44 protein-coding genes and 1 pseudogene (1 of these 45 cut by a window edge) are annotated in these 54133 nt (G+C 42.2%); 25 read left to right on the top strand and 20 right to left on the bottom strand.

All coding sequences use genetic code 11. The features are described from left to right. Positions 1 to 354 precede the first annotated feature (354 nt). The 7 genes from V7K62_RS18305 (at position 355) to V7K62_RS18275 (ending at position 7014) form a co-directional block, all read left to right on the top strand. Positions 355 to 951: a cytochrome C gene (locus tag V7K62_RS18305; protein WP_334866394.1), complete on the top strand. Its 597-nt coding sequence runs from the start codon at positions 355 to 357 to the stop codon at positions 949 to 951. 319 nt (positions 952 to 1270) lie between these two features. Beyond that, entirely contained in the window at positions 1271 to 4063 is a 2793-nt protein-coding gene (gene secA, locus V7K62_RS18300; protein WP_334866392.1) for a preprotein translocase subunit SecA, read from the top strand. A gap of 499 nt (positions 4064 to 4562) precedes the next feature. After that, positions 4563 to 4805 (top strand): UPF0175 family protein, encoded by a 243-nt coding sequence (locus tag V7K62_RS18295; RefSeq protein WP_334866390.1) that lies wholly within the window; start codon positions 4563 to 4565, stop codon positions 4803 to 4805. A gap of 2 nt (positions 4806 to 4807) precedes the next feature. Beyond that, a complete protein-coding gene (locus V7K62_RS18290; RefSeq protein ID WP_334866388.1) occupies positions 4808 to 5227 on the top strand; it encodes a DUF3368 domain-containing protein in 420 nt (139 codons plus the stop codon). 386 nt (positions 5228 to 5613) lie between these two features. Then, positions 5614 to 5943 (top strand): aspartyl protease family protein, encoded by a 330-nt coding sequence (locus V7K62_RS18285; protein ID WP_334866386.1) that lies wholly within the window; start codon positions 5614 to 5616, stop codon positions 5941 to 5943. Between the two features lie 58 nt (positions 5944 to 6001). Then, a complete protein-coding gene (locus V7K62_RS18280; protein WP_334866384.1) occupies positions 6002 to 6334 on the top strand; it encodes a low molecular weight protein tyrosine phosphatase family protein in 333 nt (110 codons plus the stop codon). Then, positions 6331 to 7014, top strand: a complete 684-nt coding sequence (locus tag V7K62_RS18275) for a class I SAM-dependent methyltransferase (protein WP_334866382.1) — start codon at positions 6331 to 6333, stop codon at positions 7012 to 7014. The genes V7K62_RS18280 and V7K62_RS18275 overlap by 4 nt, the downstream gene beginning before the upstream one ends. Positions 7015 to 7525: 511 nt before the next feature. On the opposite strand, the gene V7K62_RS18270 is transcribed toward V7K62_RS18275, so the two are convergent. From V7K62_RS18270 to V7K62_RS18260, 3 genes are all read right to left on the bottom strand, one after another. After that, complete coding sequence (locus V7K62_RS18270) at positions 7526 to 7969, bottom strand: hypothetical protein (protein WP_334866380.1); 444 nt, start codon at positions 7967 to 7969, stop codon at positions 7526 to 7528. A 203-nt stretch (positions 7970 to 8172) separates the two neighbouring features. Further along, positions 8173 to 10758: a penicillin acylase family protein gene (locus V7K62_RS18265; RefSeq protein WP_334866378.1), complete on the bottom strand. Its 2586-nt coding sequence runs from the start codon at positions 10756 to 10758 to the stop codon at positions 8173 to 8175. 56 nt (positions 10759 to 10814) lie between these two features. Continuing rightward, positions 10815 to 12056, bottom strand: coding sequence for an RNA-guided endonuclease InsQ/TnpB family protein (locus V7K62_RS18260; protein WP_334866376.1), 1242 nt, complete (start codon positions 12054 to 12056; stop codon positions 10815 to 10817). A gap of 196 nt (positions 12057 to 12252) precedes the next feature. On the opposite strand from V7K62_RS18260, the gene V7K62_RS18255 reads away from it, so the two are divergent. After that, entirely contained in the window at positions 12253 to 12993 is a 741-nt protein-coding gene (locus V7K62_RS18255; RefSeq protein ID WP_334866374.1) for an RNA methyltransferase, read from the top strand. Positions 12994 to 13168: 175 nt separating this feature from the next. Then, positions 13169 to 14734 carry a serine hydrolase gene (locus V7K62_RS18250; protein ID WP_334866372.1) on the top strand — a complete coding sequence of 522 codons (1566 nt, stop codon included), beginning with the start codon at positions 13169 to 13171 and terminating at the stop codon, positions 14732 to 14734. Positions 14735 to 15343: 609 nt separating this feature from the next. Here the strand turns inward: V7K62_RS18250 and dprA are convergent. After that, the gene (gene dprA, locus V7K62_RS18245; protein ID WP_334866370.1) at positions 15344 to 16486 is read right to left on the bottom strand and encodes a DNA-processing protein DprA; all 1143 of its coding nucleotides are present in this window, start codon (positions 16484 to 16486) and stop codon (positions 15344 to 15346) included. A 252-nt stretch (positions 16487 to 16738) separates the two neighbouring features. Between dprA and V7K62_RS18240 the strand changes: the two genes are divergently transcribed. Next, positions 16739 to 17818 carry an alpha/beta hydrolase gene (locus V7K62_RS18240; RefSeq protein ID WP_334866368.1) on the top strand — a complete coding sequence of 360 codons (1080 nt, stop codon included), beginning with the start codon at positions 16739 to 16741 and terminating at the stop codon, positions 17816 to 17818. 227 nt (positions 17819 to 18045) lie between these two features. Here the strand turns inward: V7K62_RS18240 and V7K62_RS18235 are convergent, their stop codons facing one another. Together V7K62_RS18235 and V7K62_RS18230 are read right to left on the bottom strand one after the other, a co-directional pair. Beyond that, entirely contained in the window at positions 18046 to 18735 is a 690-nt protein-coding gene (locus V7K62_RS18235; RefSeq protein WP_334866366.1) for an ElyC/SanA/YdcF family protein, read from the bottom strand. Then, complete coding sequence (locus tag V7K62_RS18230; protein ID WP_334866364.1) at positions 18735 to 19391, bottom strand: DUF2301 domain-containing membrane protein; 657 nt, start codon at positions 19389 to 19391, stop codon at positions 18735 to 18737. Before V7K62_RS18230 ends, V7K62_RS18235 begins: the two co-directional genes overlap by 1 nt. Before the next feature lie 137 nt (positions 19392 to 19528). Between V7K62_RS18230 and V7K62_RS18225 the strand changes: the two genes are divergently transcribed. Continuing rightward, the gene (locus V7K62_RS18225; protein WP_334866362.1) at positions 19529 to 20194 is read left to right on the top strand and encodes a GUN4 domain-containing protein; all 666 of its coding nucleotides are present in this window, start codon (positions 19529 to 19531) and stop codon (positions 20192 to 20194) included. Here V7K62_RS18225 and V7K62_RS18220 read toward each other — a convergent pair. Continuing rightward, on the bottom strand, positions 20191 to 20994 hold the full coding sequence (locus tag V7K62_RS18220; protein ID WP_334866360.1) for an SAM hydrolase/SAM-dependent halogenase family protein: 804 nt from the start codon (positions 20992 to 20994) through the stop codon (positions 20191 to 20193). The two genes, V7K62_RS18225 and V7K62_RS18220, sit on opposite strands and share 4 nt — an antisense overlap. A 109-nt stretch (positions 20995 to 21103) precedes the next feature. Between V7K62_RS18220 and pirA the strand changes: the two genes are divergently transcribed. Both pirA and V7K62_RS18210 read left to right on the top strand, forming a co-directional pair. Further along, positions 21104 to 21259: an arginine synthesis PII-interacting regulator PirA gene (pirA, locus tag V7K62_RS18215; protein ID WP_334866359.1), complete on the top strand. Its 156-nt coding sequence runs from the start codon at positions 21104 to 21106 to the stop codon at positions 21257 to 21259. Between the two features lie 586 nt (positions 21260 to 21845). Further along, a complete protein-coding gene (locus V7K62_RS18210; RefSeq protein WP_442937305.1) occupies positions 21846 to 24362 on the top strand; it encodes a CPBP family glutamic-type intramembrane protease in 2517 nt (838 codons plus the stop codon). 601 nt (positions 24363 to 24963) lie between these two features. On the opposite strand, the gene V7K62_RS18205 is transcribed toward V7K62_RS18210, so the two are convergent. Next, complete coding sequence (locus tag V7K62_RS18205) at positions 24964 to 25371, bottom strand: universal stress protein (protein WP_334866407.1); 408 nt, start codon at positions 25369 to 25371, stop codon at positions 24964 to 24966. A gap of 89 nt (positions 25372 to 25460) precedes the next feature. Here V7K62_RS18205 and V7K62_RS18200 point away from each other — a divergent pair, with 89 nt between their 5' ends. The 3 genes from V7K62_RS18200 to V7K62_RS18190 all read left to right on the top strand — a co-directional run bounded on the left by V7K62_RS18200 (position 25461) and on the right by V7K62_RS18190 (position 28459). Beyond that, positions 25461 to 26663, top strand: a complete 1203-nt coding sequence (locus V7K62_RS18200) for a phosphoglycerate kinase (protein WP_334866355.1) — start codon at positions 25461 to 25463, stop codon at positions 26661 to 26663. A gap of 136 nt (positions 26664 to 26799) precedes the next feature. After that, positions 26800 to 27969 (top strand): AAA family ATPase, encoded by a 1170-nt coding sequence (locus tag V7K62_RS18195; RefSeq protein WP_334866353.1) that lies wholly within the window; start codon positions 26800 to 26802, stop codon positions 27967 to 27969. 235 nt (positions 27970 to 28204) lie between these two features. Further along, complete coding sequence (locus V7K62_RS18190) at positions 28205 to 28459, top strand: hypothetical protein (RefSeq protein ID WP_334866351.1); 255 nt, start codon at positions 28205 to 28207, stop codon at positions 28457 to 28459. A gap of 449 nt (positions 28460 to 28908) precedes the next feature. Here the strand turns inward: V7K62_RS18190 and V7K62_RS18185 are convergent, their stop codons facing one another. Both V7K62_RS18185 and V7K62_RS18180 read right to left on the bottom strand, forming a co-directional pair. Next, the gene (locus V7K62_RS18185; protein ID WP_334866349.1) at positions 28909 to 31080 is read right to left on the bottom strand and encodes a serine/threonine-protein kinase; all 2172 of its coding nucleotides are present in this window, start codon (positions 31078 to 31080) and stop codon (positions 28909 to 28911) included. Between the two features lie 58 nt (positions 31081 to 31138). Beyond that, positions 31139 to 32821 carry a serine/threonine-protein kinase gene (locus tag V7K62_RS18180; protein WP_334866347.1) on the bottom strand — a complete coding sequence of 561 codons (1683 nt, stop codon included), beginning with the start codon at positions 32819 to 32821 and terminating at the stop codon, positions 31139 to 31141. Positions 32822 to 33034: 213 nt separating this feature from the next. Between V7K62_RS18180 and V7K62_RS18175 the strand changes: the two genes are divergently transcribed. Together V7K62_RS18175 and V7K62_RS18170 are read left to right on the top strand one after the other, a co-directional pair. Next, positions 33035 to 34549 (top strand): phenylacetate--CoA ligase family protein, encoded by a 1515-nt coding sequence (locus V7K62_RS18175; RefSeq protein WP_334866345.1) that lies wholly within the window; start codon positions 33035 to 33037, stop codon positions 34547 to 34549. Between the two features lie 919 nt (positions 34550 to 35468). After that, positions 35469 to 38378: pseudogene (locus tag V7K62_RS18170) on the top strand (beta strand repeat-containing protein); the annotation flags it as partial. Positions 38379 to 38768: 390 nt separating this feature from the next. On the opposite strand, the gene V7K62_RS18165 reads toward V7K62_RS18170, so the two are convergent. Next, on the bottom strand, positions 38769 to 39356 hold the full coding sequence (locus V7K62_RS18165; protein WP_334866341.1) for a Uma2 family endonuclease: 588 nt from the start codon (positions 39354 to 39356) through the stop codon (positions 38769 to 38771). 153 nt (positions 39357 to 39509) lie between these two features. On the opposite strand from V7K62_RS18165, the gene fni reads away from it, so the two are divergent. The 3 genes from fni (at position 39510) to V7K62_RS18150 (ending at position 43379) form a co-directional block, all read left to right on the top strand. Continuing rightward, entirely contained in the window at positions 39510 to 40580 is a 1071-nt protein-coding gene (gene fni, locus V7K62_RS18160) for a type 2 isopentenyl-diphosphate Delta-isomerase (RefSeq protein WP_334866339.1), read from the top strand. A gap of 97 nt (positions 40581 to 40677) precedes the next feature. After that, positions 40678 to 42513 carry a signal peptide peptidase SppA gene (gene sppA / locus V7K62_RS18155; protein ID WP_334866337.1) on the top strand — a complete coding sequence of 612 codons (1836 nt, stop codon included), beginning with the start codon at positions 40678 to 40680 and terminating at the stop codon, positions 42511 to 42513. A 626-nt stretch (positions 42514 to 43139) separates the two neighbouring features. Next, positions 43140 to 43379, top strand: coding sequence for a hypothetical protein (locus V7K62_RS18150; protein WP_104909601.1), 240 nt, complete (start codon positions 43140 to 43142; stop codon positions 43377 to 43379). 117 nt (positions 43380 to 43496) lie between these two features. Here the strand turns inward: V7K62_RS18150 and V7K62_RS18145 are convergent, their stop codons facing one another. Next, positions 43497 to 43634, bottom strand: coding sequence for a hypothetical protein (locus V7K62_RS18145; protein WP_334866335.1), 138 nt, complete (start codon positions 43632 to 43634; stop codon positions 43497 to 43499). A gap of 636 nt (positions 43635 to 44270) precedes the next feature. Here V7K62_RS18145 and V7K62_RS18140 point away from each other — a divergent pair. Together V7K62_RS18140 and V7K62_RS18135 are read left to right on the top strand one after the other, a co-directional pair. Continuing rightward, on the top strand, positions 44271 to 45869 hold the full coding sequence (locus V7K62_RS18140; protein ID WP_334866333.1) for an Hsp70 family protein: 1599 nt from the start codon (positions 44271 to 44273) through the stop codon (positions 45867 to 45869). Between the two features lie 142 nt (positions 45870 to 46011). Continuing rightward, a complete protein-coding gene (locus V7K62_RS18135) occupies positions 46012 to 46614 on the top strand; it encodes a pentapeptide repeat-containing protein (protein WP_334866332.1) in 603 nt (200 codons plus the stop codon). Between the two features lie 145 nt (positions 46615 to 46759). Here V7K62_RS18135 and V7K62_RS18130 read toward each other — a convergent pair whose 3' ends face one another. From V7K62_RS18130 to V7K62_RS18105, 6 genes are all read right to left on the bottom strand, one after another. Then, entirely contained in the window at positions 46760 to 47155 is a 396-nt protein-coding gene (locus tag V7K62_RS18130; RefSeq protein WP_334866330.1) for a type II toxin-antitoxin system VapC family toxin, read from the bottom strand. Beyond that, on the bottom strand, positions 47139 to 47429 hold the full coding sequence (locus tag V7K62_RS18125) for a type II toxin-antitoxin system prevent-host-death family antitoxin (protein WP_334866328.1): 291 nt from the start codon (positions 47427 to 47429) through the stop codon (positions 47139 to 47141). The genes V7K62_RS18130 and V7K62_RS18125 overlap by 17 nt, the downstream gene beginning before the upstream one ends. Before the next feature lie 87 nt (positions 47430 to 47516). Then, on the bottom strand, positions 47517 to 48080 hold the full coding sequence (locus tag V7K62_RS18120; RefSeq protein ID WP_334866326.1) for a Uma2 family endonuclease: 564 nt from the start codon (positions 48078 to 48080) through the stop codon (positions 47517 to 47519). A 243-nt stretch (positions 48081 to 48323) separates the two neighbouring features. Continuing rightward, the gene (locus V7K62_RS18115; protein ID WP_334866324.1) at positions 48324 to 48857 is read right to left on the bottom strand and encodes a L,D-transpeptidase; all 534 of its coding nucleotides are present in this window, start codon (positions 48855 to 48857) and stop codon (positions 48324 to 48326) included. Between the two features lie 705 nt (positions 48858 to 49562). Then, on the bottom strand, positions 49563 to 50078 hold the full coding sequence (locus V7K62_RS18110) for a L,D-transpeptidase (protein ID WP_334866322.1): 516 nt from the start codon (positions 50076 to 50078) through the stop codon (positions 49563 to 49565). A 113-nt stretch (positions 50079 to 50191) separates the two neighbouring features. Next, positions 50192 to 50824, bottom strand: a complete 633-nt coding sequence (locus V7K62_RS18105) for a bifunctional 4-hydroxy-2-oxoglutarate aldolase/2-dehydro-3-deoxy-phosphogluconate aldolase (protein WP_334866320.1) — start codon at positions 50822 to 50824, stop codon at positions 50192 to 50194. A 217-nt stretch (positions 50825 to 51041) separates the two neighbouring features. On the opposite strand from V7K62_RS18105, the gene V7K62_RS18100 reads away from it, so the two are divergent. Next, positions 51042 to 51308, top strand: a complete 267-nt coding sequence (locus V7K62_RS18100) for a hypothetical protein (RefSeq protein WP_334866318.1) — start codon at positions 51042 to 51044, stop codon at positions 51306 to 51308. Positions 51309 to 51861: 553 nt separating this feature from the next. Beyond that, a complete protein-coding gene (locus tag V7K62_RS18095; RefSeq protein WP_334866317.1) occupies positions 51862 to 52134 on the top strand; it encodes a GlsB/YeaQ/YmgE family stress response membrane protein in 273 nt (90 codons plus the stop codon). A 172-nt stretch (positions 52135 to 52306) separates the two neighbouring features. On the opposite strand, the gene V7K62_RS18090 is transcribed toward V7K62_RS18095, so the two are convergent. Together V7K62_RS18090 and V7K62_RS18085 are read right to left on the bottom strand one after the other, a co-directional pair. Further along, on the bottom strand, positions 52307 to 53359 hold the full coding sequence (locus tag V7K62_RS18090; protein WP_334866316.1) for an MAE_28990/MAE_18760 family HEPN-like nuclease: 1053 nt from the start codon (positions 53357 to 53359) through the stop codon (positions 52307 to 52309). Between the two features lie 6 nt (positions 53360 to 53365). After that, on the bottom strand, positions 53366 to 54133 hold the 3' portion of the coding sequence (locus tag V7K62_RS18085) for a DUF262 domain-containing protein (RefSeq protein WP_334866315.1). The gene runs 402 nt beyond the window's last position; 768 of the gene's 1170 nt are visible here — the last part of the coding sequence; the start codon falls outside the window, past its right edge — the gene reads right to left on this strand; the stop codon is at positions 53366 to 53368.

Here is a 54133-nt window from a genome sequence, read left to right as displayed (position 1 = left end):
ACCCTTAAGAATATCGGGAGCCGAATGAGGTGAAAGTCTCACGTTCGGATCTAACTGAGAGGTGCGCTGGATAATACCAGCCATCGACTCAACCAATCTGAGCGAGAAGATATTGGTGTAAATGAAATCCGGGATATTGTGGCTGATTTTTCTAGTCAGTCAGGTTAAAACTGGTAGGACATTTTTCCTTGGATAGTCAGTGGTGCGCTGAATAGACATTTATATTACTGTTGTGGATATGAAAAATGCGTTACTTGCCAAAACTACTTACGCAAAATCACAAAACACTGCCAATACTGCGTAAGTCTTATGATTAGCACAAGCGCCACTTTTAAATATCTGGGAATGTGAGGAATGTCAATTTTTGTTAAGCGCAAAATCCGCGATGCCGAAGGCGGGCTACGCCAACGCCAAACGCTACAGCAAAGCACCGAACGTGAATTCAAACGCCAATTTTTCGGTTTACTTCTGGTAATTGTAACCTGGAGTTTAGCTATGGGCTGGCTTCTAGCCTTGGCTACTAACGCCCAAAGTGCTACTCCCACCGCTGAAATTGGCACTGTTGACGTAGTGCCGGCACAATACCAACTGGGGCAAGAACTGTATTTGGAAAACTGCTCCACGTGCCACATCGCCTTACCACCAGCCGTTTTACCTACCCAAACTTGGAAAAATCTTCTGCAAGACTCGCAGCACTACGGCGCACAACTCAAGCCTTTAGTCGATCCGCCACGTATCTTGGTGTGGAAATATCTTTCGACTTTCTCCCGTGTCCAGCTAGACGACGAAGAAACACCATATCGCCTCAACAACTCGCGTTATTTCAAAGCTTTGCATCCAGGAGTTAAGTTAGCACGTCCCGTCCAGGTTAGCAGTTGTGTCAGCTGTCATCCCAGTGCTAATGATTACAATTTCCGTCGCCTGAGATCAGAGTGGAAGAACTCAAATTAAAGTGGGGGAGATACGAGAGACGAAGGGAAAGAGGGAGAATAGTAATTGTTCGCTATTTCTCCCTACTTCCTCATCTCCCCCTGCTCCCGCATCTCTGGCCCCATCTGGGGGCAAAATGATACTATGAAGAAAGACTAAATATAAGATAAGAGTTCAAACCAATCATTTAGTAAACTGATTGGCTAGTTTTTATCCTGTTTTTGAGGTAATTCTCATTTCACACCCATCCACGACCAAGACGTTTGGGCTGGGTTAAATGTTTATAATCAATGCCGACCCTTTAATCCCCATCCCCCTTGATTCAGTTCTATAACCTGCCATGCTAAAACTTTTGTTGGGCGACCCCAACGCTCGTAAGCTTAAAAAATACCAACCTTCTGTTACTGAAGTTAACCTTTTAGAGGAAGAAATTAAGGTTCTTTCCGATGATGAGTTAAAAGGTAAAACCGTCGAATTTAAACAACGGCTCGCTAAAAGCGAAACCCTGGATGACATATTGCCAGAAGCTTACGCCGTTGTTCGGGAAGCAGGACGGCGAGTCTTAGGCTTGCGGCACTTTGATGTCCAACTCCTTGGCGGTATCATTTTACATGTAGGGCAAATTGCCGAAATGAAAACCGGCGAGGGTAAAACACTAGTCGCCACCTTGCCGAGTTACTTAAATGCTCTTACTGGTAAAGGTGTACACGTCGTCACCGTCAACGATTACCTGGCTCGTCGAGACGCGGAATGGATGGGACAGGTGCATCGGTTCTTGGGGTTGAGTGTGGGGCTAATTCAGTCAAGCATGACTCCCAGCGAACGCCAGAAAAACTACGAGTGCGATATCACTTATGTCACCAACAGTGAGGTCGGCTTCGACTACCTGCGGGATAACATGGCGACATCAATGGCAGATGTAGTGCAACGCCCGTTCAATTATTGTGTGATTGACGAGGTAGACTCGATTTTAATTGATGAGGCGCGGACACCGCTAATTATTTCCGGGCAGGTGGAAAGACCTACAGAAAAGTATCTGCAAGCCTCTGAAATAGCATTCACACTCAAAAAAGACGAGCATTACGATGTGGACGAAAAAGCTCGGAACGTGCTATTGACAGATGAAGGATTTGCTGAATCGGAAAATCTTTTGGGAGTCACAGATTTATTTGACCCAGAAGACCCTTGGGCGCACTTCGTTTTCAATGCAATTAAAGCCAAAGAACTTTTCCTCAAGGATGTAAATTACATTGTCCGCAATGGTGAAGTGGTAATTGTGGATGAGTTTACTGGCCGGGTACTACCTGGACGGCGTTGGAGTGATGGACTGCACCAGGCAATTGAAGCCAAAGAACATGTAGATATTCAGCCAGAGACTCAAACTCTAGCGACAATTACTTATCAAAATCTCTTCTTGCTGTATCCAAAACTCGGTGGAATGACAGGAACGGCAAAAACGGAAGAACCAGAATTTGAAAAAATTTACAAATTGGAAGTTGCGGTAATTCCCACCAATCAAGCCAGAAGACGCGAAGACTTGTCTGATATGGTCTTTAAGACAGAACCAGGTAAGTGGGGAGCGATCGCCAAAGAATGTGCCGAAATGCACGAACTCGGCAGACCTGTATTAGTGGGAACCACTAGTGTGGAAAAATCCGAACTTCTGAGTCGGTTACTGAAGCAACTGGAGATTCCCCACGAATTACTCAACGCCCGACCGGAAAATGTCGAACGGGAAGCGGAAATCGTCGCCCAAGCCGGACGCAAAGGTGCTGTTACTATTGCTACCAATATGGCTGGTAGAGGTACAGACATCATCTTGGGTGGTAACTCCGAATATATGGCGCGTCTGAAGCTGCGGGAATACTTCATGCCCCGAATCGTCATGCCAGAAGATGAAGATAGCTTTGGCGTGCAAAGAGCAGCCGGATTGCCAACAGGACACGGCAGTGGTCAAGGCTTTGCCCCTGGTAAAAAAGTCAAAAGTTGGCGGGCTTCGCCAGAAATTTTCCCCACCCAGTTGACAAAAGAAACAGAAAAACTACTCAAAGATGCAGTAGAAATTGCGGTGCGGGAATATGGCGATCGCAGTTTACCCGAATTGGAAGCAGAAGACAAGGTAGCGATCGCCGCAGAAAAAGCTCCCATCGATGACCCTGTGATTCAGAAATTGCGGGAAGCTTACAACCGCGTTAAGCGAGAGTATGAACAATTTACTACCCGCGAACACGATGAGGTAGTGGGAATCGGTGGTTTGCACGTAATTGGTACAGAACGCCACGAATCACGGCGGATTGATAACCAGTTGCGCGGACGTGCAGGACGACAAGGCGACCCTGGAACCACCAGATTCTTCCTCAGTTTAGAGGATAACCTACTGCGGATTTTTGGTGGCGAGCGCGTTGCCGGGTTAATGAATGCCTTCCAAGTGGAAGAAGATATGCCCATTGAATCGGGGATGCTGACCCGCAGTTTGGAAGGCGCACAGAAAAAAGTTGAAACCTACTACTACGACATTCGGAAGCAGGTATTTGAGTATGACGAGGTGATGAATAATCAACGTCGGGCGATTTATGCTGAACGCCGCCGGGTTTTAGAAGGTCAAGACTTGAAAGAACAGGTAATCAAGTACGCTGAAAAAACGATGGATGACATCGTTGACTTCTACATTAACGTAGACTTGCCCTCGGAAGAGTGGGAGTTAGAAAAGTTGGTTGAGAAAGTCAAAGAATTCGTCTATCTGCTAGCAGATTTGCAGCCAAATCAATTAGAAGATATGACAGTCGGCGAGATTAAAGCTTTCCTCCACGAACAGGTGCGAATTGCTTACGACCTCAAAGAAGCGCAGATTGACCAAGTTCAACCCGGCCTAATGCGCCAAGCTGAACGCTTCTTTATCTTGCAACGCATTGATACGCTGTGGCGGGAACATTTGCAACAAATGGATGCCTTGCGCGAATCAGTGGGATTACGTGGTTATGGGCAAAAAGACCCACTGATTGAGTATAAGAGCGAGGGTTACGAATTGTTCTTGGATATGATGATTAACATTCGCCGAGACGTTGTGTACTCGTTGTTCATGTTCCAGCCTCAGCCTCAGCAGATGGTGCAGGCATCATCAGAGATGGTGTAGGTAGGGAATTATCTCATGCAGAGACGCAGAGGCGCAGACAGTGCTTTTGCGTCTTTGTGTTTTAAGAGGTTGTTTGAAAAGTGGTCGGCTGTGATATCAGGCACTTATCGATCCCCCCTAGCCCACGCCAGTCGCTCTACTTGGGGAGACCCCATCGCGCAGCGTCTCGTAGAGAAGACCGCGCTGGCTCCCCTTAAAAAGGGGGGAAACGGAATCAAAGTCCCCCAATTTATCGGGGGATTTAGGGGGATCTATTTGATACATCACTAAGGACTTTTCAAACATCCTCTAAGGCATCTCTCAAAAATATTTTGTTTTCAGGAGTTTGCTGAAATGGGTAAGCAAATGGGGCAAGTAATAGTTACCCTCACTGTCACGAATCGAATTGATCAAGTTTTCGCTCAAAGAGGCTTCATTTCTTCGGGGAAAATTCGCTCTTATACTCTGGATGATGTTTTATGCTATAAGTAAAGCGCTATTTTTGGGTATGAGTCAATTTGTGAGTTCAATTAACCTGCAATTATCTCCAGATTCCATAAGTCAAGGTAAGCAGGCTATTCGTCAGGAAATTGCCTTGCAGTTATACGACCAAAATATTTTTACTTTTGGTCAAGCACGCCGCTTGACTAATCTATCTGTATGGGAATTTCAGCAACTTTTAGCGCAACAAAAAACTCCACGCCATTATACTGAAATGGATTTAGCAGATGATATTGAGTCAATTAAAACAGGTTCTTGGTAGTTGTGACAGTTATTTGCAACGCTACGCCTTTGATTAACTTCGCTGCTATCAATCGTCTTGATATTTTACAGGCAGTGTTTGGGACAATTATCATACCCCAAGCTGTCTATAATGAAACTACTGGTTCAAGCTTTCCAGGTTCACAATTTATATTGCAAGCAATTGCTTCTGGATGGGTACAAGTTCGTCCTGTGTCAAACATAGCACTCAGCATCCCCCCAGAGCTAGATCATGGAGAGCGAGAAGCCCTTGCTTTAGCTCTCGAAACTGGTGAGTTAAACATTTTGTTAGATGAACGGGAGGCTCGCCAAGTAGCTAAAAATTTGGGATTACAGGTAATTGGTACTCTTGGCATTCTCTTGTTAGCAAAAAATAGAAAAATTATTCCTCAAGTACAACCACTACCAATACTGCTCGGTTAAGCATTTTCAACTCGGAATTCGGTTCGGGGAAAAGGTTAAAGGGTAAGGGTTAAAGGTTTTTTCTTTCGCCCTTTCCCCTTCCCATTTTCCCCTTAACCGACAAGTATTGCAACCACTACTTGATGCCATGATTGATATTGCCCAATATTGGGTTAATGCCACACTCTATAAACAAGTCTTACAACAGACAGGAGAATTAGTTGAGTAGTCTCTTTGATATCATGTCCGCTTAATAACTTACGATAGTCGTTGCGAGTGCAACGAAGTGTTCGCAATGACAACTAATCAGCCGGACATGATATGAGAGGGCGGGGCGAAAATTTTCTTAGCGTTTTTGCATATTTATGCATTGCTCAAAAATATTTTGTTTTCAGGAGTTTGCTGAAATGGGTAAGCAAATGGGGCAAGTAATAGTTACCCTCACTGTGACGAATCGAATTGATCGAGTTCTGGCACAGCGAGGCTTTATTTCTTCGGGGGAAGTTCGCTCTTATACTCTAGATGATGTTTTAGTTGATACGGGCGCAACTTTGCTGTGTTTACCTGCTAGCATTATTAGTCAACTAGGTTTAGTCCAAGGTGGAGAAGCCCAGGTAGAGAATGCTACTGGAGTGCAGCAGGGGCGGATTTTCCGAGATGTTGAACTTAGTATTGCAGATGCGATCGCTTGTACTTGGCGTAGTTTTGGAGTTGTCTGTGGTGCGATCGCAAAGTAAAGTAGTTTATCTAAACTGTTAAACCGTTTTTGGAGTTAGATCGGCAAGAAACTGCTCAATGAAAAAGCTTTTATTTATCTGTAGTAAGAATAAACTGCGAAGTCCCACCGCCGAGGCTGTGTTTTCTGAATATGAAGGATTTGAAACAGACTCCGCAGGTTTAGATCGCTATGCCGAAGTACCGCTATCAACAGAGGCGATCGCATGGGCTGATATTATCTTTGTAATGGAGAAGCCACATAAAAAGAAGCTATCGAAAAATTTTCAGCCCTTACTTAAAGATAAAAGAGTTATATGTTTAGATATACCAGATGAATATGAGTATATGGAACCAGCTTTAATTGAGTTGTTAAAACAGAAAGTGCTACCTTTATTAAAGATTAAAAAATGAATATTCAAGAAGCATTTAATTCTGCCGCAGGAGATTACGATAACTTACGTCGTATTCTAATTCCCTGTTTTGATGACTTTTACAAAACAGCTGTTGAAATCATCCCAGGCGACGGTACTGCACCGCTAAAGGTTCTAGATTTGGGTGCTGGTACTGGACTTTACTCAGGTATGGTTCAGTCTGTCTTCCCTAATGCAGAGTTCACTTTGCTAGACTTAGCCCCTGAGATGTTAGAAAAAGCTAAGTTTAGATTTAGCAAAATGGGTAAATCTCCCAAAATCTTAATTGGTGACTACATTGAGACTGATTTAGGTGGTTCCTATAACCTGATAATCTCTGCTTTATCGATTCATCATCTGTCAGATGTTGATAAACAACTTCTTTATCAACGGATTTATGATGTTCTCAATCCTGGAGGGATATTTGTCAACGCCGATCAAGTTCTCGGCAAAACGCCTGATTTAGAACAACTTTACCGTCAACACTGGCTAGATTCTGTCCACGCTAACGGTGTCTCTGAGGAAGATTTCAAAGCTGCACAAAAACGCATGAAATACGATCGTATGGCAACCCTTGATATTCAACTTAGCTGGCTAGAAGCGGCAGGTTTTCAAAATGTAGATTGCTGGTACAAAAATTTTAGCTTTGCTGTTTTTGGTGGTTATCGACCGACTATTTAACTAATTCGTAATAACGCTCTTTACAAGACGCTGTGCTATAGCGGTTCTCGGCCCTTGTGAGGTTACAAGAACCCCACCCCCAACCCCCTCCCCGCAAGCGAGGAGGGGGCTAAGATGTACCTTGTATGATTAGGAAACGCTATAACGTAGTTTTTGGGTTTAATACCAATTCTGTATGAAGATGCGCTAAACCATATTTACAGCAGTTTGAGATCAAACCCACCACAAAATAAATCGCATGACGAAGTTTATCACTGGTTTTGATTATTTCCATCTGTGGCACGATTGATTGCAATTTGCTGTAAGTACAAGAAAGAAAAACGGATAAGCAAGCTACGGGCAGCGTCTTGTAGAGAAGGGCACAAAGAAAGAAAGAAAGAAAGAAGTTAAAAGGGTTTAGCGCAGCCTCACAAATAAATGGTATAAGCCACCACTAAATTATAAAATTCGTAATTGAATTACGAATTTTTTTAACCACTATATTTGTTACAAGGATTCAGTGCAGAGTTGGTTATTTGCCAGAGCAATAGCTATTAATTTCCTTAACTATTGAACTTTCTTCGTTGCTACTTTTTTGCAGAGATACCAAAAAACCCTTTGCTGCTGGTAGATTCTTTTTATCTATAGCTGTTGCTGCATTATTCAATTCCTTGCTGATATTCTGATAGAGTGTGAGAAAGCGTCCTTGAAAACTTTGCAATTTTTCATCCTTAACTTCTACTGCTTTCATCTCTTTGGCAAGTGGGTCTATCTTACCAGCAAGTTCAGTCAAAGCTTTAGAACCTTTTGCCGGATTGGGATTTTTGCCGAATTCCTGACCTAGAGTAGATGCCTGATTGGCAACATTTATGACTTTGTTACATTGAGCAACTTTACTTTCTCCACAACCTGCAAATAGTAAGGCGATCGCAGTAGTGACTGAAAGTATAAAACTTTGCTTAAATACGCGTTGCATAGGTTCTATGATCTCCAACTATGTTTAGTGAAAGTTGGGCAGTAGAAATGGATGATCGGCGAAAATACTTTTTCTAAAAAGAATATTTATTTCTGTTTTTAACTTTCTTTCTGCCCTGTTACTTTATACTTCATTTTTCCAAAAATGTGTATGTAATTACACTTAAAAAGCGCTCATTTTAAATTGTATACTCGTGTTCTCCTTTACTCTGCCACTTTTGGAATTAACCTCAATGTGGCAGTGGTATTTGCTGTAATATTCTTTGATTCCCATAACATCTGGTGGTATTCAATCTGACGCCAAGGTTCAACCATATCGTTGTAGTGCTTATGGAAAGCATGGCCTGATTGTCCAGGGGTGTGAATTGCTACTGAGTTATCCAAATTTCCCAAATCTACAATCATCCGCAGTGAAGGAATATCAGTAACTTCAAAGGATTTATTTGCTCTCCAGCGGTTAGCATTCACTGTTTCGCCGTTACCAGATGTAGCAAATGCACCACGATTAAATAAAGCCTCAATCGGTGCAACCCCAGATTTACCCAAGGTGGCATTCCGAAAAGTAATCGTATGCAGCTTGCCCCAATTCCAGTTTTTCGGGTCTTTGCTTTGAATTTGTTCTAGTTCATCCACGGCTTCTATAAAGGACTGCCGCAGGATTTGGTCGCGGTTCTCAACTTTCGGGGTGTTGCGGTTGTCCCACCAAGAACTATTGGGCTGTTTGACCAAATTTGCTACCACAGCATACCAGCGATCGCCTCCATTCGGAAAGTACTTTTCAGGCAACTGATCGTGAAACGTATCAGCTAGCAAGTGCTTCCAGAATACTTCAAACAAAGCAGCAGCAGGCGATGTCATTCCTAACTGCAAATTCCAATCTTGCAGCAGTTTTTGGGCTGCTTGCAAGCGGGGTGGATCAACAGTGATAGATTGTAGTAGTGGGACTAATGTTTGTGCATTTAAATTGCGATCGTCACCCTGTATCTGCTGTACATCCTTCAGCAAAATCGGCTGGGTTTGTTGTGAAATCATTTCAACAATCCGCTTGGCTCGGTAGCCATAAACCCAATCTGCGGTAATCAGGTAAGGATATTCACGCATAACTAAATTATTGGCAGTAGCAATATAACCTGGGGATGGATTAAAAATTTTGGGCAATTTCTCAAAGTCAATATAGCCTTGCCACTCATAAGCATCCGTCCAACCAGGAACGGGATAACGCCCATCTCCCTTAGCTCGGATGGGGAATTTACCAGGCATCTGGTAGCCAATATTACCATCAACGTCAGCGTAGACCAAGTTTTGAGCGGGGACATCATAATTGCTAGCAGCAGTGCGGAATTCCTGCCAGTTTTGGGCGCGATTGATTTGCGGAATGGCATACCCTAGTTTGGAAGGTGCTAGGGCTGTCCAGCGCAGGGCTACGGCGTAATTTTGCGGTAATTCTAGCGGCTGACTTGGCTTGAATTGCTGAAGATTTGGCGAAACATCAGAGAGAATCGGCCCATGTCGGGTATAGCGTACCGTTTGCACAATCGGCTGACTTGCGGCTATTTGAATCGTCTCTTGCACGAGTTGCATATCAACCCATTTGCCATTGACCTCATACTGATTGGGGTTATTTGGGTTGATTTTCTCAATGTATAAATCCATCACATCAGATTGTACATTGGTAACACCCCAGGCAATGCGATCGCTATGACCGATAATTACCCCAATCATTCCCGCAAAAGAAAAGCCAGAAACGTTGTAGGGACATTCTGCACTCTTCGGTGTGCAGTGCAAACCAACCTCGTACCATATAGAGGGTATTTGCACACCTAAGTGGGGGTCATTCGCCAAGATTGGCTTACCTGTCGCCGTCCGCTGACCAGATATCACCCAGCTATTCGAGCCAATACCTATTCCTGTGGGGCCGATGAGTTGTTCTAAAGCCATCATCGGCTTAGTAATTGACTCTAAAGCTGGAGTTATAGCTTCGGCAAAGACATTTGGAGACTGGGTAAATAGGCTAGAGTCTGAATATTTTTGATTTGAATTTTGAATTTTCCCTTTCTCTTTTAGCTCGAACTCAGGTAAAATAACTGGCAAGTCTTGAGGGTAAGGCGGAAAAAGTTCCTCTACTTGATTTTGGTTAAGGGTTTTGAGCAAAATAGCACGTTCAATTTCGCTCTCAAAATTTCTGCCCAAGTCATAAGCCATTACCTTACCCCAAGTCAGAGAATGCAGTATTTGCCAAGGTTCTGGCTGATACCTAGGATTGAGGAATTTTAGCACAGCGTATTCTAGACTCAAGGCACTACCTTGATGCTCTGTCAAATAGGCATTGACACCATCAGCGTAAGCTTCCAGGTATGCCTTCATCTCTGCATTAATTTCTGCAATTTCTTGCTGCGCCACCCTTGCCCAACCCATTGTCCGCAGATATTTGTCAGTGTCAACCTGAGAAGAACCAAACATTTCTGAGAGTCGCCCAGAACCAATGTGTCGCCAAAAATCCATTTGCCAAAAGCGGTCTTGGGCGTGAATATAACCTTGCGCCATAAATAAATCGTGAGAGTTGGCAGCATAAATATGGGGAATTCCCCATTTATCACGCTGGATGGTTACTTCGGCTTTCAGTTTTGGTAGTTGAATAGTGCCACTCTCTTGAGCAAAAGATTGGCGCACAGTGTAGGTGACAAATCCCACTAACAATAGCCCTAGCACTAACAGCACAATCAAAGTTCTTTTGAGAATCTTCCCAAACCAACGTTTCCTGAAGCTTTTTATTTGGGCTGGCAGTGGCATTGTTTAGTGAAATCACGCGATGTTACAACGTTGATATTACATTGACACTCCCCCCTTTAGAAAAGGGGGGATTCTTGGGTCAAAAGGGAGCTAGTGCTTAACCCCTCTCCCAAAGGGAGACGCGAAACGCGAACGCCAAGCATCTTGACCGTATGCCCTACGGCTGCAAGACCACGTTGCATCACCACCATAGCGGCGGCAACGTCTCTATCTGTCTGAAATCCACACTCACCACAACGATGTATCCGTTCACTTAAATCTTTCTTCCCAGTGTGGTGGTTGCAATTAGGGCAGGTTTGACTGGTTCCATTGGGGTTGACAGACGCAAAATAGACCCCGCGCTTCCAACACACCCATTCTAGGATTGAGAGGAATTCACCAAAACCTGCGTCCAAAGTATGCTTTGAAAACATTCCTTTAGCCCACGCAAAAAAGTTCAAGTCCTCAGCAAATATCATTCCACCTTGGTCACATAGATGATGTGCTAACTTGAAATGAAAATCCTTGCGAGTGTTGTGAATATATTCGTGTGTTCGTGATACTCTGTGTTGAGCTTTTCGCCAATTATTTGACCCTAATTTCTTATGGCTAACTCTTTGTTGCAGCAATTTCAGCTTGCGTTGGAGATCCACAAAAAATCTCGGTCTAGCGATTTGTTCACCAGTAGATGTAGCCAAAAAACTTTTTAGCCCTAAGTCAATACCGATAGGTTGTCCGTGTGGTGCGAAACTTGGAACATCAACGTCAGCTTGCAGCGTGAGCATTACATACCATCCTGAAGCCTTCTTCACCACTTGAGCTTGTTTTGCGACAAACCCATCTGGGATAGGTCGGGATAATTGCATTTTCACCCAGCCAATGCCAGGAAGTTTAACTTTGCTCCCAAGGATAGGATTAGCCCCTAACTGTGGAAACAATAAAGAGCGCATTCTCCCTTGTTTTTTGAATCGGGGAAAACCTCTTCCTGATTCCCACATCCCAACGAATGCCTTCTCCAATCTCCTTAACACCTGCTGCAACATCTGTGAGTGTGCGGCATTAAGATAAGGATTAGTTTTGCGGGCTTGGGTTAAAGCTTTGCACTGAGATGCAAATGTTGGTCTGGGCGCGTCAGCAGGAATGATATACTCACTCTTTAAACTGCAAGCATCTATTCTGCACGACCTTGATTTATACCAATCTTTGCGTTCTCCCAATGCAAAATTCCAAACTCTACGAGAGGTTAAGAGCCATGCCTCATAGGTCAGGGATTGTTGGTGAGTTAACTTTAGACGATAGGTATAAGTCAGGTTTAGCATATACCCATGATATCTTTAAAAACACTTTAGTCGTTTTTAAAGCCAAATAAATTTGGCTCATTCGCTTATATCCCCCGGTTATAAACCGAGGGGCTTTACGCATCACGACTCGTAAGAGTGAGCAATATTGATTTGATGGCTGTTCTACCACCTTTACAATGAAGAAACTGTAAGTTGCGATCGCAGGAGGCAAAAAATGGGCTTGGCTGGATTAAGAATTGTGTTGGTAGAACCAGCTGGGCCGATAAATATCGGCGCGATCGCTAGGGTAATGAAAAATTTCGGGCTATATAATTTAGTATTAGTGAACCCCCAATGCGATCCGTTATCGACGGAAGCTTTGATGATGGCTGTTCATGGTCAGGAAATTTTAGAATCTGCGGTATTAGTGGCGACCTTACCAGAAGCATTGCATGGATGTGTCAAGGCGATCGCTACCACCGGTCGCGTTCGCAGTTGGGAAACACCTTTAGAAAATCCTCGCACTGCGCTACCCTGGTTACTGGAGGAACCAGAAAAACCCACTGCACTGATTTTTGGCAGGGAAGACCGGGGATTAAGCAATGAAGAATTAAATTATGCACAGCGGTTTGTTGCTATTCCCACAAGTCAGGATTATGTCGCCCTGAATTTGGCTACTGCTGTCGCCATCTGTTGTTATGAATTGTCACAATCTGCCCAGCAACCTAACACTCAAACCTTACCTCAAACTGAACTCGCACCCTTAGATGTTGTGGAAGGATACTACCAGCAATTAGAATCAATATTACTGAAAATTGGTTATGTATATCCCCATACGGCAGCTAGTCGGATGGGAAAATTCCGCCAATTGTATAATCGCGCTCACTTGAAAACTGGGGAGGTAGCCATGCTGCGAGGGATTTTGCAGCAGGTAGAATGGGCGCTTAAAAACCAGAGGGATAGTGAAAACTTGTAATTATTCGTTTAATATATACGCAATCATCCCCCCAAAATAATTAATATGGCTTAAACTAAACACAAAAATGCTACTTAGTGGCAAAGTGGAATTTGAGTATTAATATTGCTTTAAAGATTAAGTTTGGGGTCAGGAGTCTGCAAGAAAACAGTCAAGTGGGTCACAAGGAGTAACGGTGTCAGAATCAAGTGGCGAACTAACAGCTTTCTCGCGGCGTCAACCCTTAAATCGCCGCCAGCAGCCACAAAAAGTTCAAAAAGTGGTAAAAAAGAGAGTTAAAACTAACAGCCAGCAGCAAGCTACGAATGGACGAGAAGGGGCGCTAACACGGCCAAAAAATCAAATCAGTCCTGACCCAATCCCTGGCGCTACACGTAGGGTAAAATCGGGGTTAGTCATGCCAACGGCAGTAAAACCAATACCTAGTGTAAAGGGGAAAATTCCTCCCTTCCGACCGGGTGCTGTGATGGTTAAAGCAGTGCGGATGGAAAAGCCAAAAACAGGCAGACGCTCATCGCGGAAAACGCGGTTAAAGCCAATGGCCAAAACCATATTGTATGTTTTGCGGTTATTGATTGTGGGTGTTGGGATGGGTGCAATTGTCGGCACGGTGTTGTCAGTATTAGACCCAGCTAATCGCATCAGCACAAATTCGGCATCGCAATCTAATAGTAATGTGGCGCGATCGCAGCCACAACCTACCCCAACTCCGCCAACCGCAGCTTCGAGTCTATACCTATCTCAGGAAATTACCTCTTTGAAAAATGCCGTGCAAAATTTGGCGGCCACCAACCCAAATCTTACACCGGGCATTTTCTTGGTAGATTTGGATACTGGTAATTATGTAGATGTCAATGGCTCTACCAGTTTTCCGGCGGCTAGCACGATTAAAGTGCCGATTCTGATTGCCTTTTTCCAGGATGTGGACGCGGGGAAAATTCGCCTGGATGAAATGCTAACCATGCAACAGGATATGGTAGCTGGCGGTTCGGGAAATCTGCAATACAAACCAGCCGGAACTCAGTACGCCGCTTTGGAAGTCGTCACTAAAATGATTACAATCAGCGACAACACGGCGACAAATATGCTGATTGCCCGACTGGGAGGAATGGACGCTTTAAACCAGCGTTTCCGCAGTTGGGGATTGACAGCCACAATAATTCGTAATCAACTCCCCGATTTGCAAGGGACAAACACCACTAGTCCCAAGGAACTAGGGAATTTGATGGCGATTGTGAGTCAGGGAAATTTAGTCAGTATGCCATCACGCGATCTCATGCTCGATATCTTGCGTCGCACCCAGAGGGACACTCTGCTGCCATCAGGTTTGGGAACAGGCGCAAGAGCTTACCACAAAACGGGTGATATCGGCACAATGTTGGCAGATACAGGTTTAATTGTTGTTCCAACTGGCAAGCGCTACATAGCCTCTGTAATGGTGCAACGCCCCGAAAACGATCCTCGCGCCGAAAAATTGATTAGCTCAATTTCTCGTGCAGCCTACCAAGAGTTTAGCCAAAATCCTGTCACACCCAACAATAATACAAACACTGTACCCGCAAATGGTTATCAGCCCCAGGTTGTGAATCCTGCTCTACCCAACGGGACAACAGGCACTGCACCCATGAGCATTTATCAGCCTCCTGTTGTCAGTCCTGTACCCAACGGCATGGGAAGTACTGTACCGGCAAACGGTTATCAATCTCCAGTTATGAATCCTCAGTATTATCCTCCGAGATAATTCGTAATTATTAATTAAAAATGGTTTCATTCCCCTTTTTAATTGCGAGTCCATGATCAACTCTAGGACTTACGCATTGACAATAAATACCAAATATGCATAAGTTTAAAAACGCCATCTTTCGTAAGGGCACAGCATTGCTCATTGGTGTTAACTTAAGCCCAAACCCTTTTAAAATCTCGTTTCCAGCCTCTGGCTGGAAATGCAGATCAAAAGCGGCTCTGCCGCAAGTCTTGAGGCGGAGCCTCAAATAGGCATTCCCAGTCTCTGACTGGGAACGAGGCAATCTTTAAAAGCTGTGTCTAGACTGGTTTTTACGTTAAGTTGACACTAATGAGCAATGCTGTGCCCCTACATTCTGGTCTATTTACGATCGCAGGATAATTAAGAAAAGCCTGAAACAACCGGGAGCATCGTTAATTCACATCACGAGGCATTTGTACAGTGCGTAAGTCCTAAACTCAAAAGTATGTAAATGAACGCTGAACTAGAGTTGATTGCCTGTCAACCTCACCCAATTGAGAGTAAAGGTTTTAACCCTAATGCCACTCTGCCATGATGATTAAATTGCTAAAAACAAAGCTAAATAATGTTGTTATCTTTTAATTCTTAACTTTTTTGATACCGCATACCTGGTAGTTGCGAAATGAAACCCATAAGTTCCAACTGTAACAAAGCACCGGAAACAGAGCCAGCAGGCATACCAGTTTGTTGGACAATAAAATCGAAGGGTAAAGCATCACTTGCGAGTGCTTCCGGTACACCTGCGGCGAACGCATCCATTACCGTTTGCAATTCTGGCGATAAAGTTGGTAAACTTAACTGTTCTGGTGCTGTAGAAGCCTCAATTGCATCAATTTGTGGTATTGCTCCCAGCATTGTTAACAGTTCGTCTAGTTCTTTAAGAATGAAAGTTGCTCCTTGACTCAGTAACTTTAAGCACCCTTGAGATGGATAATCGTCCAGTCTTCCAGGTAAGGCATAGACATCTCTACCAAATTCATTTGCGTAGGTAGCTGTTATTAAAGCACCAGATTTTAAAGGCGCTTCCATTACTAGGATAGCGCGGCTTAAGCCCGCAATAATTCGGTTGCGACGGGGAAAGTGAGTGCGATCGGGTGGGGTTTTTGTGGGGTACTCACTCACAACTAACCCAGCACTCAAAATTTGCTTGTACAAATCCCGATTTTTATGTGGATAGATGACATCGACACCAGTCCCCAAAACTGCGATCGTCCGTCCACCTGCTTTCATGGCGGCGATATGGCTTTCTGCGTCAATTCCCTCTGCCATACCAGAAACCACTGTAAAGCCATTTTTAGCCAAAGCTGTACTAATTTGGCGAGTCCAACGGATACCATATTCTGAAGGTTGGCGTGTTCCGACAATTCCAACCATTGGTTTTTGTCCGAGATTTTCTTGAAGTTCGACTTCACCGCGATAGTATAAAATTGGCGGTGGACTCGGAGTTTCTAGCAGTAAACGGGGATAATCTGCATCTGCTGGTGTCCAGAAATGGGAATTTTCCTGCTGGTGCTTAGTGAATAGTTGTTCTGGGTGCAAACGCGATCGCTGTTGTACTACTTTTTCTAGTGTTTGGAAACCAAAACCTTCCACTTCTCCTAACTCTACCTTGGTAGCGTTCCAAGCTGTTGCCAGCGTGCCAAAATGCTGTTGTAGCCGTCGCAATAATACCGGCCCAATTCCTGAAATTTGCGCCCAAGCTAGCCAATATGCGTTTTCTTCTATCACCGTTCTATCCTCACACCTACTCGATTGAGTATTCCCAAATTGAGGTTAGTTGTTGATGTGGAGGGGGACAAGGGGGAATTATTGAACAAGTCTCTACCTTGTCTCTTGTCCATGCCCAATTCCCAATGGCCCTTGACTTTTGACTCTTGACTCTTGACTATTAACTATTGACTATCTATCTTCTTATCTTCTGTGATGAAATATTTCTATCGTCTTCTAATAAGCCTATCTGGGTGCTTAATATTTTTACTGGTGCATAGTGGACTTGGTTTATTACCTAGTTTGGCAGCCGAAAAAGTTACCGTCAGGTACGGATTATTTGAGCAATCGATTCCGGTAGCAGATATACGCAACTATGACGAAACGCAAAAGGTTTCTAGCGATTTGCAATCTTTCCTAGATTATCTTAGCGCCAAGGAGAAACAGAAGTTCCAAGAAGCCCTTAAGGTGAAAATGTCGCTTGATATTGTGGCTTTAGATAAGCTGATAAACACAGGAATGGGCAAGCAAATTTTATCTTTTGCTTCCCAAGCGATCGCCCGTCGCGATCAAGCCGGTATACAAGCACTACGATCGGCTATTATCTTAGGAGCGAAATCACCAGAAGGTCTAGGAATAACCAGCTTTCTAAAAGCCTATCCCAGTAGTCAAATAGTTGTTGACGTGTCAAAAATTCAGAAGCTAGTCGGCATGGCAAATTTATCTTCTGGTTCTGCGGATGCGCCGCCGAAAGACGACGTAAGTTCTTCACCTTTAGGGAAAATTGCACTGCAATATCAGACACTCGCCGCCCAAGATAAACAATTCTCAGGTTGCTTATTTGGCGATTCTATTTCGGCTGAACTTGGTAATACTCTTGGGAGTGGTACTTTTAATTTCGGGTTAAATGGTCTAAGTACAATTTCATTACTAGAACAACTGAAAAGTTTAATTCCTACCAAGGTTAAATGCGAAAAAGCTATTATTGCCATAGGTGGAAACGATGCTTTGTATGGAATTAGTGATGAGTTATTTAGCAAAAATCTGCAAGAGGCGATCGCACTTGTCCGCACAATGGGAACTAAAGAGATTTTTCTGATTCCGGCTTTTTATTCAACAGTTGCAGCAAGCTCAGATCCAACTGTAGCAGCACCACTTTCTAAAGTTGAACAAATTAATGTTCTGATTAATCAAGTTGCTGAAATAGAAAAAGTGCCAGTTGCAGCAGCAGGACTAGCACCCTTGTATGAAAATAATGTTCTTAAAGAAAATTTGACAAGTGATGGCGACCATCTGAATACAGAGGGTCTGAAAATTTATCGGCAAGCATTATTACAAATCCTGGGTAAATGAAAAAGGGGGGTCACACAATTTTGGATTTTAGATTTTAGATTGACCCCAACAATCAAATCAGGGGCAAGTCATTTAATTTCAGAATTGGGATTAAAGAATTATTCTCGCGTTTAAATTCGCTTGTTCTAGACCTTCTTGGTAAGCAGGTCAACCTAATTAAACATCAAATGCTCATGAGATAGATCCCCGACTTCTTAAATAAGTCGGGGAATTACGAATTATCACTGTTAGGCTTTCCAACTCAAAAATCGTGCATAAAGATAAGCTATGCCTTCATCAAGAATTGTCCGCACACCTTCGCTAGAACCCCACCATTTGCTTGGATTGTAATCTTGGGTTGTGGCAGCAATCACACCAACTTGAATGTGAGGGGTAAGTATTTTTCTAAAAAGAAACCAACTCCTACGGGCATGAACGTCCAAGGAAAAAAGATTAATTGATTCTATCTCTAAATTTGAATTGGATAGCCAGCGATAAAATTCGGCAGCAGATGCATAACTACGATCCTTTACTACAAAAGGTGTCGGAACAGCTACTATTTTTTCTGCTTCTAAACCGAGTTTTATAAAGGTGGCCGCTGACACATCTGCAAAGTTCTTGTATCCAGTAAGATAACTTCCTTTACCTAATGTGCCTCCGGTAGTAATTATTTGATGATAAGAACCATTTTGAAATTCAGTCAAAGCTTTTTCTATAGCGTAATCTGGTAGCCATCCTTCAACAACTAATACTTTTGCTGATTCGATCGGGGAAGTTACGGCGAGAAATGAGTGTACATGAGTAAAAATGAAAAATATTAAATACGCAATCAAAGCGATCGCAATCGCCCACCCCTGAGCCGTAAGTGTCCACATTTCTTGGCGTTTGATTAGTTTTATTTTGGGAAATTTTTGACACCGACGATTTTTTGTCTGCATTAAACCTTAGCTAAACGTTGTTCTTTCAAGTAGGTAAACACAGACTTATCTCCAATATCAGCAGGAATTGCTTGCACTGTCTTTCGCAGGGCAAACACCAAAAATAAGCTTGCCCAAGTTCCTAATAAAATACTTTCTCCCTGAGTTGGTAAAATTCCCACCAAATGTCCTAACAACAGTAGCGGTACTATTGGGGTTAATACTTTGGTTTCCAGACGATTGAAGCAAAAAGCCTCTTTAAAATAAATACCTGTCAAAGCTACGAAGATAAAACCAACTCCAAATAAAGTAATCGGCTGATTGTAAACAGTAAGAACCAAAGGTTCACTACTAGTGATTGCCAGAATCACTGATGTTATAGTACCGATCGCCCAAAAAATTTGCAATGTTCGGTGCAGTGATGCCATGTAAATATGGATGGTAAATAAACTTACACCAAGAGCGAGACTAAAACAAGCATAGAGAGGTGTCAGTGCAGTTACAACACTTGGGTTATTGTTGAGTAAAATCAAAGCGCTGCCGATGGCAAAGCTCAGTGCTGCTACCATTAACCCAGCGCGGTAGATAATTACGCTAGTGCGATCGCTCTGAGTAATTGTAAATTCCCCAAACTGACCTTGATAAACTTCTGGTGCAGAGAGTGTTTGTGTAGTCATAGTTGCTGATGACGATTGTTTTGTATATGTATTAATCTTGACAATTATCAAAAAAAGCTAAAGTATACATCTATCATGTGGTAGCAGTTAGACTAAATTTGACCTGGGGGATTCAAAGTAATCAGAAGTATCCAAAAATGGCAAAGAATAATCAGACTGTTCTGGTACTAACTTTACTAATCACAGCAAGTCTTATAGGTATATTTGCTGTTTTGGGCTGGATTGGATATTCGTTAACACGGTCTAAGTCTGAGATCAAAAGCCCAGGAAACACTGATTTAGCTAACACAAGTACTAATTCTAGCTCATTGAAGCAAATAGAAATTACCACAGCCCGCAATGTCGATTACAGCCAGTTGCAGAAATATTTACAAAGCAAAGATTGGCAAGGATCTGATCGAGAAACTTACCTGAGAATGCTAGATGTTGCAGGGACTAAGGCACAAGCGGAGGGTGCTATTGGAAAAGATGAAATGAATGCACTTTCGTGTGTGGATTTGAAAACCATTGACAGGCTTTGGAGTACAGCCAGTGATGGGAAGTTAGGCTTTAGCGCTCAAGAAAAGATTTTGAGGGAAGAAAAAAACGACTATCGCCAGATGTATGACGCGGTTGGATGGCAAACTTTAACAGGTGAGTGGCTGATTCAGTGGAATTATAATCAGCAAACTAAAAGATACGAGTATAAACCTGGTAAGGAACCAAACTTTAAAACCTTCCCCCCAGGACATCTACCAACCGTGGAAAGAGGATATAACTTTGATGTTTCTCTGGATGTAGCACTCACGAGGTGCGGTATTTAAGTTAGCACGACTTGAAGCGGTTCTTGCCAATCTAACTGCAACTGTGAGTGAGCATTGCCGCTATTAATGGCAATTTCTATCCAGCCGTGACTGCCAACTAAAGCTATTATCTCTCCCAGCTTGACATCACTGTAAGTTTCACAGCCTGGTATACTCAACCCCGCTACTTGTACATACCAAGTTTTGCCTTGTACGTAACTCGCTGGGATGTTACTCACTAGGTTGCCAAAGTGGTCAATATATTGAATGCAACCCAGTACACCGATGGTTGTCTGCTTGCAGTTGCCTATATCCAGCTTTACCAAACTTGCTGGATCAATTTCTTGTCCAAGCTGTTTGAGAGGAACACCACTAGCAAGATTAGCTGCCACTGGTGCAAAAATATCCCTACCGTGAAAAGTCTTGCTTGGTTGAGGAGTTCGCCAATAATTAAGATTTGTCAGTTCAACGGCTGCGATCGCTGGACTTTGACTGAGTACTCCGCTGAATATACCATTATCTGGGCCTACCAAAAACCCTTGAGCAAATTCTACTGCGATCGCTCGTCGCTTACTTCCCACACCCGGATCTACTACTGCCAGATGCACTGTCCCAACTGGGAAATGGGCATAAGCATTCATCAAGCTAAACCTAGCTGCGGCGATATCTTGCGGCGGAATTTGGTGCGTTAAGTCTACCACCGTCAGTCTGGGGTTGATTTGGGCTATGACTCCCTTGATTATGCCTACATAAACATCGCGATCGCCGAAATCGCTCATTAAAGTCACGAGTGGTTGTTGACCTATCTGGTTCTTAGACATATTTTGGCCTAATTATATAAAAAAATATTTTTCTGTAGCAACAGCTACAAAATATGTGCTATGTTAACAATACAAGACATAAAACGAATAATTAAAGCAGGTAATCACTATGAGTCAAAATAGACTACAAAGCGTGAGCAAATCACGAGAAGCTCACAGAGCGAATATTCAAAGAAGCCTAGAGCATCGCTTGGAAATAGCCAGAGCAAAAGGTGACGAACAGCTGATTCGTCAACTGGAAGCTGAGATGAGGTATTCCAGCTAAATCAAGTTTTCATTGTTCATAGTTTTGTTGTGTAACCCGCTACGGCGGGTTTTTTCTTTTTAGAGGGTTTCCTGGCAATTTCTCTCTTACAGCGTTTTAACCATAATTCATGTCTTCGTCCCCGGATGTGCGTATAGTCCGGGACTTGCTGCAATTGTTCGACGAGATTCATACTTGTTATAGCGTTTCCTAATCATACAAGGTACGTCATAGCCCCCTCCTCGCAAGCGGGGAGGGGGTTGGGGGTGGGGTTCTTGTATCTCACTCAACTGAGAACCGCTATAAGCTAAACCACATCTAGTTTGCATATCTAAAATTTATATAACTCTTGTGGGGTGGGCAACATGAGCGCTCTAATTATGCAAGTTAAATGTGGAACAGCTTACTTATCCATTTTTCTCCACCCTTTACAAATCATTATTATTTTTCTCTCGTTGTATGAAACCACCCTGCTTCCTCGCTGTTTCGTGGAGGGGGTTGGGGTGGGGTTCTTGTACATCACAAGGGCCGAGAATCGTTATAGCCCTGGACTGAAAACAGTATATTTAGAGTAAGATTATCAGCAACTAAAACTTGCTGATAATATATGATTTTGCGTGGATTGAGTCGAAAAGTAAGGCTACTATTTACGAGATTTTTACTGCTAGTCTTCATAGTAGTAATTGCGTTGTGGCAACTTTCCCCAATACAAGCCCAGTTAGTACAACAAGAAAGCAATTACGCGATACATATTCGACAAAATTTTAATCAATCTGGTTTTTATCCCATTACCAAAATTCCATCTCCAAACCTTTATAAACCTATTGGCGACTGGGTAGGAAGGTTAATTTTACCAACGAAACAGCAATTACAAGATGGTTTAGATTGGGTATGGATAGAAGTGCAATATGCACCAGCTACAGCGCAAAAGTTGGTAGGGAATATTGTGCGTTTGGAGTGGAAAAAGAATAAAGATTTGCTTGCTTTAGATCAAGCAGTAACGCGAGATATAAATTTCACTTCTGAAGTGATTAAAAGTCAAAAACAAGGAAACATTCATCCTTTTCGACTAAATGGAGTTCGTCAGGTAGGGATTTTACGCTCTTTGGCTGGTGCAAATCCTGATGATGATGCAATTGTTGCTTTAGATTTAAGTACAATTATTGATGCAACTCAAGAAAAATCTATTTTGCAAATTGAACGCGAACCTGTTTTGGCAACTGGTACGTTTTATGGGTTGGTAAAAATAATAAAACCGATTAAATCTAGCTATAAAACTATTTTATTTCCCGAACCAAAGCAGTATAACGATTATTTTTTAGTGCAGCATTATAATCCTAATTCCCAGAAGTTTGATGGTATTCAAGAAACTATTTGTATTCCTCAACAAGTAATAGATAAGCGAGATTTTGCTCCTTCAAGTTCGCAGCAAATCGAACAATCATCTGCGGGTGAGGATGGGTGGTATATTTATGGCGCTACCGATGCAAAGGGCGTATTTACGGTAGTAGCACTTGCACCTCGTTCTCTCTTTCAAATTCAACCCCATCAAATCATTACTGGTGAGAAATTAGGGCTAAATTACATCCAAGATCTAAATTGGCGAAATACCGAGAAAAATAAAGGTAAATTCAATACTGTATTGTTAAAACCTGTAGAAACCCAAAATTCACTTAATCAATCTATATCAAAATGGCAAGAAGGCAATAAAGCTATTGTCCTGCATCTATTTGGTGGAATTGGCGGACGTAAAGCTGAACCAATCGGAGTACCTTATACTATCACCGGACATTTTGCTTTTGGAATTGCAGAAGTTGTCCGCGACGAGTTTACTAACGAATTACGCTTCGAGACTAAATACCACCAAATTTATGCCCATAACCCCGATGGAATTATTGCCGGAACGCATACATGGGCTGATTATATGGGTAATTTACAACGTGGTTGGTTGGCAACACGTCCAGTATCAGATATTCTGATCAAATTCGAGCCAGTAACGCAGGATTATGATTTTGATGGTGTTAAACTTTCGCCTTTAGAGCAATTCCAGCAACAATTACAGGTAACAATGGCACGTTATCGGGTTGGTGATGGAACTGGTGGCGCAATGGTATCACCTGCTACCTCATGCGTCCAAGACGCAAGCCAAGCACTTTATGCTGCAATAGTGGCAATTAAAAACCAAGTTGCAATAACTCCTCAAATTCAAACTTGGGTACGCGCCAACCCCAATCACCCGCAAACATTACGCTTTCAGCAGCTAGTTGAATTAGGCCAATCTTTAGAACAACAATTAGCACCCTTGGGGATAGTTCGCGCTGATTGGCAAAGTCAAGCAGGTTTACTCGCAGGTACGGGCATAGGAAAAACGACGCAACCATTTCAAGATCGTAGTATTTGGGCTGGTTTGACAACATGGCGAACAATAATGCCTAGACTTGCACACGACGATCTCGCCGCAATATTTTTAAAACATGGTGCAACTATGCAAGTATTGCGAACCAATCAAGTCGGTGGTTGGCAACCTAATATTACACCCATTGCACCAACAGTACTTTTGGGACAAATTAAGATTCCCTTTACCAATATTTCACCACTTCCAATTCTTTTAAATCGCACTTTAGCGTCCTTAGCAGTTCCGACACGAAAAGATTGGTTAGTTATTGCTTTCATGCTGATAATTTATAGTTTTATTGCCCTACCTTATGGCTGGAAAATTGGATTTTTACATATCAAAATTTGGTCTGCAAATTGGATTGATAAATGCTTGTTGATATTGCGTTGTTTCTTTCTACCTGCGATTCTTGAAGAACTCTTTTTTCGCGTTTTTTTGCTTTCTAATCCTAGCGAAATCACCGATTGGTTTCAATGGGCTTTGTGGGCAATAGTGAGTTTATTATTATTTATTTTGTATCATCTACTGAATCCTAAAATATTTTTTAAAGCTGGAATACCCACATTTTATAATCCTGCTTTTCTTGTTCTAGCTGCATTTTTGGGAATTATATGTACTGTTGCATATACCCTAACAGGATCGTTGTTTGTGATAGTTTTAATTCACTGGGTTATTGTTGTAGTTTGGTTAATTGTTTTTGGAGGAATCACAAAATTAGATAATAATTAAAAAGTTCAGAATACTAAGTTAAACAAAAAAATGGTAAAACATCTATTTAAAAAATAGTAAACCTTGATGCCCGTATTTAACACTACCGAATCTAGGATAACCTTCAATACGGTTCGGTTAAGAATATTTTTTGTAGGTTGGGTTCAGGCAATGCGTTACCCAACAAACCCCGCAAAATGTTGGGTTTCGTTCCTCAACCCAACTTACACATTTTTATTTTTTGGGCTTAACCGAACCGTATTGAGACAACCTTCCCCAGTCCTGTTGTTGCGACAACCGCAGAAATTTTTTCCTCGTTCCCAGGCGGAGCCTGGGAATGCATTCATTGAGTCTCTGGCTCAATGTCTGACTAGAGGCGGAGGCAGCAGCCCCTAATCAGCCATTCCCATGCAGAGCATGGGAACGAGAGAAAGGCATAATTGTTTCCAAAACGACCATCTAAAACTAAGTAAGCAAGGGGAATAAACTTAGCTATTAACTTGAATAGCTCATGAATCATCGTCTTAAGTAGTGAAAATTACCTCCGTTTTGTGTTTTTACTTCCTTTTTTAACTTAGTTAGCGATCGCACTACAAATTTACTAGTATTGAGCAACACACTGCTAAGGCACAATCAATACTGGGCAAGGGGAAAGGTTAATCACGCGAGTAGTAACACTATCATCCGCTCCCTCTTCAGTCAAGCCTAGACCCCGACAGCCCATGATAATTAAATCAGCCCCAATTTCATCAGCGACATCGCAGATCGTAAAAGCTGGTTTGCCTCGCCTTTCCAGGATTTCAGATTGAATTCCTTGCCCTGAAAATAAAGATTGGGCATTTTCTAGCAGTTTGGCAACTACCTCTGGTGACACCATCGGATCGGCGCTAGGTGCGTCTTTTGGCGGTTCTTCTACCACAGACAGCAGCACCAAGCGACTGCTGTACTTTTTGACTACGTTGGTAACTACCTCAGCAGCTTCCCGCGTTTCCCGGCTTTGATCGATAGGAAATAGTACTGTCTTAAATATCTCTGTCACTTGGGTACCCCTGACTCCGGTAAAATCTGGATGGTTCTACTTTCAAAACAATAACAAAAAGGCAATCAGGAGAGTTTGGTGTGTCCAAAAAAAGTTTAGCAAGTTTATCTTCGGCTGATATCTCTGGGAAACGTGCCTTAGTGCGGGTTGACTTTAACGTGCCTGTGGACGATAAAGGCAACATTACCGACGATACTCGCATTCGCGCCGCTCTACCAACCATCAGAGATTTAACGCAGAAGGGTGCTAAGGTCATTCTCGCAAGTCATTTTGGCCGTCCCAAGGGTGTGGATGACAAATTACGCCTAACTCCCGTTGCCAAGCGTCTCTCTGAGTTACTGGGGCAAGAAGTCATTAAAACTGATGATTCCATTGGGGATGAAGTTGCAACTAAAGTTAGCGCGTTGCAAAATGGCCAAGTGCTGTTGCTGGAAAATGTCCGTTTTTACAAAGAAGAAGAGAAAAACGATCCAGAATTTGCGAAAAAATTAGCAGCTAATGCTGATTTTTATGTAAATGATGCTTTTGGTACTGCACACCGCGCCCATGCTTCTACTGAAGGTGTGACTAAATTCCTCAGCCCTTCTGTGGCTGGCTATTTGGTTGAGAAGGAATTGCAATATCTGCAAAACGCCATTGAAAATCCCCAACGTCCTTTGGCAGCAATTATTGGCGGTTCCAAGGTTTCCAGTAAAATTGGCGTGATTGAAACGTTGCTGGAGAAGTGTGACAAGCTGATCATCGGCGGTGGAATGATTTTCACATTCTACAAAGCCCGTGGTTTGAATGTTGGTAAGTCGTTGGTGGAAGAAGACAAGCTAGAACTAGCGAAGTCTTTGGAAGCTAAGGCTAAAGAACGGGGCGTTGCTTTATTGCTTCCCACAGATGTGATAGTGGCAGATAACTTTGCCCCAGATGCCAATTCTCAAACCGTTAGCATTGAGAATATCCCCGATGGTTGGATGGGTTTGGATATTGGCCCAGACTCAGTAAAACTTTTCCAAGATGCCCTTGCAGATACCAAAACGGTAATTTGGAACGGGCCGATGGGTGTGTTTGAGTTTGATAAGTTTGCAGCAGGTACGGAAGCGATCGCTCATACTCTAGCCGAAATTAGCAAAACTGGCACAACTACCATTATTGGCGGTGGTGACTCAGTAGCGGCTGTGGAAAAGGTTGGTTTAGCAGACCAAATGAGCCACATCTCTACCGGCGGCGGCGCTAGTTTGGAGTTACTTGAAGGTAAGGTATTACCTGGAATTGCAGCTTTAGATGATGCTTAAGAAAGTTAGCTCTTAAGCTATTGTTAACATCAGCTAATTGATTGCAAATTTAGTAAGGGTACGGGATACTGTGCCCTTACTATTTTTGTTAGTATTTTTGCAACCATGCGGCCAAAGTTATGGAAGTTATTTTGTAATGGCAAGAATTGAAGAAATTTCAGTCAAAAACTATAGAGTTCTCCAAAATATTATCCTAAAAGATATCAAACCTTTTTCCGTTTTCCTTGGGCCTAATGGTAGTGGCAAGACTACTTTTTTTGATGTAATAGGTTTTCTTTCAGATTGCCTTACTACTAATGTTCGCAAAGCCTTAGAAAAGCGAGGAAGATTTCAAGAAGTTATTTCCCGTGATTGTCAAGGTCAAGAAATTGAAATTGCAATTAAATATCGTGAAGATAATCAATCTCCGAAAATCACATATACAGTTGCTATTGCTTTGCAAAATGGAGCGCCAATTGTTTCAAGAGAAACTCTCAAATGGAAGCGCGGTTCTCATGGAAAACCATTTGATTTTCTTAAGTTTGAAAATGGTGGAGGTGAAGTAATTAGTGGTGAAAATCCCGAAATTAATGATAAAAGAATTCACTATCAAATGGATGACCCCAGTTCCTTGGCTATTAAAACTATAGGTCAATTATCAGATAACCCACGCATTGCTAGTTTGCGCCGTTTTATTGAGGGATGGTTTCTCTCTTATTTCATACCAGATCAAGCTCGTCAACTAGCGACTGCTGGTGCAATGGAACATCTTTCTCGTGAAGGAGACAATATTGCTAATGTAGTTCAATACCTTGCTGATGAACATCAAGAAACTTTATCCAAAATTTTGAAGTTACTTGCTAGCCGTGTTCCCCAGTTAGAAAAGGTGGAATCAGAGCCAACAATTGATGGCAGACTTGCTCTTTTATTTAAAGATGCACCTTTTAGTAAACCATTTCTAGCAAGATTTTCCTCAGACGGCACACTAAAGTTACTAGCATCTTTGATATTATTAAATGACCCTAATCCTCCTCAGTTACTTTGCATTGAAGAGCCAGAGAATGGACTGCACCATCGACTTCTTGATTCTTTAAGTGAGGAAGCTCAGGCTTACTCACAACGCGCACAAGTATTTGTTTCTACCCACTCCACATTTTTTGTTAACACAATAAAAGATGCTAAACAACTCTGGATTTTTCAACGTGATGTTAATGGTTATGCAACTGTTAGAAGGGCTGATCAAATACCTGATGCTAAATATTTTATAGAATCCCAAGCAGGTTTAGGTGATCTTTGGTCTGAGGGATATTTTAGAGAATTACCTTAGTAGTAGCAATTATGCATATAGAGTTTTTAGTAGAAGAACCTTCAACTGAAGTTGCTTTGAATTTTATTGTCCCTAAAATCATAGGTGATACTCATACGTTGAAAATTCATAACTTTCAAAATAAAGATAGACTTTTAAAAAGACTATAGCGGTTCCCAGTTGAGTGAGGTACAAGAACCCCACCCCCAACCCCCTCCCCGCAAGCGAGGAGGGGACTATGATGTACCGCATCTGAATGGGAAACGCTATACCTGATCGGATGAAAGCTTATGCTAACTTTGTGCCTGATGACTGGCGAATCGTGATTCTAGTAGATGAAGATAGATCTGATTGCCAAGAATTAAAGAAGAAACTTTGTGATGCTAGCAGTGTTGTGACTAAACACAAAGGAAATATTGTTCTCCATAAAATTGCTGTAGAAGAACTAGAGTCATGGTTTATAGGTGATGTGACAGCAATTAGGGCTGAATCTAAAAAAATATGGCTATGAGACAGGTTTACAAAAAATCGACTTTGCTGAGAAAGTTTCTCCCCACATGGATTTAGAAAACAACCTCTCTAGAAGTTTTCAGATTTTTCGAGATGGACTAAGAAGCATCGTCAAATAAAATTTATTAATCAGGTACTTGCTTGCACTAACTTACGTAAAAATGTGGAAACAAAATGGCTGGAATGAACACAGAAGTTACAAGCGATCGCTCAAAATGGTCTAGCCTATTCTGAAGGTCTTTTTGATGAATGTAATTTGTCTAAGCTAGTACAACACGGCGTAAATAACCCAACCCTTCGGGTAATGCTCGCAGACTCGCTAACGCTGCGTTAACGGCAGTTCCTCATGGGGGGAACCCCCAAGACAGGACTGCCGAACCATTCCAAATCAACGAAACCCTTATACTGTATTTATTTTTAATTTTTAATTTTTAATTCCGCCTTGCGTTACTAGGGCGTTGTCTCAGGAGTTGGTATTGGTGTAGGTTCAGGTTCAGGTGTGGAGGTTTCAGTAGGCGTGGGAGTTGGTGTGGGAGTTGGTGTCGGTGTGGGCGTGGGAGTTGGTGTCGGTGTGGGCGTTGGTGTCGGCGTGGGCGTTGGTGATGGCGGAACAATGGGATTTTCCGCTGTAATAGTGAGTTGATAATCTACTGGTTTCGTTGCTGTGGAAACTACGACAAACTCATAAAATCCATTTTCTGATAATTTACTTGACAAACTACGCTTGGTAGAATCTTCTAAAAATCGAATTTTGCCAGAGGGTGAATAGACTGATAACAAAACTTGGGAATTTGCTTCTAGTTTTAATTCCATAGATTGGTCTTTGGCAAGTCCAGCAATGAATACTTTACCGCCAGCAGGTTGGAGAGTACCGATGACTGTTTTACCAGTAGCCCCCGGATCAAAGACAAGCTTCTGGAAAGCGCTACCGGCGAGGATCGCACTGAGTCGATCGCTAACAAATCCGTACCAAACTTGTCCAATGGGCTGAACCTGGAAATTTTTACCCCGCTGCTCAGGAAATACACTTAAAAAAGCGGTATCTCCCAAATCATATAAAGAACGACTACCAACGTTGATTTTATTGACTTCTGCTTTCCAGCGATCGCGTTCAGCAGTTGTGTAAGTTCCCAGTTTTTGGCGTGCATTATTACTTAGTGGTGCAAGCTTTTCTAGTAATTCCGAAGCTGCTTTATCCCATTCTGCTCGCAAACTCTCATCTTCAGGGCCATTGCTGAGAGTGCGTCCCCGTAAACTGGGATTTCTGTCCCAAAAAACTTGATTCACCAAGTTCACGTAGAAGTTAGAGTCAATCCCCAACTGTTGACGGCGATCGCTTAATTTTTCTTTGCGTTCTCGTTCTGCTGGCGAATATTGCGCTAAAGGATCGGTTGGTTGTTCGCTAGTTGGAATGGGGCTGGCTGTAGGATTAGGTTGGACTTCCCCGACATCGCGGCGGCTATTCACTCCCCACCAAATTAATCCCACACTACCAGCGACTAGCGCCGCCACCAGGAAGGTTTTTGTTGGTGTCCACCAGGAGGGAGGCGGGGGAGATGAGGGATACAAGGGAGATGGAGAAGGTGGGGGAGGTGGGGAGATGGCGACAGTGGCGGATGTGGGTTGTGGTGGAGTGGGATATTGAGTTTGGGGAAAGTTAGCTGGGGGTGAATTGATAGCTTGGAGTACTTGACGGGCTGATTGATAGCGATCGCTTGGTCTAGCAGATAGCATTTTATCTAATACCTGTGCCAAATCTTGACTCAAATTAACTTCCCGTCGCCATTGCCAACTGAGAGTATAGGTATCAATTAATTCTTGCGGTTGTTTTCCTGTCAGTAAAACCAACATTGTTGCGGCCAAAGCATACAAGTCGCTGTGGGGAGATACTAACCCAGTTTGCATCTGTTCTGCGGGAGCAAATCCGACTTTACCCAATAGGGTTGGTGATGGGGAAGATGCAACCATACCGGGTTGGTAATATTCGGAAGCCACGGTTGCAACTACTTGTTTGACACCGCCAAAGTCAATTAAAACTGGCAATTTGTCAACAGTCCGAAGCATTAAATTATCTGGAGAAATATCTCGATGAATTACTCCTAGTGAATGGATGTATTCCAACACTGGCAAAATTGAAAAGAACAATTGGCGTACTTCCGCCTCTGTAAAGCGCAAACCCTGCTGTATACGGGTATTTAACAAAGAATTGTAAGTTTCCCCTTCTACATAATCTTGCACCAAAAACAGATATTCTTTGCCCCCTAAATTCAGCCGCAGCAGTTCCCGGAAGCGGGGAATTTGGGGATGTTGCAGTTTATAAAGAACACTCGCTTCTCTCTCAAAGAGTTCTTCAGCTTTTTGGACAACGTAAGCGGTTTGAACTTGGGGGGAAAATTCTTTTAAAACACAAAGTTCGCGGAAACGGTTGACATCTTCAGCTAAATAAGTGCGTCCGAAGCCACCTTGGCCAATTTGACGCACAATCACATAGCGATCGCCTAAAGTTAGTCCTGGTTGGATACTATAACTCATGGGCGTATCCAACAAATTTTCACCGCACTGGAGACAAAAGCGACTACCTGGGGAATTTTCATGTCCTTTAGAACAATATATTTTAGTCATTAGTTATTAGTCATTTGTCATTTGTGATTAAGTTACTCTTCCCCAGTCCCCAGTCTCCTTATTTGCCAGATTGTACTTTACTAACTTGATCGGCTGCGATCGCATACCAAATTTGACCAAAAGTCTGTTGATTCAGTTTCCCACGCTGCTGATCGGGAAACAATCGATCAAATTTTTCATTTGTGTCTTTGGTCAACTGATCGATTGTATAGTTACCAAATTCCGCCAATCGGGCTTGTCGTCTCCATGTATCGTAATCTTTTTGACTATAGTTCCCCAATTTCCGACGAGCTGCTGTACTGAGGTTAGCCTGTTCTAGTTTATCCAATAAATCGTCAGCGAGACCAGACCATTCATCTCGTAAACCAGCGTCTTCAGGTTTAGATGTCAGGCTACGTCCTTTTAATTCTGATTTTTTTGTATAAAATAAATCATCTACTGTGCGAATAAAAAACCCTTCAGTAATTTCTAACTGTTGACGACGATTGATAATTTTCTGGAGGTTACTATTTTTTCCTTTGTCGCTGGCTGGTTTACCGCTTGGGAAGTGGGGAATTTGCGGTAATGAAATTGAGGGAATGGTGATTGAAGATACGCTCTGAATGACTGCATTTGCCGCAGCCAAAGTTAATCCAACTAAAGCTGTCCCCCCTAGACTAATCACAAAAGGGCGAATCCAAACAGGCCAAGATATCGGTTTAGACATCGCTTGCGTTTGCCTCTGGAATCTACTCATAACAGCACTGGCGCGTTGTCTTCCCGGAGCAACTACCATCGTCTTAATCTTGGTGGTAATATAATTACTTGGGGATTTAGTTGCAGTTGGTGATGGTAAATCTCTGAGGATTTGCTCGGCTCGTTGGTAGCGATCGCTCGGTCTATAAGCCAGCATCTTTTTTAACACCGCTTCCAGTTGAGGACTAACTCTGATTTCCTTTCCCCATCCCCAAATTCCCTGATAGCTGTCGTATAATTTTTGCGGTTCTTTACCTGTGAGCAACACTAATGTCGTCACCGCCAAAGAGTATAAATCACTACTAAAAAAGGCTTTACCCTGCCGTAGCTGTTCTTCTGGGGCGTAGCCCTTTTTACCGAGCAAAGTGTTATTTCCAACCAACTTGGTGCGCCAAAAACCTTGAGAAGCTGGCAATTGCTTGACACCACCAAAATCAATTAGCACAGGCAGATTATCAGAACGCCGCCAAATGAGATTATCGGGAGAGATATCACGGTGAACTACATCTCGTGAGTGGATGTAGGATAACACGGGTAAAATATGTTGCAATAGCGTGATTACTTCCTCTTCACTGAAGGTTTTTCCTTGACTCTCACGCTGTTCTAATAATTGGTAATAATTATCACCATCCACATAATCTTGCACTAAAAAGAAAAAATCTTTACTGCCTATCTTCACTTGTAGCGAGGCGTGAAAACGCGGAATTTGTGGATGCTGGAGTTTTTTCAGGACATTTGCTTCTCGTTCAAATAACTCTTTAGCTTTTTGTAAATCTTGATGTTCTTGTACTTGGGGTGCAAATTCCTTCAGCACACAAGTTTGATGGGATTTATTTCTATCCTCTGCCAAATAGGTGCGTCCAAAGCCACCCTGCCCTAAATGACGGATAATTTGATAGCGATTATCCACAACCTGTCCCACAGCAAGAGGTAATGGTTCACCACAATGGGTACAAAAGCGGTTACTGCCATTATTTGTGTGTTGTTTACTGCAATAGAGCTGCATGGTGCCCAAGGATAAATTAAGGTTTTATTGAGTAACTACAACGCGCCCATCCTCATTTTCGGATATCCTACCAAAGGTTAGGAGCATTTGATGCTGAGTGGAATTATTGTTTTTTACTCAGCACACGTTACGGGCTAAACGCCCCGCTACAGCTAACAGCACTCAGCACTGTTTAACGGTGTTGGTTCTACTTTAGGATAAACAACAAGCGTCATGAACCGCAAATCAAGACAGCAGCAAGTAATTAAAGCAATTGAAGATTTTTTGTCTACCCCCTTAGAAACGTTACTGCAACGGCATCTCAACACTCAAACTTCCGCAGCTTTGAGTTTATTTCACGATGTGGCGGTTAATGTACCTGCATACAAGGCGTTTTTAGCAGAAAGGGAAATTAATCCCGCGACTATTCAAACCTTAGAGGAGTTTCAAAAACTACCAGCGATCGCTAAACAAAATTATATACTGCGTTATCCCTTAGCTGACTTGTGCCGCAACGGGCAACTCCAAGCGTGCGACATGATAGCTGCTTCATCAGGTTCTAGTGGGAAACCGACATTTTGGCCCCGTTTTTTCACAGATGAACTCCAAATCGCCATACGCTTTGAACAGATTTTTCACGATAGTTTCTATACAGATACTAGACGTACCCTAGCAGTGATTTGTTTCACTTTGGGCACTTGGGTAGGTGGAATGTTTACCACTAATTGCTGTCGTTATCTTGCTAGCAAAGGTTATCTCATCACTGTAATTACTCCTGGTAACAACAAAGAAGAAATCTTGCGAGTTGTGCAGGAACTAGGTTCAGCATTTGAACAAGTGGTGTTATTGGGATATCCGCCATTTTTGAAAGATGTGATTGATACTGGTATCGCCCGTGGTGTGGAGTGGCAGCAATATCAGATTAAATTAGTGATGGCGGGAGAAGTATTTAGTGAAGAATGGCGGAGTTTAGTTGGTGAACGAGTTGGTTCACAAAATCCCTGTTATGATTTTGCATCACTTTACGGCACTGCGGATGCAGGAGTTTTGGGTAATGAAACACCGTTAAGTATCTGCATTCGCCGTTTTTTGGCAGAAAATCCCGATGCAGCTAGAGCTTTATTTGGGGAATCGCGTTTACCCACGCTAGTACAATATGATCCTTGCAGTCGCTTTTTTGAAGTTGAAGATGGCGGATTGCTGTTTTCGGGAGATAACGGTATTCCCTTAGTGCGTTATGACATCTTGGATACTGGCGGGATAATTAGTTATGATGCCATGCTGCAATTTTTAGCTGAATGGGGATTTAACCCGCTTGAAAATCTGCGTTCTGACACTCAAGAATCACCTAGAGGTATTCATCAGCTACCTTTCGTTTATGTCTTCGGGCGTTCTAACTTTACAGTTTCCTATTTTGGCGCAAATATCTATCCCGAAAATGTGACGGTGGGATTAGAACAACCAGTAATTCAAGAATGGGTGACGGGTAAATTCGTATTGCAGGTATTAGAAGATACAGATAAGAATCGATTTTTATCTGTAGTTGTGGAATTAGCACTAGGGGTAGAGGGTAGTAAAGAGAAAAAAGAAGCGATCGCATCTTCTATTCTTTCACAACTGCTACGCCTAAATAGCGAGTTTGCTAATTATGTTCCCGCAGAATATCAAACACCACAAGTTACATTAGCCCCAATGGGTGATTTTGAATATTTCCCCATTGGTGTGAAACATCGTTATACCCGTCAATAAGACAATAGAGAATAATTTTTTGTTAGAGGCGACAGTGGTAGGGTTACACAGGTATCCTGTTGCCAAATTGACTTTCAAAGCACTTATTCAAACATTTGTCTACTGCTTTCTGGAAATTATGGCCTACAAACGTCAATAATATGAAGAATACACAAAGCTCAGTATTTTTGTATACATTTATCGGTAATTAATATGAAGAATGTGCAAAGATACCTTTTTAACTATAGACTTCTAAGTAATTGTTCAGTATATATAGGAATCATATTTAATTTCTGAAAAAATCTCGGTAGTCTTGTAGTAGACTGTAATGGCTTTAATGTTGCAAAAAAATTGCTTTGTTGGGTGGAGGCTTTGCGTAACCCAACATCCTGATATATGTTGGGTTGCGCGGAGCGCAACCCAACCTACGTCTACGTCTAATGCACTATTAAAGCCATGACAGTCCACTACATGCATTTCAAAAATCAAATACTAGTCCTATACTTATTATCAAGTTATTTAGATATTCTTTATTTTAAATCTATATACCCATGCGTAAATACCTCTTTCCCTATCAAGAGTTAACTATTCTCTATTTTCTAGACACTAGGCCTTGCGCGTTGACAAAAACTAAATATTATTAATTGTGAGTTCCAAGTATTTCAACTTAATTTTTTGACACTTTTTCAGCGATTGCTATTGAATCAAGGATAGTAAAAAAACTGAAACTTCCTGTTGTTAATGATGTGCTGATAAGTTTGTACAGTTAAGTTGGTCAACAGGGTGAATCTTGAAATCAAAATTGCTTTCTCTCAAGGATGACGTAAAAATATGCCGAAAACGTCAAATTTCGATGAGTTATTTGTGCCATAAAACAGCACTAACTACAAACTGACAACTGAAAGTTACTGAAAAAATCGATTTAGATAGGTAGAAAGTTATGGCAAATATCAATGGCACTAACGGCAATGATACCCTCTATGGAACAACGAGTGATGACCTGATTAATGGTTTAGCCGGTGACGATAAAGTATATGGTAATAGAAGCTACGACATCCTCAACGGTGATGCTGGTGACGATTACTTGAATGTTAACTATTCATCAGGCAATACTACCCTCAACGGTGGCACTGGTGATGATACCTTGAATGCAGAACATTCATCAGGCAATAACTTGCTCCTTGGAGGCGATGGCAATGATACTATCTTCACCTCTGACGATATTCTTTTAACCTCTAACTCCTATATTAACTATGGTAATAACACCCTTAACGGTGGCAATGGGAATGATACCTTTTATAATGAGATGATTCATTATGTTGATAACTTGACGACTGGTGGCGGCGGCAAAGATAAATTTGTTTATGCTATCGGCGAGAACAGTTCTGGTATGATTACCATCACCGATTTCGGTGGCATTGGTAAAGACTCAAACCCATCATTGGCGGTGATTGCCGAAGCGGATACCTTGCAATTTACAGGATATGAGCAACTTACTGCCAGAAATTTGCAATTAACTCAAAATGGTAACGATTTAGAAATCACCTTTGAAGGGGGGCCTTATTACAAAGTTGTCTTGCAAAACTTTGCCCTGGAAAACCTAGACAATTTAGCCCAGCTTGGCAATATCGTGTTTGATGGGCAAACTAGCACCACAGATAGCTTTGATGTCTTCGATGCCAACTCCACCCAAAGCATCATCTTCAAAAAAAACACAGTCACCTTCCTTAACGACCTTTCCAACAATGTCAACGGCTTTGACAATTCAGATGATGTAATTAATGGTCAGGGGGGTGATGACATCATTGACGGCAAAAGTGGCAACGACGTTTTGAGGGGTGGCGCGGGCAATGATACTCTCATTGGTGGTACGGGCAATGACACTCTCGACACTGGTGCGGGGAATAATACTCTCAACGGTGGCGCTGGTGACGATTTCTTAAATGTTAACGATTCAGTAAGCAATTATTATGACAATCCTAGCTATCCAAAAGCCGATAACTTGCTCTTTGGAGGTGATGGCAATGACACTCTCTTCGCCTATGACACCTATGGTAATAACACCCTCAACGGTGGCACTGGAAATGACACATTTTATAGTAGTACGTATAACATCACTTATGGTGGTTCGAGCAATAAAATTTTAACTGGTGGCGGCGGCAAGGATAAATTTGTTTTGAAGCGGGATTACTTTGACAGTGGTACTATTACCATCACGGATTTCGATGGCATTGGTAAAGGCTCAAACCCATCAGCGGCGGAGATTGCCGAAGTGGATAGCTTGCAATTTAGAGGAACTTATTATGATGACACATTAACTGCTTTTGAGCCATTAACTGCGAGAAATCTGCAATTAACTCAAAATGGTAACAACACAGAAATCACTTTTGAAAGGACGCTTCGTTTCAAAGTGGTCTTGCAGAACTTTGCCCTGGAAAATCTAGATAATTTAGCACAAATCGGCAATATCGTTTTTGATGGGCAAACTAGCACCACAGATAGCTTTGATGTCTTCGATGCCAACTCCACCCAAAACATCATCTTCAAAAAAAATACAGTCACCTTCCTTAACGACCTCTCCAACAATGTCAACGGCTTTGACAACTCGGATGATGTAATTAATGGTCAGAAGGGTGATGACATTATTGACGGCAAAAGTGGCAACGATATGCTCAGGGGTGGCGCGGGCAATGATACTCTCATTGGTGGTATTGGTGACGATGTTCTATCGGATTATTCCGATTTAACAGGCAATAATCTGCTCTCTGGGGACGATGGCAATGATATTCTCTCCACCTCTGGCATCATTACTGGACTCGGCAACAACGGTGACTACTTATATGGGTATGTGTCTGGCAATAACACTCTCATCGGTGGTACTGGTGATGATAAATTGGGTGCTGGTCTTTCAACAGGCGATAACCTACTCTCTGGGGGCGATGGCAATGATTTTCTTGACGCCTCTGGCTTCTGGGAGTTTGAATCCTCATTCTACCCCGCTTATGGCAATAATACCCTCAACGGTGGCGCTGGTAACGATACTTTGAATATTGACTATTCAACAGGCAATAATTTGCTCTCTGGGGACGATGGCAATGATTTTCTCTCTGCCTCTATAGCGAGGGACGACTTCCTCGGACAAGAGTATGGCGTCTCTGCCTCTGGCAATAACACCCTCGACGGTGGTGCTGGTAACGATACCTTGAATGTTGACTATTCAAAAGGCAATAATCTGCTCTCTGGGGGCAATGGCAATGATTCTCTTGACGCCTCTGGCTACTACAGCGAAGGCGGTGCTGCCTCTGGCAATAATACCCTCAACGGTGGTGATGGTAACGATACCTTGAATATTGACTATTCAAAAGGCAATAACCTAGTGAATGGGGGCAATGGAAATGATTTTCTCTCTGCCATAACTGCATTAGGGAATAACACGCTTGATGGTGGCAATGGCAATGACACCATCAAGGGTGGTAATGGCAATGACTACCTGACAGGTGGTTTTGGTAATGATAGCCTCTATGGAGGGGATGGTACTGATACCTTTGTTTTCAATAATTACAGTGAAGGTGTAGATAGACTTTATGACTTCAACGCCACTAATGAACTGATTCAGGTAGAGAGAGATAGTTTTGGCGGTGGGTTATCACTAGGTTCACTCACAGCTAGTCAATTTACCATTGGAACATCCACAACAACAAGCAATCAACGCTTTATCTATGACAATATTACAGGTGCGTTGTCCTTTGACCTTGATGGCAGTGCGTCTGGGTTTACTCAGGTAAAATTTGCACAACTATCAGGTGGATTGTCACTAACCGAAAAGAATTTTGTGGTTGTTGAATCGTGATTAACGCTCTGCGATTATTCTAAGTATGGATTGCGAGGTGCTATTTTAAGCACTTCGCATTCGATAGCTCAATACAAGTCATTTTAGTTTGCGATCGCCACTCTTGTAAAGACCAGGCGATCGCAATATCTACAATATCTATAGCGGTTCTCGGCCCAAGTGATGTACAAGAACCCCACCCCCAACCCCCTAAGAGCAGGCGAAGAGGGGGCTAAGATGTACCTTGTATGATTAGGAAACGCTATAACCAGCATCGACTATAGTAGATGCTGGTTATAGCGTCCTGATGAGAGGAAATCTGGGGATAGAGCAGTGCATAACTGAGATAAAGTAGTAACTAAAAAACATTGTAATTTTACTGTAAAAATAGAAATTCGAGATTGATCTGCTTTATTCTTCAATCAACTCAAAATCAACTCGTTCATAAATATCTCGCAAAGTAATTTGAAAATCGATAGAATCCAAGACTAAAACAGCCTCTTCACCCTCATATTCTTTAAATATCCATTGACCTTCTGCTTGCTTGGCAAATTGTTCCACAGCAAAACTATACTGGTCAATCATAATATATTCTTGAAAACCAGGAATTGAACGATAATATTTAAACTTATCTGTTTTGTCATAATTTTTAGTTGAATTTGATAAGACTTCAACAATTAACAAGGGATTAGTAATAGTTGTTGTACCTATTCCCTCGTAAATAGGCTTATCTTTGATGACTATAACATCAGAATAAGTATAAAGGCGATAACGAGGTATCGATACTTTCACATCACCTATATAGATGTCATAAGCTTGACCTTGCACTGTTGTGGGAAATTTTTTATAAAAATTACCTGCAATTTTGTTGTGGTTAGTTGTTCCCCCTGTCATAGATATAATTTCTCCGTCTTTGTATTCATTTTTATATTCAGCCTTCTCTTCTAATTCCAAATATTCTTCTGGGGTGTAGTAGCGCTTTTCTGTTTGTAAAACCATATTAATTAACTCACAAAATGAGTGAATGGGTATGTTATCAATAGCGTAACGTACCCGAAAGATAGCGAAAATAAATGTTTTTGTTATAAAAAGACGGTTGCAGACAATGTAACAATAGCGATCGCAAGCAAATACTTTTAGTCATACCCACTAGTGAACGCCCCTACCAATATCTCTGCACAAACTCAGAATCGCAAAGCCGATCACATTCGGATCTGCTTAGAGGAAGATGTTCAGTGCGATCAAATCACCAACGGACTGGAACGCTATCGTTTCACCCATTCTTGCTTACCGGAACTAAACTACAATGATATTGATATCAGTACAACTTTCCTGGGGAAACACCTTGACGCACCTTTGTTAATTTCTTCCATGACTGGAGGAACAGAACAAGCCAGAATCATTAACCAACGCTTGGCCCAAGTCGCGCAACATTACAAAATTGCAATGGGTGTCGGTTCCCAACGAGTAGCGGTGGAAAAACCCCAGGTGGCTGATACTTTTGCTGTCCGCAAGTATGCCCCCGATGTTCTGCTATTTGCGAACTTGGGGGCTGTGCAACTTAACTACAAGTACGGCTTAGATGAATGTTTGCGGGTAATTGATATTCTAGAGGCTGATGCCTTGATTTTACACATTAACCCTTTACAAGAGTGCATTCAACCCAAAGGTGATACTAATTTTCAGGGTTTGATTGACAAAATATCTAAATTATGCAGCAAATTGTCAGTACCAGTGATTGCGAAGGAAGTTGGTAACGGCATTTCCGCAGCGATCGCCCAGAAACTGATCGCCGCTGGAGTAGCAGCAATTGATGTCGCGGGTGCGGGGGGTACTTCTTGGGCAAAAGTCGAAAGTGAACGGGCAGAAAGTCCCTTACAACGTCGTTTAGGGAAGACGTTTGCCGATTGGGGTTTACCGACGGCAGAGTGCATTACAACTATTAGAGCGATGTCTACGACGGGCTACGCCTACGCCAAAGATGTGCCCTTAATTGCTTCAGGAGGTTTGCGTCATGGATTGGATGTCGCAACTGCGATCGCCTTGGGAGCAGATATAGCTGGTTTAGCAATGCCTTTCTTGCAAGCAGCAGCAACATCAGAGACAGCAGTTGCTGAACTGGCTGAAGTATTAATCGCCGAAATCACCACAGTCTTATTCTGCACTGGTAACACTACCTTGTATCAGTTAAAGCATTCTGGTAGTTTACAGCGCATAGAATAGGGAAACAGGTCATTGGTCATTGGTCATTAGTCATTAGTCCTTTGGTTATAACCAATGTCCCATGCCCAATGCCCCATGCCCAATAACTAAATAACTAATGCGTAATTTTATCAAACAAACTTTTGCTAGTTTAGTTGGCACCTTACTAGGACTAATTATTTTCGGTGGTCTAGGAACCGCTGGACTGTTCTTACTGATATTGGCTGCTACCTCCTCTAAAGATACTGGCCCAAACGTGAAAGATAAGTCAGTGCTAGTTTTTGACTTGTCAATGAAAATTACTGATGGCGAACCTAGTTCCGGCGAACTGTTTCAAAACACATTATCCGGTGTGGATGAAGATAGGATGGCACTCCGCAAAGTTGTAGAAACTTTGGAAAAGGCGCGGCGCGATCCTCGCATTGTCGGGATCTACTTGGATGCAACAAGTGCAAGCCAAGCTGGTAACGTCGGCTATGCCTCCCTGAAAGAAATTCGAAAAGCGCTGGAGGAGTTTCGCGCTGCGGGGAAAAAGATTGTGGCTTATGGCAGTGATTGGAGTGAAAAGGAATATTACATTTGTTCAGTGGCAGATTCCATTACACTTAATCCTCTGGGAATGATGGAAGTCAACGGTTTGAGTTCACAACCAATGTTTTTAGCGGGAGCATTGCAGAAGTACGGCATTGGTGTTCAAGTCGTGCGGGTAGGGAAATTTAAGGGGGCTGTTGAACCGTTTATTCTCACAAAATTGAGTCCAGAAAACCGCGAACAAACTCAGAAATTGTTGGATGATGTTTGGGGAGAGTGGCGCACTGCTGTGGGCGCAAGTCGGAAAATTGAACCCAATAAATTGCAAGCGATCGCAGATAATCAGGCGCTACTAGAAGCCACACAAGCTAAAACCAGCGGTTTAGTTGATCAAGTCGCATACCCCGATGAAGTGGTAACAGACCTGAAAAAGTTGACAAATAGCGATAAACAAGACAAAACATTCCGACAAATTAGCTTGAATAGCTACGCACAAGTTTCCGGCAAATCTTTGGGTGTAGAACGTAACTCCAAAAATCAAATTGCCGTTGTTTATGCTGAGGGCGAGATTGTTGATGGGAAAGGAGAAGATGGGCAAGTAGGAGGCGATCGCTTTGCGAAAATCTTCAACAAACTACGACAAGATAAGGATGTGAAAGCTGTTGTATTACGAATTAATAGTCCTGGTGGTAGTGCAACCGCAGCCGAAGTCATGCAGCGAGAAGTGAAATTAACTCGTGAGGCGAAACCAGTTGTAGTCTCAATGGGTGATGTCGCCGCCTCTGGTGGTTATTGGATTGCTAGCGACTCTAACCGGATTTTTGCCGAGCCAAATACCATTACAGGCTCAATAGGGGTGTTTGGGTTGCTGTTCAATGGGCAAAAGCTGGCAAATGATAATGGCATCACCTGGGATTCGGTGAAAACCGGGCGCTATGCTGATAGTCAAACAGTTTCTCGTCCAAAATCGCCTCAAGAGTTGGCACTTTATCAGCGCAGTGTTAACCGTATTTATAATATGTTTCTGAATAAAGTTTCTCAAGGTCGCAAACTCCCAGAACAAAAAGTAGCAGAAATTGCCCAAGGAAGGGTTTGGTCGGGTGTGGCGGCCAAAGAAATTGGTTTGGTGGATGAAATTGGTGGTTTGAATATTGCGATCGCTTATGCTGCCAAGCAGGCAAAACTAGGAGAAGACTGGGAAGTGCAAGAATATCCTCGCACTAACAGCTTCGGAGAACGCTTTTTTGGGCGTGCAACAGAAGAGGCGCGGACTGCTTTCGGAATTGAGGGTACGCAACTCAAACAATCCAATCCCCTCACCACCGAATTTCAAAAATTGCAACAGGAAGTAGAGATTCTACAAAAGATGAACGATCCACAAGGGGTTTACGCCCGCTTGCCTTTCAACTTGAAGATTGAGTAGATGCTTTTTTGAGCATCAGTGGGCAAAAACTCACCGAACACTATCTTTGTCAAGCTAGTTTTGAGGGTTTGTAGTAAGGACTTTAGTGCTGAGAAAATAATAGACCTCTTGCAAAAGTCCCTAACACCCCACCCTAACCCTCCCCGTATGTATTGGGGAGGGAACTAGATTTCCGGCTTCCCCCCAATGCATCGGGGGGATTGAGGGGGTAATTTGACTTGTGTGTACACCGTAGTTGGTAAGGGGAGGGGAGCGTTTGCTTTACTCAAATGCGGGGTGGGGTTCTTTATTTTTGATTTATGTAAGATGTCTAATGACTAAAATCCTTACTACGAAATTGTTTACCCATCAATTTAAACTTGACGGACTACTACAGCGAGGCGCATGAATTGGCCTCCCCAGCCATAAACCAGCTGACATTTGCTGCACGGTTGTGTAAAGTAGTTGAGAGTCAACTACAATTTCCAACTTTTCACAGAATTTTAGATTTGGAATTTTGCTAAAGCAGCCCGATTAAACAGTGGCTCAAGTATGGAAAAATCTAAAGTTCTTTATCTAGACTAAGTGTATTCACATATTGATTCAATTTAAAGTCTAAAATACAAAATTGAGTAAAACATCCATCTATGGCTAGAAAAACACAACGCCTTTTGCTGCTTATTGTTTCCTGTAGTATCACTGGTGTAATTTTAGGAGGTACTGCTGGTTGGGCAGAAAGTAGTCTCTGCTTGGAAGACAGTAAGGTTACAAGTGAGTGCCTAACCCAAGATCCATTCCAAAAAACTATCCAAGGAATGAGTACTGGATTGTTAGCCGGGGCTGGGGCCGCTTTTGGTGCAGTCTGGCAGTTACGGAATGAAGATTGAGCATGAACTACCACTAACCCGAAGTATCGGGTTAGATTAGGTTTCTGTATTAATTAGCCAGTGTCTCCACTTTGACTTTCGCCCAGCATTAAAGTCATGTGGGTCAATTATCCTAATTTATGTGCCTTTGGAAGAATATCGGTCTATTAATGCACGAGCAAATTTCTGGTGTTGTTCAGCTAGATGTTGAGGAGAGATGAACTGAGCATTGCCCATGAAGCGGTACACCCAGCGATCGCTCAGGAAGTTTAACAATATAATCTATGTAAGTAGGTTTGCTATGTGTCTTATTCATAAGTCTGGGTTAATCACCTGGATTGGTGAACAAAATAATCAGCTTTTTGGTCACTTACGTTGTTTTATTGACAATTTATCACGCAATGATTCCAAATTCTTACGAACAGTAACCCGCCTCTACCTTTTCCGTATGAATTTTAATTCTGCTGGCAGATACAGTTATGTTAATAAGGGTGAAAAATCGTTTATATTCTTGGTAGCAAATACTTTGAGATCCCCCGAAATCCCCCTTAAAGAAGGGGGACTTTGAGAGAGGTTGCCCCCCTTTTTTAAGGGGAGCCAGCGCGGTCTTGGGGGTTTCCCCCATGAGCGACTGGCGTGGGTTAGGGGGGATCTAGAAGTGCCTAAAATCACAGCCAACCACTTTTCAAACAACCTCTAAGACAAGAGACTGGTAACTTACTTTATCCTTATCCTACTGACAAGCCAATTGTCTAACTGTGCTAACACTTCGCTGCAACAGATTGAATCGATATTTGGGTTGGGATGCAAAGAAGCAAACCTCTGGGCGCATTTGCATTCTTGGTAGGTTATGGAGAATAATCACAAATAAAGCAGCTTTGGCATCTTCGTGCGAGAGAATAAATATAAAATATGGCGATCGCAATCGATTTTGGTACTAGCAACACAGTCATTGCTCGTTGGAACCCCGTAACCCAACAGCCAGAAACCCTGAATATACCAGGCTTATCAATTAAACAAAGTCTCAATCCGCCACTGATTCCCAGCTTGGTTTATGTTGAAGACGCAGCCCAGAATAAAGTTTTAGTCGGGCAACAAGTACGCGATCGCGGTCTTGACCTCAAAGGCGAAACAAGATTTTTCCGCAGCTTCAAACGCGGTATTGGTGCAGATATCCAAGGTTTCTTACCCGAACTAGATGGGCAAATTGTCACCTTTGAACAAGTAGGGCAATGGTTCCTTACTCAGGTGATTGAACAACTAGCACCTCTGCAAGGTGGGTTAGATTCTCTAGTTTTAACGGTACCCGTAGACAGTTTTGAAGCCTATCGTCACTGGTTGGGGAAAGTTTGTCAAGCCCTTCCCGTTGAACAGGTGCGGATGCTGGATGAGCCCACAGCCGCCGCCTTGGGTTATGGCTTGGCAGATCAAGAAATTCTCTTAGTGATTGACTTTGGTGGCGGTACTTTAGATTTGTCCCTTGTGCGGTTGGATCAAGGCGTGCAAGCAACCACCAAACCGCTAGGATTTATCCTCAAGTGGGGTAATAAGTCCTTGGCTGAAGATTCAAAACAAAAAGTCAAAATTGCCCGTGTCCTGGCGAAAGCTGGGCAAAATTTGGGCGGTACTGATATTGATAATTGGTTAGTAGATTACTTTGCCAAAACTCAAGAGTTGGCGATAAGTCCGTTGACAACAAGATTGGCAGAACGGGTAAAAATTCAGCTATCAACCCAAAACCAAGCCAGTGAAGTTTATTTTGATGATGAGACATTTGAAAGCTATGAACTGGAACTAAACCGCGACACTTTTGAAAATATCCTCAAAGAACACGCATTTTTTGAGTTACTGGATGAGTCGATGACAACACTGTTGCAGCAAGCAAAACGCCAAGGGATAGAACTTCCAGATATTAATGCAGTTTTGTTAGTTGGTGGGACAGTGCAATTACCAGCAGTGCAGACATGGATCAAACAGTATTTTGAGCCAGAAAAAATCCGTTGCGAACGTCCCTTTGAAGCGATCGCTCAAGGTGCATTACAGTTAGCTCAAGGTGTGCAAATCAAAGACTTTCTCTATCATAGTTATGGTATCCGCTACTGGGATCGCCGCAATCAGCGTCACAAATGGCATTCTTTAATTAAAGCTGGACAGGCATATCCAATGAGTCAGCCAGTGGAATTAGTCTTAGGCGCTTCTGTGGAAAATCAGCCTAGTATTGAGTTAATTATGGGAGAATTGGGAGCAGATACGGGCAATACTGAAGTTTATTTTGATGGCGATCGCTTAATTACTCGCCGTCTGGACAGTAGCGAAACCAGCGTCAAACCCCTCAACGATCAAGAAGGCGCGAGGACAATTGCCCAACTGACACCAGCAGGATATCCTGGGAGCGATCGTATCAAAATTCTTTTTCAAGTTGATGAGCAACGCTTTTTGCGAATCACCGTTGAAGACTTGTTAACGAATGATACGCTTTTGGAAAATCAACTTGTGGCACAGTTGAGTTAGAGGTTATTTTAAACGGAGTCAGAACCGCTATATTAGCGTAGGTGTAACCCGCAGTAGGCATCGCACGTTTTTTGCCCAACCTCACAAAATCGCGTTACTCCTCGCTATTGTTGATGGTAGTTATTGATTCTGGAGTTAGGGTATGGATGCTGAGGAGTTGCTGAGAAGATATGCTGCTGGGGAGAGGGATTTTGGTGGGATCAACTTGGAAGGAGCTAACTTGGTTAGAGCTAATTTGAGTTACGCCAACTTGAGGGGAGCTAATTTGACTAGAGCTAGTTTGAGAGAAGCTAATTTGGCATATATTTTTCTGGAGGATGCCAACTTGGAAGGGGCTGACTTGATCGGTGTCAATCTTGAAAATGCTAGGTTGATGCGTGCCAATTTGAGTTACGCCAATTTGCGAGGTGTCGATTTGAGAGGAGCTATTTTGTCTAATGCCAACTTGACCAGCGCTAATCTGAGATGTGCTAATTTGGCTTGCTCCTCCTTGGATGGCGCTAATCTGACCAATGCTGATTTTTCGGGGGCTGCTTTGGATAGTGCTAATTTGACTAATGTTGAGTTCGCCGGAATTAATTTGAGCTGGACTATGCTGACCAACACTGATTTTACTGGAGCCAAGGTACTCGGTGTCCCCTGGGAACAACCCGGTATGCGTCTCGGCGGTAGAGGTACTTTGTTCTTGAAAACTATCTTTCCTGATGGCGAAATTGTTGAAGGCCCCTACTATAATAACCCCTGACGATGCTAAATCATTAGTAATTGAAGTCTCAGCTAGTAAAGATGATTTAGGAGGTGAATCAATAGGCTTATTTTTATTAAAATGATCCGCTTTTGGAAAATCAACTTGTGGCACAGTTGAGTTAGACTAATGCGCGTTTAACTATTTAAGTAAAAGGATTTAAAAGCGGGATACCGCAGCCATCAAAATCCCGAATGTTGCGCGTTACTAAGGTCAATTGATGAATTTGAGCAGTAGCAGCAATCATCATATCTGCTTGGGTGTGTGTTTTCCCACTTAATCTTAGTTGACCTCGCAATTCACCAGAGCGCTTGGCAATTTCAATGGTGATGGGCAATACTTCACAGTTATTTTCCAAAAAGCTCTCGAACCATATTTGAATTCTAGAGTTGGGCTTGAATGTCAGTCCGTAAAATATTTCTTCAACGGTGATTGCACTCACAACTATTGAGGGAGCTAATGCTGCCCATTTCAATACACCAGAGTTAGGTTGGAGTTTTACTAATTCGCTGATAATGTTCGTGTCACAGAGAAAAGTCATCAATGGCATCAGCGAAAGAGTTAGGACGGTCTTGGCGAGAGGGTACTTCGAGGATATAATCTTCTTCAGCAGCTATCTGACGTAGTTCTTTGAAGGCATCAGCTAAAGAAATCTTTTCGCGCTGCTTGCGCCACGTCAAGAATTCTTCAAACATCTCAGCTTCAACAACAACAGCTACCAGTTGATTTCGGTTGTAGATGAGTTGCGGTTCTTTAGTGACAGCATGAATTAGTTCGGAGAACCTCTGTTTCGCTTCTGCAATTCTCCAGTTCATTCTCCTACCTCTTTTTTCATAATCATGTCTATTATAGACATCAATCATCTCTATAATTTGGTTTTTATGATTCCAGGCGAGTTATTTTTAGCCGCCCATCTTTAACCATCCAAAAACTTGGTTGACGGTTAGTACAAGTTCAATTTCTGGTAATACAGGCAAAAAATCTTCTCCCTGGAATAGCACTGGTTGTTGTTCTGGTAGAAATACCAAAATACTGAAGTCATCAGGATCAAGAAACCATCCCAGGCGGCTGCCATACTTCAGACAGTGAAGAATATTCCCAATTACTTTGTTGGGTTTTTGTTCTGGCGAGAGAATCTCAATCGTCCAGTCTGGTGGAAGTTCAAAATTATCAGGTACTTGATCATCAACGGTGAACGGTATGCGTTTCCACTGAAATACAGCCACATCAGGTATAGTTGAGCGATCGCCAAAAGTACACCGTAATTCGGGAAACGCATAGGCAATCTTTTGATTCTCCGTGACTTCATTGACAACAGCACAGAGTTTGCTTTGTAAGCAGCTGTGTCTCCCTTTCGGCATTGGCTTTTGAATAATCTCTCCGTTAATATATTCGCTTGCAGGCTTTGTTTCTGGGAGCTTCAGAAATTCCTCCAGGGTGAGAGTTTGGGTAGTTGAGTAGCTCATGGCTCCTGAATCCCTCGAAGATGTGTTTTTAGTCTAGCAGTATGTATAGACAGGTGCTTAACTCCGTGAATGCACTGGTCTATACTCTTAATTACGAATTACGTTATAGCGGTTCTCGGCCCAAGTGATGTACAAGAACCCCACCCCCAACCCCCTCCCCGCAAGCAAGGAGGGGGCTAAGATGTACCTTGTATGATTAGGAAACGCTATAGCGAGTATTCCAGCGTCATTACGAATTACGAATTATTTCCGCACCACTACTAAAGTTCCCATTGAAGCCCAGTTGTAAAGATTGCGAGCTTGCCTAACAGGTAAATTTACGCAACCGTGGCTGACTGGAGTCCCAAAACGGTTATGCCAGTAAGCACCGTGGATGGCATAACCTCTATAGAAATACATTGTGTAAGGAACATCAGGAATATTGTAGTCCTTGCCTCGCATCCGGTGAGTACGATACTTAGAATTAATCCGAAATCTACCTATGGGTGTAGGGGTCGATCGCTTACCTCCAGAAATGCGGTATGAATAAACAACTTTATTACCTTCCCATGCACGTAACCGTTGCTCTGACAGGTCAATTTCAATCCAGCGAGGTTGGCTAAAATTATTAGATACAGTGATGCTGTTTTCATCGAGTGACGTGGCTGTTGCTGTAGTCGAGTTGGGTGTACCTGTTAAGGGCGATGACCAAGAGAATAAAGTCACCACCATCAGCGCCACGCCTGTACAAAAAGTTCCTGAAGAACGAATTCCACCACGGCGAATCCAAGTTTGCATTATGCCTCATCTTCTAAACTACGCAAAAATCATGAAGTTAAGTAATTTTCTGGAAATTTGTAGTTTTCCAGAAAATTACTCGCTTTCTGTGGAGGATTTACGCAATTCATCCGCTAATGCTTCTCAAGACAAATCCTAAGAGGATGTTTTAAAAGTTCTTAGTGATGTATCAAATACTCTTAGATCCCCCTAAATCCCCCGATAAATTGGGGGACTTTGATTCCGTTTCCCCCCTTTTTAAGGGGAGCCAGCGCGGTCTTGGGGTCTCCCCAAGTGGAGCGACTGGCGTGGGTTAGGGGGGATCAAAGTGCCTAATATCACAGCCGACCACTTTTCAAACAACCTCTAAGCTAATCCGCATCCAATTTGCACATTTGTCATTTGTTAAATGATGAGTCCTAACTAATGACTAATGACCAATAACTAATTACAAAGGACAACCTTTACAAAAAATCTGTCATTTAAATGCCTAAATGCAAACTTTCCCCAAATTCATATTTGCATTTGTAATTTCACACAGTAATTATCAGGATTCCCGCTTATTTTTGGGTAAATCGTTGAATGCCCTCTTTTATATTTTATTTCAAGTTCAGTAATTCCGACTCCGAAGATTCCCAGCATAAAATCTTGCTAGGAATCACTTAATTGTCTTGATTTGTTGTTATTTATGATTTTACCTAAATTGCCTTCTGGCTGCTTCACCTACTATTTATGAATGACTATTGGTGTCCCTACCGATGCCCACTCGAATAGCCATTTTGCATGTTTAGGTGCGATATTCACACAGCCGTGGCTGACTGGAGTGCCAAAATTCTTATGCCAGTAAGCTCCGTGAATAGCGTAATTGCCTTGATAAAACATTGCATAAGGAACGTTGGGAACATTGTAGTTTTCTCCCTGCATCCGCGTAGTTTTAAACTTAGATTGAACCTTAAAAGTACCAACAAGAGTAGGAGTGGCTTTTTTGCCAGAGGAAATAGCACTTCCATAAACCACTTTGTCACCTTGCCAAGCTATTAATCGTTGCTTTGAAAGATTAATTTGAATCCAGCGCTGATCCGATTGTTGTAATGTCTGGATTGTTTGTGCAATCACTTGATTTTTGGAATTCGCCCAAACTTCACTCGTTCCAGTAGTAGTAAAAACACTTAAGGATAGTGCTGTACCAGTCAGGATTATTTGTAAGCGACGTACCCAGTCAGGATAAATCAGTCTTTTCATTGTAGATACACTCACACTCAAATCATGGGGTCTTGGGAAACTGATCAGTTTTCACCTTTATTTCCCTATCTATTACTTTAATAGACGTGAATTTTTGATAATTTGATTCTAAGTTAAGTTAACTGTCGCATTAGGTTTTTTGCCTGAGTTGCGATCGCTTCCCAATTTCCCTCTGTGACAAGCTTTTTGGGAAATAATTCACTGCTCAAACCGACAGCGATCGCTCCCGCTTGCAAAAATTCTTTAGCATTTTCGAGAGTCACGCCGCCAGTCGGAATTAAGGGAATCTGACCTAGTGGCCCTTGCAAACTTTTGATATAATCAGCCCCTCCCACTGCTTGCACGGGAAACACTTTTACACAACTAGCGCCCTGACTCCAGGCGGTAACAATTTCTGTAGGAGTCATAGCTCCTGGTATAATAGGCACATTTTTTTCTTGTGCTGCTTGAATCATTACCGGATCAACGTGGGGTGTGAAGAGGAATTGCGCCCCAGATGCGATCGCTTCTTGTAGCTGCTGCACATTGAATAACGTACCAGTACCAATGATACAAGTTGGTAATTCTGAGCGTAGTTGACTGATTAGTTCCCCAGCGCGATCGCTATTCCAGGTAATCTCAATTAGCTGCATTCCCCCAGATGCTACAGCCATTGCCATTTGCTGTCCCACTTCCATTTGAGGGGCGCGGATAACTGCGATCGCTCGGTGTTTTTGCAATTGTGATAACCAAATTTGATTAGGCATTTTGACTAGGGATTGGGGATTGGGACTAGAGAATAGTTTTCAATCTAGTAAATACCTAATTTTTAATACTAATGCCCAATGCCCGATTCATAATCCCCTTAAAACTTGCTTCTTGCATCAAGCTATGAGATATTACATATAAATAACAGTAAATCTATCGTATTGCCGTAGTTTAAGATTAAATACCTCAGCATTTGGGTCTAAAGGAGTAATTAAAATGACAATTGCACAACAAAACACAGCAGCATCCTTAGCAATCACCATTCACGATTCCCAAATCGTCGATATAGCTAGCTTATGGAAGCTTGTGCGACTAGGTGCAAATGGATTTTGGTGGCGCACCAAGTCATATACAACGATTCTGGGCGTCATGCTGCTGACTTTAGTAAGTCTGATTTTCCTAAGTATGCATTGGTCTTACCGCAGACTGTTCCCATTTATCAGCCATCGAGTCATTAGCAGGGATCATGAGATAAGCAATTAAAAATTAAAAGCTAGACACCACATCTTGCACCAGGCAACTGAAAGTAGCGGCTACACAGGCAAAACCCACCTGCGTGGGTTTCAAATCCTTAATTTAGTATTAGTCCGCGCAGGCAGACTTCTCTGGGAGACGCTACGCGAACGTTTGTATAGCCGCGACTTCCAGTCGCCAGGGCTTGGTGCAAGATATGAGTAGACATGAAGTTGCCTAGGTATAAGCAATCGGCTCAATCGCCTGATTTTGCTTTCTTTACATTACTTTAGAGACAGCCTCTAAAAACTTAGCTTAATTCTTCTAGTAGAGGAGAGAGCTAATTAAAAATGCATATACTGCAATTACCAAGCAATAGTTTGATAAGCCCCTAGTTAAAGACCTGCTAGGAGCTTTTTTTTAATTGACTATTTACCTCAATTGGGTTATCGCTCAAAAAACTTAGTAGCAATTAAACTATTCCTTATGGATATTCATAATTAATTCTGATGGTAGATTGAGTCAGAAAGGAAGATAGCTAATATGTACTTGTAAGTCAAAAACGTTTACTAACTTAACAACAATGAATATTCTTGCTTGGATTGTTTTAGGTCTAATTGCTGGTGCGATCGCAAAAGCTATCTACCCTGGTAATCAAGGTGGCGGAATTCTAGGAACAATTGTGTTAGGAATCATCGGTGCTTTTGTTGGCGGTAGTTTAGGTGTATTCTTCAGTACGGGAACTTTAGCCCTAGCCGCTCCTAGTCTCAGCATTCCAGGTATTGCAGTAGCAGTTCTTGGTGCGATTGTCGCAGTATTCCTGTGGAATTTATTAACCAACCGCAGCGCTGTATAAAAAATTGCGGTAAATCAATGACAAAGATTTAGCAAATTCATTTAACTATTTTTAACTGTGAATTAAATTAAAAAAATAGCGCCACCATAATTACAGGTAGGCGTTATTTTTTTGATTGTTTGATTGCAAAATAATCAAATTGCTTAAAGATAAAAAATGAATTTACCTTATTTCAAATGTGTAATTGATACAAGCGAAACCCTTTTTTAGCATCCACATCAAATTTCAACCCAACTTCCATTCCCGTACTTGTTTGCACTTCATTAACCGATATGTCATCAATCTTGATGCTTTCAATAGTAGCCAAATAACAGCAAGATGACCCTTCATTAACTAGGAAAAGACTACTTCCAATTGATAAAATCGTTTTCTCAACCTTTGCTACCCCAGCTTCATGCTTCTTATACCACTCAGTAATTCTACCAACCTCCTTAGCTTGACCTATTAATTTCTTGCGCTCAATAACCTTATAAGTGACCAACTCAGCAAGTGCTTGACACAAAGTCTCGACAAAATCGCACAATTCTAATAGTGCATTAGAACCTAGAACATCGTCAGGAAATCCGTGGGCTGCGTCGTTTCGATAGCTAATTAATTCATTAAGTTCTCCTTCTACAGTGTTTTGATTTCCTCTAATTTCTTCTAAAAAATACTTTACGGCTCTATGCTTTTCTACCCAGCCCCATGAATTTGGTATACCTGCTTCTGTCAACATTTTCTCTAATGGTTCTCTACGTAAGTTCTGTTCATGAAAAAGAAATGCATCTGGTAATATCTCATAATCTTTTTCATCAGTAGCTCCATGAAATAGTCCACGAATAACTTCCTCAAGAGAGAGATGTTCATACTTGCTTTTCTTCAGATCAAGCAGCAATCTTCCAACGCCTATCTGATGAGTATTTCGGATTTTTTCTTCCAGGTCTGAATACAGTGGAAACAATGCTGGCAGAAGGACTAACCAATCACTAACTAAGTCTTCTACAAAACTCTCATAAATGGCATACAGCCTTGTTACTACAGCACAGTGATCGTAAACTCGCCACTCTTTTACTCTGGGGATATCCTGCATTAGTGTGCCAAGGATAAATTCGCTTCCCTCATGCCATTCTTGCTTTATTACAGCACCTGAGCCAAATGAAATTTCTCTCAGCCGATCATTAGTCTTGATAATGGAACGAACAGTAGAAATATTAACTGTTACTGTCATTAAAATGTTTTGAAACATCACTCTTTACTCGGCGATGATTTGAGACAGCATATCATCAAATAATCGGATTCTTTTCTGGATATCAGCCTTGGTTCTTCCAGCACCTGTAAAAAGCTTTGATTTATCTTCTATAAACAACTTCTTTGTCTCTTCGATTACTCTTGGCTTCTGCTCTACTAAAATATCAGCTTGATCCAAATGTCTACTCAACCCAACCATAACAGCATCATAATATGCTTTATAAGCACTATCCTTCCAAGTTTCAGTCTTGGGATCAAAAGGCTTGAATAAATTTTCTGCATAGATTTTGTGTGCTAAATCTACAGTTTTGATAAAAATATTTTTTAGGATATCGATATCTTCATCAGAAAATTTCAAACTCTTAATCATATAGAGGTCAAGAAATCCCTCCATTCCTCTACGGAAGTCATTGACATGGCGTAAAGCAAAAAAGCGAAGAACTAATTCGGCATCTTCCATTTTTTTGTATAAATTATTTTGAACTAGTTTTAATTTACTGTCTAAGGGAATTCCCCAAGCCTCTGCAAATATAGAATTAGTTGCCAGGTCAAGTAATAGCTGATTGAACTTACCATAATACAAACAGTTACGTACCTCCTGCTGACTTAGTGCAATACCACCAGTATTTAAACGCTCAAAAGCAAGCTGTTTTAAAAGCATTGCTTCTTCAGGATTAGATGCTGACTCTGTAATCAGAACTATAGATGATATGGAGCGACGATCAATTCCTGCTCTAATTTTTGTAGGAAGAGTAGCATAAGTACGTTTATT

The organism is Nostoc sp., from assembly GCF_036917935.1.
Classification (GTDB): domain Bacteria; phylum Cyanobacteriota; class Cyanobacteriia; order Cyanobacteriales; family Nostocaceae; genus Nostoc.
The sequence above is the reverse complement of the archived record's forward strand: the minus strand, read 5'-3'. Positions and strand labels throughout refer to the sequence as shown.

Excerpts from the sequence above, each read along its gene's own strand:
- sppA (WP_334866337.1), top strand. The coding sequence starts at position 40,678 with ATGCGTAATTTTATCAAACAAACTTTTGCTAGTTTAGTTGGCACCTTA.
- V7K62_RS18095 (WP_334866317.1), top strand. The coding sequence starts at position 51,862 with ATGAATATTCTTGCTTGGATTGTTTTAGGTCTAATTGCTGGTGCGATC.
- V7K62_RS18165 (WP_334866341.1), bottom strand. The coding sequence starts at position 39,356 with ATGGTTTTACAAACAGAAAAGCGCTACTACACCCCAGAAGAATATTTG.
- V7K62_RS18235 (WP_334866366.1), bottom strand. The coding sequence starts at position 18,735 with ATGCAGACAAAAAATCGTCGGTGTCAAAAATTTCCCAAAATAAAACTA.
- V7K62_RS18275 (WP_334866382.1), top strand. The coding sequence starts at position 6,331 with ATGAATATTCAAGAAGCATTTAATTCTGCCGCAGGAGATTACGATAAC.
- V7K62_RS18195 (WP_334866353.1), top strand. The coding sequence starts at position 26,800 with ATGGCAAGAATTGAAGAAATTTCAGTCAAAAACTATAGAGTTCTCCAA.
- V7K62_RS18255 (WP_334866374.1), top strand. The coding sequence starts at position 12,253 with ATGGGCTTGGCTGGATTAAGAATTGTGTTGGTAGAACCAGCTGGGCCG.
- V7K62_RS18090 (WP_334866316.1), bottom strand. The coding sequence starts at position 53,359 with ATGTTTCAAAACATTTTAATGACAGTAACAGTTAATATTTCTACTGTT.
- V7K62_RS18280 (WP_334866384.1), top strand. The coding sequence starts at position 6,002 with ATGAAAAAGCTTTTATTTATCTGTAGTAAGAATAAACTGCGAAGTCCC.
- V7K62_RS18285 (WP_334866386.1), top strand. The coding sequence starts at position 5,614 with ATGGGTAAGCAAATGGGGCAAGTAATAGTTACCCTCACTGTGACGAAT.
- V7K62_RS18185 (WP_334866349.1), bottom strand. The coding sequence starts at position 31,080 with ATGACTAAAATATATTGTTCTAAAGGACATGAAAATTCCCCAGGTAGT.
- V7K62_RS18130 (WP_334866330.1), bottom strand. The coding sequence starts at position 47,155 with ATGACTTTTCTCTGTGACACGAACATTATCAGCGAATTAGTAAAACTC.
- V7K62_RS18305 (WP_334866394.1), top strand. The coding sequence starts at position 355 with ATGTCAATTTTTGTTAAGCGCAAAATCCGCGATGCCGAAGGCGGGCTA.
- V7K62_RS18150 (WP_104909601.1), top strand. The coding sequence starts at position 43,140 with ATGGCTAGAAAAACACAACGCCTTTTGCTGCTTATTGTTTCCTGTAGT.
- V7K62_RS18210 (WP_442937305.1), top strand. The coding sequence starts at position 21,846 with ATGATTTTGCGTGGATTGAGTCGAAAAGTAAGGCTACTATTTACGAGA.
- V7K62_RS18105 (WP_334866320.1), bottom strand. The coding sequence starts at position 50,824 with ATGCCTAATCAAATTTGGTTATCACAATTGCAAAAACACCGAGCGATC.
- V7K62_RS18220 (WP_334866360.1), bottom strand. The coding sequence starts at position 20,994 with ATGTCTAAGAACCAGATAGGTCAACAACCACTCGTGACTTTAATGAGC.
- V7K62_RS18140 (WP_334866333.1), top strand. The coding sequence starts at position 44,271 with ATGGCGATCGCAATCGATTTTGGTACTAGCAACACAGTCATTGCTCGT.
- V7K62_RS18125 (WP_334866328.1), bottom strand. The coding sequence starts at position 47,429 with ATGAACTGGAGAATTGCAGAAGCGAAACAGAGGTTCTCCGAACTAATT.
- V7K62_RS18225 (WP_334866362.1), top strand. The coding sequence starts at position 19,529 with ATGGCAAAGAATAATCAGACTGTTCTGGTACTAACTTTACTAATCACA.
- pirA (WP_334866359.1), top strand. The coding sequence starts at position 21,104 with ATGAGTCAAAATAGACTACAAAGCGTGAGCAAATCACGAGAAGCTCAC.
- V7K62_RS18180 (WP_334866347.1), bottom strand. The coding sequence starts at position 32,821 with ATGCAGCTCTATTGCAGTAAACAACACACAAATAATGGCAGTAACCGC.
- V7K62_RS18270 (WP_334866380.1), bottom strand. The coding sequence starts at position 7,969 with ATGCAACGCGTATTTAAGCAAAGTTTTATACTTTCAGTCACTACTGCG.
- V7K62_RS18135 (WP_334866332.1), top strand. The coding sequence starts at position 46,012 with ATGGATGCTGAGGAGTTGCTGAGAAGATATGCTGCTGGGGAGAGGGAT.
- V7K62_RS18175 (WP_334866345.1), top strand. The coding sequence starts at position 33,035 with ATGAACCGCAAATCAAGACAGCAGCAAGTAATTAAAGCAATTGAAGAT.
- V7K62_RS18110 (WP_334866322.1), bottom strand. The coding sequence starts at position 50,078 with ATGAAAAGACTGATTTATCCTGACTGGGTACGTCGCTTACAAATAATC.
- V7K62_RS18115 (WP_334866324.1), bottom strand. The coding sequence starts at position 48,857 with ATGCAAACTTGGATTCGCCGTGGTGGAATTCGTTCTTCAGGAACTTTT.
- V7K62_RS18120 (WP_334866326.1), bottom strand. The coding sequence starts at position 48,080 with ATGAGCTACTCAACTACCCAAACTCTCACCCTGGAGGAATTTCTGAAG.
- V7K62_RS18265 (WP_334866378.1), bottom strand. The coding sequence starts at position 10,758 with ATGCCACTGCCAGCCCAAATAAAAAGCTTCAGGAAACGTTGGTTTGGG.
- V7K62_RS18190 (WP_334866351.1), top strand. The coding sequence starts at position 28,205 with ATGGGAAACGCTATACCTGATCGGATGAAAGCTTATGCTAACTTTGTG.
- secA (WP_334866392.1), top strand. The coding sequence starts at position 1,271 with ATGCTAAAACTTTTGTTGGGCGACCCCAACGCTCGTAAGCTTAAAAAA.
- V7K62_RS18100 (WP_334866318.1), top strand. The coding sequence starts at position 51,042 with ATGACAATTGCACAACAAAACACAGCAGCATCCTTAGCAATCACCATT.
- V7K62_RS18230 (WP_334866364.1), bottom strand. The coding sequence starts at position 19,391 with ATGACTACACAAACACTCTCTGCACCAGAAGTTTATCAAGGTCAGTTT.
- V7K62_RS18260 (WP_334866376.1), bottom strand. The coding sequence starts at position 12,056 with ATGCTAAACCTGACTTATACCTATCGTCTAAAGTTAACTCACCAACAA.